The 57,671-nt window shown below is 62.2% G+C and carries 50 protein-coding genes and 1 tRNA gene (1 of these 51 cut by a window edge); 30 read left to right on the top strand and 21 right to left on the bottom strand.

What is annotated here, in order from left to right:
• Positions 1-89: 89 nt before the first annotated feature.
• A complete protein-coding gene (locus R5R73_RS09550; RefSeq protein WP_322529529.1) occupies positions 90-656 on the bottom strand; it encodes a DUF2489 domain-containing protein in 567 nt (188 codons plus the stop codon).
• A gap of 39 nt (positions 657-695) precedes the next feature.
• Positions 696-1,502 carry a 3'(2'),5'-bisphosphate nucleotidase CysQ gene (cysQ, locus tag R5R73_RS09545; protein ID WP_322529528.1) on the bottom strand — a complete coding sequence of 269 codons (807 nt, stop codon included), beginning with the start codon at positions 1,500-1,502 and terminating at the stop codon, positions 696-698.
• 215 nt (positions 1,503-1,717) lie between these two features.
• Here cysQ and R5R73_RS09540 point away from each other — a divergent pair, with 215 nt between their 5' ends.
• The 4 genes from R5R73_RS09540 to R5R73_RS09525 all read left to right on the top strand — a co-directional run bounded on the left by R5R73_RS09540 (position 1,718) and on the right by R5R73_RS09525 (position 4,707).
• Positions 1,718-3,172 (top strand): DASS family sodium-coupled anion symporter, encoded by a 1,455-nt coding sequence (locus R5R73_RS09540; RefSeq protein WP_322529527.1) that lies wholly within the window; start codon positions 1,718-1,720, stop codon positions 3,170-3,172.
• Between the two features lie 214 nt (positions 3,173-3,386).
• Positions 3,387-3,463, top strand: a tRNA-Pro gene (locus R5R73_RS09535).
• 150 nt (positions 3,464-3,613) lie between these two features.
• Entirely contained in the window at positions 3,614-3,982 is a 369-nt protein-coding gene (locus R5R73_RS09530) for a CidA/LrgA family protein (protein ID WP_110632848.1), read from the top strand.
• Positions 3,979-4,707, top strand: coding sequence for an LrgB family protein (locus tag R5R73_RS09525; protein WP_110632851.1), 729 nt, complete (start codon positions 3,979-3,981; stop codon positions 4,705-4,707). Before R5R73_RS09530 ends, R5R73_RS09525 begins: the two co-directional genes overlap by 4 nt.
• 55 nt (positions 4,708-4,762) lie before the next feature.
• On the opposite strand, the gene R5R73_RS09520 is transcribed toward R5R73_RS09525, so the two are convergent.
• Both R5R73_RS09520 and kdsA read right to left on the bottom strand, forming a co-directional pair.
• Entirely contained in the window at positions 4,763-5,338 is a 576-nt protein-coding gene (locus R5R73_RS09520) for a KdsC family phosphatase (RefSeq protein ID WP_322529526.1), read from the bottom strand.
• On the bottom strand, positions 5,338-6,183 hold the full coding sequence (gene kdsA / locus R5R73_RS09515; RefSeq protein ID WP_322529525.1) for a 3-deoxy-8-phosphooctulonate synthase: 846 nt from the start codon (positions 6,181-6,183) through the stop codon (positions 5,338-5,340). The genes R5R73_RS09520 and kdsA overlap by 1 nt, the downstream gene beginning before the upstream one ends.
• Positions 6,184-6,540: 357 nt before the next feature.
• Here kdsA and R5R73_RS09510 point away from each other — a divergent pair, with 357 nt between their 5' ends.
• The 8 genes from R5R73_RS09510 to modC all read left to right on the top strand — a co-directional run bounded on the left by R5R73_RS09510 (position 6,541) and on the right by modC (position 13,696).
• Positions 6,541-7,908, top strand: a complete 1,368-nt coding sequence (locus tag R5R73_RS09510; protein WP_322529524.1) for an AlkA N-terminal domain-containing protein — start codon at positions 6,541-6,543, stop codon at positions 7,906-7,908.
• The gene (locus R5R73_RS09505; protein ID WP_322529523.1) at positions 7,905-8,465 is read left to right on the top strand and encodes a methylated-DNA--[protein]-cysteine S-methyltransferase; all 561 of its coding nucleotides are present in this window, start codon (positions 7,905-7,907) and stop codon (positions 8,463-8,465) included. Before R5R73_RS09510 ends, R5R73_RS09505 begins: the two co-directional genes overlap by 4 nt.
• 82 nt (positions 8,466-8,547) lie before the next feature.
• Entirely contained in the window at positions 8,548-8,940 is a 393-nt protein-coding gene (locus R5R73_RS09500; RefSeq protein WP_322529522.1) for a DUF2946 domain-containing protein, read from the top strand.
• A gap of 121 nt (positions 8,941-9,061) precedes the next feature.
• Positions 9,062-10,474 carry a PepSY-associated TM helix domain-containing protein gene (locus R5R73_RS09495; RefSeq protein ID WP_322529521.1) on the top strand — a complete coding sequence of 471 codons (1,413 nt, stop codon included), beginning with the start codon at positions 9,062-9,064 and terminating at the stop codon, positions 10,472-10,474.
• A gap of 99 nt (positions 10,475-10,573) precedes the next feature.
• Positions 10,574-10,990, top strand: a complete 417-nt coding sequence (locus R5R73_RS09490) for a winged helix-turn-helix domain-containing protein (RefSeq protein ID WP_322529520.1) — start codon at positions 10,574-10,576, stop codon at positions 10,988-10,990.
• 104 nt (positions 10,991-11,094) lie between these two features.
• Positions 11,095-11,880, top strand: a complete 786-nt coding sequence (gene modA, locus R5R73_RS09485) for a molybdate ABC transporter substrate-binding protein (RefSeq protein ID WP_322529519.1) — start codon at positions 11,095-11,097, stop codon at positions 11,878-11,880.
• A gap of 14 nt (positions 11,881-11,894) precedes the next feature.
• Positions 11,895-12,608, top strand: a complete 714-nt coding sequence (gene modB, locus R5R73_RS09480; RefSeq protein ID WP_244179848.1) for a molybdate ABC transporter permease subunit — start codon at positions 11,895-11,897, stop codon at positions 12,606-12,608.
• Entirely contained in the window at positions 12,605-13,696 is a 1,092-nt protein-coding gene (gene modC / locus R5R73_RS09475) for a molybdenum ABC transporter ATP-binding protein (protein WP_322529518.1), read from the top strand. The genes modB and modC overlap by 4 nt, the downstream gene beginning before the upstream one ends.
• 545 nt (positions 13,697-14,241) lie before the next feature.
• On the opposite strand, the gene R5R73_RS09470 is transcribed toward modC, so the two are convergent.
• Positions 14,242-14,889, bottom strand: coding sequence for a TetR family transcriptional regulator C-terminal domain-containing protein (locus tag R5R73_RS09470; protein ID WP_322529517.1), 648 nt, complete (start codon positions 14,887-14,889; stop codon positions 14,242-14,244).
• A 344-nt stretch (positions 14,890-15,233) separates the two neighbouring features.
• Here R5R73_RS09470 and xdhA point away from each other — a divergent pair, with 344 nt between their 5' ends.
• The 4 genes from xdhA to guaD are packed head-to-tail and all read left to right on the top strand — an operon-like array spanning position 15,234 to position 21,608.
• Entirely contained in the window at positions 15,234-16,751 is a 1,518-nt protein-coding gene (xdhA, locus tag R5R73_RS09465; protein WP_322529516.1) for a xanthine dehydrogenase small subunit, read from the top strand.
• Positions 16,735-19,284, top strand: a complete 2,550-nt coding sequence (gene xdhB / locus R5R73_RS09460) for a xanthine dehydrogenase molybdopterin binding subunit (RefSeq protein WP_416221227.1) — start codon at positions 16,735-16,737, stop codon at positions 19,282-19,284. The genes xdhA and xdhB overlap by 17 nt, the downstream gene beginning before the upstream one ends.
• Positions 19,281-20,249 carry a xanthine dehydrogenase accessory protein XdhC gene (xdhC, locus tag R5R73_RS09455; protein ID WP_322529515.1) on the top strand — a complete coding sequence of 323 codons (969 nt, stop codon included), beginning with the start codon at positions 19,281-19,283 and terminating at the stop codon, positions 20,247-20,249. Before xdhB ends, xdhC begins: the two co-directional genes overlap by 4 nt.
• 33 nt (positions 20,250-20,282) lie before the next feature.
• On the top strand, positions 20,283-21,608 hold the full coding sequence (gene guaD, locus R5R73_RS09450) for a guanine deaminase (protein ID WP_322529514.1): 1,326 nt from the start codon (positions 20,283-20,285) through the stop codon (positions 21,606-21,608).
• A gap of 49 nt (positions 21,609-21,657) precedes the next feature.
• Here guaD and R5R73_RS09445 read toward each other — a convergent pair whose 3' ends face one another.
• Both R5R73_RS09445 and R5R73_RS09440 read right to left on the bottom strand, forming a co-directional pair.
• Complete coding sequence (locus R5R73_RS09445; RefSeq protein ID WP_322529513.1) at positions 21,658-22,623, bottom strand: hydroxymethylglutaryl-CoA lyase; 966 nt, start codon at positions 22,621-22,623, stop codon at positions 21,658-21,660.
• Complete coding sequence (locus R5R73_RS09440) at positions 22,623-23,858, bottom strand: CoA transferase (protein WP_322529512.1); 1,236 nt, start codon at positions 23,856-23,858, stop codon at positions 22,623-22,625. The genes R5R73_RS09445 and R5R73_RS09440 overlap by 1 nt, the downstream gene beginning before the upstream one ends.
• Before the next feature lie 180 nt (positions 23,859-24,038).
• On the opposite strand from R5R73_RS09440, the gene R5R73_RS09435 reads away from it, so the two are divergent.
• The 3 genes from R5R73_RS09435 (at position 24,039) to R5R73_RS09425 (ending at position 27,772) form a co-directional block, all read left to right on the top strand.
• Positions 24,039-25,037 (top strand): LysR family transcriptional regulator, encoded by a 999-nt coding sequence (locus R5R73_RS09435; protein WP_322529511.1) that lies wholly within the window; start codon positions 24,039-24,041, stop codon positions 25,035-25,037.
• Between the two features lie 186 nt (positions 25,038-25,223).
• Entirely contained in the window at positions 25,224-26,210 is a 987-nt protein-coding gene (locus R5R73_RS09430) for a Bug family tripartite tricarboxylate transporter substrate binding protein (protein WP_071230107.1), read from the top strand.
• A gap of 155 nt (positions 26,211-26,365) precedes the next feature.
• Positions 26,366-27,772: a mechanosensitive ion channel family protein gene (locus tag R5R73_RS09425; RefSeq protein WP_322529510.1), complete on the top strand. Its 1,407-nt coding sequence runs from the start codon at positions 26,366-26,368 to the stop codon at positions 27,770-27,772.
• 68 nt (positions 27,773-27,840) lie between these two features.
• On the opposite strand, the gene R5R73_RS09420 is transcribed toward R5R73_RS09425, so the two are convergent.
• The 4 genes from R5R73_RS09420 to R5R73_RS09405 form a co-directional block, all read right to left on the bottom strand.
• On the bottom strand, positions 27,841-29,274 hold the full coding sequence (locus tag R5R73_RS09420; RefSeq protein WP_322529509.1) for a mannose-1-phosphate guanylyltransferase/mannose-6-phosphate isomerase: 1,434 nt from the start codon (positions 29,272-29,274) through the stop codon (positions 27,841-27,843).
• A gap of 136 nt (positions 29,275-29,410) precedes the next feature.
• Positions 29,411-30,766, bottom strand: coding sequence for a UDP-glucose/GDP-mannose dehydrogenase family protein (locus tag R5R73_RS09415; protein ID WP_322529508.1), 1,356 nt, complete (start codon positions 30,764-30,766; stop codon positions 29,411-29,413).
• Positions 30,767-30,854: 88 nt separating this feature from the next.
• On the bottom strand, positions 30,855-32,168 hold the full coding sequence (locus tag R5R73_RS09410; RefSeq protein ID WP_322529507.1) for an O-antigen ligase family protein: 1,314 nt from the start codon (positions 32,166-32,168) through the stop codon (positions 30,855-30,857).
• Positions 32,169-32,749: 581 nt separating this feature from the next.
• The gene (locus tag R5R73_RS09405) at positions 32,750-32,983 is read right to left on the bottom strand and encodes a hypothetical protein (protein ID WP_071230112.1); all 234 of its coding nucleotides are present in this window, start codon (positions 32,981-32,983) and stop codon (positions 32,750-32,752) included.
• Positions 32,984-33,744: 761 nt separating this feature from the next.
• On the opposite strand from R5R73_RS09405, the gene R5R73_RS09400 reads away from it, so the two are divergent.
• From R5R73_RS09400 to R5R73_RS09375, 6 genes are all read left to right on the top strand, one after another.
• Positions 33,745-35,073: a FliC/FljB family flagellin gene (locus tag R5R73_RS09400; RefSeq protein WP_322529506.1), complete on the top strand. Its 1,329-nt coding sequence runs from the start codon at positions 33,745-33,747 to the stop codon at positions 35,071-35,073.
• 225 nt (positions 35,074-35,298) lie between these two features.
• Positions 35,299-36,201, top strand: a complete 903-nt coding sequence (locus R5R73_RS09395) for a hypothetical protein (protein WP_322529505.1) — start codon at positions 35,299-35,301, stop codon at positions 36,199-36,201.
• A gap of 51 nt (positions 36,202-36,252) precedes the next feature.
• Positions 36,253-37,578: a tetratricopeptide repeat protein gene (locus R5R73_RS09390; protein ID WP_322529504.1), complete on the top strand. Its 1,326-nt coding sequence runs from the start codon at positions 36,253-36,255 to the stop codon at positions 37,576-37,578.
• 36 nt (positions 37,579-37,614) lie between these two features.
• On the top strand, positions 37,615-38,574 hold the full coding sequence (locus tag R5R73_RS09385) for a hypothetical protein (protein WP_322529503.1): 960 nt from the start codon (positions 37,615-37,617) through the stop codon (positions 38,572-38,574).
• A gap of 34 nt (positions 38,575-38,608) precedes the next feature.
• Complete coding sequence (tagD, locus tag R5R73_RS09380) at positions 38,609-39,067, top strand: glycerol-3-phosphate cytidylyltransferase (protein ID WP_322529502.1); 459 nt, start codon at positions 38,609-38,611, stop codon at positions 39,065-39,067.
• A 528-nt stretch (positions 39,068-39,595) separates the two neighbouring features.
• Positions 39,596-39,835 carry a hypothetical protein gene (locus tag R5R73_RS09375; RefSeq protein ID WP_322529501.1) on the top strand — a complete coding sequence of 80 codons (240 nt, stop codon included), beginning with the start codon at positions 39,596-39,598 and terminating at the stop codon, positions 39,833-39,835.
• Here R5R73_RS09375 and istB read toward each other — a convergent pair.
• Positions 39,793-40,566, bottom strand: coding sequence for an IS21-like element helper ATPase IstB (gene istB / locus R5R73_RS09370; protein WP_322527534.1), 774 nt, complete (start codon positions 40,564-40,566; stop codon positions 39,793-39,795). The two genes, R5R73_RS09375 and istB, sit on opposite strands and share 43 nt — an antisense overlap.
• Entirely contained in the window at positions 40,559-42,082 is a 1,524-nt protein-coding gene (gene istA, locus R5R73_RS09365) for an IS21 family transposase (RefSeq protein ID WP_416221188.1), read from the bottom strand. The genes istB and istA overlap by 8 nt, the downstream gene beginning before the upstream one ends.
• Positions 42,083-42,140: 58 nt before the next feature.
• On the opposite strand from istA, the gene R5R73_RS09360 reads away from it, so the two are divergent.
• The 3 genes from R5R73_RS09360 to R5R73_RS09350 all read left to right on the top strand — a co-directional run bounded on the left by R5R73_RS09360 (position 42,141) and on the right by R5R73_RS09350 (position 44,818).
• A complete protein-coding gene (locus tag R5R73_RS09360) occupies positions 42,141-43,514 on the top strand; it encodes a flagellin (RefSeq protein WP_322529500.1) in 1,374 nt (457 codons plus the stop codon).
• Between the two features lie 166 nt (positions 43,515-43,680).
• Positions 43,681-43,917 carry a hypothetical protein gene (locus tag R5R73_RS09355; RefSeq protein ID WP_322529499.1) on the top strand — a complete coding sequence of 79 codons (237 nt, stop codon included), beginning with the start codon at positions 43,681-43,683 and terminating at the stop codon, positions 43,915-43,917.
• A gap of 508 nt (positions 43,918-44,425) precedes the next feature.
• A complete protein-coding gene (locus R5R73_RS09350; RefSeq protein WP_322529498.1) occupies positions 44,426-44,818 on the top strand; it encodes a flagellar protein FlaG in 393 nt (130 codons plus the stop codon).
• A 250-nt stretch (positions 44,819-45,068) separates the two neighbouring features.
• On the opposite strand, the gene R5R73_RS09345 is transcribed toward R5R73_RS09350, so the two are convergent.
• Positions 45,069-45,464, bottom strand: a complete 396-nt coding sequence (locus R5R73_RS09345; RefSeq protein WP_322529497.1) for a hypothetical protein — start codon at positions 45,462-45,464, stop codon at positions 45,069-45,071.
• A gap of 69 nt (positions 45,465-45,533) precedes the next feature.
• Here R5R73_RS09345 and R5R73_RS09340 point away from each other — a divergent pair, with 69 nt between their 5' ends.
• Positions 45,534-47,372 (top strand): SulP family inorganic anion transporter, encoded by a 1,839-nt coding sequence (locus R5R73_RS09340; RefSeq protein ID WP_322529496.1) that lies wholly within the window; start codon positions 45,534-45,536, stop codon positions 47,370-47,372.
• Here the strand turns inward: R5R73_RS09340 and R5R73_RS09335 are convergent.
• A complete protein-coding gene (locus R5R73_RS09335; protein WP_322529495.1) occupies positions 47,361-48,569 on the bottom strand; it encodes an AGE family epimerase/isomerase in 1,209 nt (402 codons plus the stop codon). The genes R5R73_RS09340 and R5R73_RS09335 overlap by 12 nt on opposite strands.
• Positions 48,570-48,864: 295 nt before the next feature.
• Between R5R73_RS09335 and csiR the strand changes: the two genes are divergently transcribed.
• Positions 48,865-49,566, top strand: a complete 702-nt coding sequence (csiR, locus tag R5R73_RS09330; RefSeq protein WP_322529494.1) for a DNA-binding transcriptional regulator CsiR — start codon at positions 48,865-48,867, stop codon at positions 49,564-49,566.
• Positions 49,567-49,618: 52 nt separating this feature from the next.
• On the opposite strand, the gene R5R73_RS09325 is transcribed toward csiR, so the two are convergent.
• The 6 genes from R5R73_RS09325 to R5R73_RS09300 form a co-directional block, all read right to left on the bottom strand.
• The gene (locus R5R73_RS09325; RefSeq protein WP_322529493.1) at positions 49,619-50,872 is read right to left on the bottom strand and encodes a CaiB/BaiF CoA-transferase family protein; all 1,254 of its coding nucleotides are present in this window, start codon (positions 50,870-50,872) and stop codon (positions 49,619-49,621) included.
• A gap of 5 nt (positions 50,873-50,877) precedes the next feature.
• Positions 50,878-52,056, bottom strand: coding sequence for an acyl-CoA dehydrogenase (locus R5R73_RS09320; protein WP_322529492.1), 1,179 nt, complete (start codon positions 52,054-52,056; stop codon positions 50,878-50,880).
• Between the two features lie 232 nt (positions 52,057-52,288).
• Positions 52,289-53,965, bottom strand: a complete 1,677-nt coding sequence (cydC, locus tag R5R73_RS09315) for a thiol reductant ABC exporter subunit CydC (protein ID WP_322529491.1) — start codon at positions 53,963-53,965, stop codon at positions 52,289-52,291.
• Positions 53,962-55,695: a thiol reductant ABC exporter subunit CydD gene (gene cydD / locus R5R73_RS09310; RefSeq protein WP_322529490.1), complete on the bottom strand. Its 1,734-nt coding sequence runs from the start codon at positions 55,693-55,695 to the stop codon at positions 53,962-53,964. Before cydD ends, cydC begins: the two co-directional genes overlap by 4 nt.
• A gap of 47 nt (positions 55,696-55,742) precedes the next feature.
• Positions 55,743-56,744, bottom strand: coding sequence for a cytochrome d ubiquinol oxidase subunit II (gene cydB / locus R5R73_RS09305; protein ID WP_322529489.1), 1,002 nt, complete (start codon positions 56,742-56,744; stop codon positions 55,743-55,745).
• 4 nt (positions 56,745-56,748) lie between these two features.
• On the bottom strand, positions 56,749-57,671 hold the 3' portion of the coding sequence (locus R5R73_RS09300) for a cytochrome ubiquinol oxidase subunit I (RefSeq protein ID WP_322529488.1). Its footprint extends 490 nt past the window's final position; 923 of the gene's 1,413 nt are visible here — the last part of the coding sequence; its start codon lies off the right edge, out of view — the gene reads right to left on this strand; the stop codon is at positions 56,749-56,751.

Genomic DNA, 57,671 nt, shown 5'->3' with positions numbered 1-57,671 from the left:
CCTTCAGCAAGACAGGCTAGACCCTTTTCTCCGCTCGGCGAATGATGCAACACCTCTCGCCTTCTTCCTTCTCGACAACGAAAGGATGCCTATTTTCTTGAGCTGGCGCTGATGGCTTGCGTCCAATCCTGACAAAAGGCCTGGATTTCGATCGCTGCGAGATGGAGCCTGCCGTCGTGTCGCTGAGCGATCTCCTCACGAACAAGATCCTCACGATGGCGTTCTCGTGGTGACAACTCGCGACGCGCCTGGTGCGTGTGCAGGGATTCCGCCTCGGACTGCACCTCGCCGAGCACCCGCCACGCATCACGCTCCACCAGTCGATTATCGATGATATCGAGCAGCACCTTGCAGCGTAACGCCCCCTCTACCATGTCCACCTGGCGCTCGACCATGGCCTGCGACAGGGCACTCAAGCTATCGATACAGTTTTGATTGGCGCGGGCGATTTCGGCAGCCCGAAACGCTTTTCGCCGCTCGACCTCGCGCCACAGACGCCAGGCATAAGCAGCGAGCGAGACAATGATCAGGATGGCGAGGGCGGAAAGCCCCGCCGCAAGAGACAACGACATGAAAGAGAAGCCGCCTTCTGGTGATATATGGATTGCTAGGAGCTGTTGCCATTTCGGCGCGACCCGCAGGGTAACAGCATCCACAGGACACACCTACTTTCTCGATCCCGGACTGGCGTTGACTCAGCGTGCCCAGAAAGGTCGCCAGGCTCCGTCCAGGGACGCGCATGCCACGAAGGCCGGGTTCAGCAAGCTGTCCTGAGTGTTGTAACGCAGCGGTTTCCAGGCTTCGCAGTCCACGAGATGACCGCCGGCCCCTTCAACTACGGCTTGAGCCGCGGCGGTATCCCACTCGCTGGTAGGGCCGAACCGGGGGTAGAGATCCGCAAGCCCTTCGGCCACACGACAACACTTGAGCGAACTCCCCAACTCCTCGACTTCGACATCGGGCAGCGACTCGATCAGGCGGCGGGTGCTCGCGCCGCGATGAAAACGACTGACCACCAGACGCAACGGCAGGGAATCGCGCACCTGCAAGGCTTGCCAGGGCTCATCGAAATCAGCCTGATACCAGGCTCCCCGAGTCGGCTCACCGATCCAGACCTCGCCAGTGCGGGGTTTCTCGACGACGCCAAGCACAGGCCGGTTCTGATCGATCAAGGCAATGTTGACGGTGTACTGATCCGAACCGCGAATGAATTCTTTGGTGCCGTCCAGCGGATCGACCAGCCAGTAAGTGGACCAGTTCCGGCGCTCCGACCAGGGAATCGAGGCCGACTCCTCGGACAGAATCGGCCAATCGCGACAACCGATCGATGGCAACTCCCGCACGATCACCTGATGAGCCGCCAGGTCGGCAGCCGTTACCGGGCTGTCATCCGCCTTGCGCTGAGTATCGAAGGCGTCTCGCCCGATCGCCTCGATCGCTTCACCGGCTTTACGGGACAGCGCCACGAGAGGCGCGATGAGGGAATGCAGAGATGTCGTCATGGACCTGCTCTTTACTGGAAAATTCAATGGCGAGTTCGATAAACAAGCCGTCGCGCACGAGCGCGATCAGAGGGCAAGTATCCCGCCCACGGCCCCATACAAGTATCCCGCCCACGGCCCCATATTAGACCAAAGGCTAATTCGCGGTCCTCTCAGGACGCTCTACGTCTTAAGTAGAATAGAAAAGGTTCAAGCCTCTCGAAAAAGGACGTCACGTGACGGACACCGCAGATCAAGCGCCAAGCGCACCCTCGATAGCCGCCCGAATCGGCCTCATTCTCGGCCCCATCTGGGTCATCGTGACGCAAGTCATGCCAGCACCCGCCGGTATGGAACCCGCTGCCTGGCACTGCGTCGGGCTCGCCCTGCTGCTGGCGACCTGGTGGGCCACCGAGGCCATTCCGATCCCGGCCACCTCGCTACTCCCCATCCCGTTGGCACCCGCCCTCGGCATTGCCGACCTCAAGGGCACCGCCGCCAGTTATGCCAACCCGACGATCTTCCTGTTCCTGGGCGGCTTTTTACTGGGCATCGCCATGCAACGCTGGAATCTGCATCGTCGAATTGCGCTGCGCATTCTGAACGTCGTCGGCCAGAAACCCAAGCAACAGATCGCCGGCTTCATGCTGGCAACCGGCTTCATCAGCATGTGGGTCTCCAACACCGCCACTGCCATCATGATGCTGCCCATCGGCATGTCGGTGGTTTCCCTCTTTGCCAACGCCGACTCCGGCGAGGTAAAGCGCTATGCCACCGCACTGCTGCTGGCCATCGCCTACTCGGCCAGTATCGGCGGCATCGCCACGCTCATCGGCACCCCTCCCAATGCCATTCTCGCAGGCTATCTCTCCAGCGAGCAGAATATCGAACTGGGCTTTGCGCAGTGGATGGTCGTCGGCCTGCCGGTGAGCATTGCGATGATGGCCGTGGCCTGGTGGTGGCTGACTCGCGGCGGCTTCAAGCTCCGGCTCGACGACGGTAGCGGCAATGTCATCGGCGACGAGCTTGCCAAGCTTGGCAAGCTGAGCCCGGCGGAAGCACGAGTCGGGATCGTCTTCTTGCTCGCCGCTCTGGCCTGGGTAACGCGGCCTCTCCTGAACGACTGGGGAATCGAATGGCTGTCCGACACCTCGGTCGCGCTGCTCGCAGGTGTCGCGCTCTTTCTGATTCCCAGCGGCAACGAGCCGTATCGTCCGCTGCTGCTGTGGGAAGATGCCAAAGACCTGCCTTGGGGCATTCTGCTACTGTTCGGCGGCGGCCTGGCCCTGGCCAGCACCATCAGCGGCTCCGGCCTGGCGGACTGGATCGCCAATCAGCTCAATGTCTTCGGCACGTTGCCGCTCATCCTGCTGATCGGCGCCATCGTCCTGGTCATCATCTTCCTCACCGAACTGACCTCGAACACAGCGACCGCAGCAGCATTCCTGCCGCTACTCGGTGCACTGGCCATGTCACTCGGCGTCGACCCGTTACTGATTACCGTGCCGGCCGCGATTGCCGCCAGCTGCGCCTTCATGATGCCGGTGGCCACGCCGCCCAACGCCATCGTCTTCGCGACGGGCCACATGAATATCCAGTCGATGATTCGCGCCGGCTTCTTCCTCAACCTCACCGGCACGATCCTGGTCACGCTGATCTGCCTTGGATTGATCAAGTTGCTGTGGCTATAACAGCCCAGTCGGATCGACAGCCCCGCTGGCGTCGGAACAACACTCTCACGCCAGCGCGCTTCGATGACGGCCTGGGGTTCCGCTCGGCAGCAGTATCGGTAGGCTTTCGCAAACGATTGAAAAAAAAGCCTTAAGAAGCGCTTTTCATTTATCGAACTGCAAGGTAGTATACGCAGCGTTTCGCAGGGACTGTCACGGACAGGCCGGCAGAAACCGGAGCGTGGCGCAGCTTGGTAGCGCGCTGCAATGGGGTTGCAGAGGTCGCAGGTTCGAATCCTGTCGCTCCGACCAAACATGAGAATGGCCATCGGATTTTGTCCGATGGCCATTTTTTTATGCGCATACATGCCGTCTGGATCCGCTCGGCATCGGCATGGCAAGTCTCGTCTCCTGCTGGTGGTACAATGCCTCGAAATCTAGACCAAAGTCTAAGGTGACGAGATGTCATTGATTATCGGAATGAGCATTCTGCTCGGCTGTCAGTTTCTGGGAGAAGTCATCAGCCGCGCTTTCACCCTTCCCGTTCCCGGGCCGGTCCTGGGCATGCTGATTCTGCTGATCGGCTTGATGATCCGAGGCAGTGTGCCGGGAAGCCTCCGGACCATGGGCGAAGGCCTGCTCAAATACCTGACGCTGCTGTTCGTACCCGCTGGCGTAGGGCTCATCCAGCATTTCGGCCTGATCAGTCGAGAAATCTGGGTCTTGATCATTACGCTGATCGTATCGACGTCGGTAACGATTCTGGTGACCAGCCAGACACTGCAGCGCCTCGCCCGAAAAAGAACACCTGCCAAGGAGCACGACGCATGAACGGCCTCGGTCTCGAGCAGGCATGGGTCTACCTTTCCGCCAGCCCGCTTCTGCATCTGCTGGCGACCTTGCTGGCCTTCATCGCCGCCACCAGAATCAACCGCTGGGCGGGCGGAACGCCACTTCTTCATCCCGTCATCGTCGCCATTGCGCTGCTGATCGGCTTTTTGCTGGTGACCGGCACGGACTATCCCACCTATTTCGCCGGCGCCCAGTTCCTGCACTTTCTGCTGGGGCCAGCCACGGTCGCACTGGCCATTCCGCTCTACGACCACCGCGAGCGCGTGCGCCGCATGTTGTGGCCCATCGCCATCGGCACGATGGCCGGTATCGCCACCGCGGTCGTTTCCGCCGTCGGCATCGCCATGATCCTGGGCGCCGACACCGAGACGGTGCTCTCGTTGGCACCGAAATCGGTGACCTCGCCCATCGCCATGGGCATCGCCGAAAAGCTGGGCGGCATCCCTTCGCTGACCGCGGGTCTGGTGCTGTTGACCGGCGTCGTGGGCTGCATCGTCGGTCCCTGGATATTCCGGTTGACCCGGGTCACCGATCCGACCATTCAGGGATACTCGATGGGATTGGCGGCCCACGGTTTCGGCACCGCCTACTGCTTCGCCTCCGTCGGCGCAGTGGCCGGCGCCTTTTCCGGGCTGGCGATGGGGCTTTCGGGGCTGGTCACGGCATTCGTGCTGCCTCCCATCGTGCAACTCTTCGGGCTGTGACATTGCCGGCCACCGCCCCGAAGCGAGCGGTGACCGGCCCATCGAGCCGACATGCCTACTGAACCATGCGGCGCAGCGCGTCATCGTCTCCCAGCAGGTGGGCATACATCTGGTGCAGATCGAGACCACGTGCCGAAAGCAGGTCTTCGGCAATTTCACGCGCGACACCACGCCCGCCGTTCGCCTTCGTCACATGATCGGCCGCCTCGATGACCAGAGGGTGTGCATCGGCCGGCGCGTAGGCCGTGGCGACGTCCCGCATCACCGGAATATCGATGATGTCGTCTCCCGCGAAAGCGATGCGATCCGCGGCAATACCCTCCTCCTCGGCAATCTGACGAATGGCCTCGAGCTTGTGGCTGAAGCCGACCTTGATCACGTCCATGCCGAGCTGTGTGGCTCGCGTGATCAAGGGCTGGCTCGATTTGGCCGAGAGCACGCCGCTTTTGATCCCGTGCCGGCGCAACAGGCCAACCGCGACGCCGTCACGCACGTTGAACGGTTTCAGCGCTTCTCCTTCCGGGCCGATCAGCAGCGTGCCGTCGGTCAGCACGCCGTCGACATCGAACAGCACCAGCTCGATCTGGGCACGACGATCCGGGCGCGCCATCATTCGATCCCGAGATGCCATCAGTCGATCTCGAGCCGGGGCAGGCTCTTGACCAGATCGTCGACCGCCTTGATCTGGGCAAGGAAGGGTTCGAGCTTGTCCAGCGGCAGCGCACTGGGGCCATCGCAGCGGGCGTTGTCGGGATCGGGATGCGCTTCGAGAAAGAGCCCAGCAAGGCCGACTGCCATTCCGGAGCGCGCCAACTCCAGCACCTGGCGGCGGCGACCGCCGGAGGCCGCGCTGGTCGGATCACGGCGCTGCAGGCTGTGCGTGACATCGAAGATCACCGGCGCATTGCCGCTGACGTCCATCATTTCACGGAAGCCCAGCATGTCGACGACGAGGTTGTCATAGCCGAAGCAACTGCCGCGCTCGCACAGAATGACCTGCTCGTTACCCGCTTCGGCACACTTGTCGACGATGTTCTTGACCTGGCCCGGACTCAGGAACTGCGGCTTCTTGACGTTGATCGGCTTGCCCGTCTTCGCCATGGCGACGACCAGATCGGTCTGACGGGCCAGGAACGCCGGCAACTGGATCACATCCGCCACTTCGGCCACGGCTTGCGCCTGGTCGGCCTCGTGCACATCGGTGATGACCGGCACGCCGAACTTGTGCTTGACCGCCTCGAAGATCTTCAACCCCTCGTCGAGCCCGACGCCCCGGAAGGAGTGGATCGACGAGCGATTGGCCTTGTCGAAGGAAGCCTTGAACACGAAGGGAATGCCGAGCTTCTGTGTCACCTCGACATAGGCCTCGCACGCCGCAAGCGTACTGTCCAGATCCTCCAGCACGTTGACGCCGCCAAACAGGGTAAAGGGCGCGTCGTTGGCGACTGCCAGCCCGCCGACCGATACGGATTTCATCAAGCCTCCTCACTATCCATGAAATGCGATCCTGCACGAGCCGACAGCTTAGCGAAATTCGCCTCGCGGGAGGGAGTATCCTGACGGTATTCTTCACCTTTCGCTGATGCACCGCCCTATTGAAGCACCGCCCTGTTGATGCACCGACCCATGGCCGATCTTCGCACCGGCGTTCGCCGCTATGTTCGGCACGGGCATTCAGTGCCGGATCCGGCCAGTCTCCCCATCGCCGCGCACTATAATAAGCCCGATACGAATGAGCCCAAGACGAATGGGCTCGAGAAGACGAATGGGCTCGAGAAGACGAATGGGCTCGAGAAGACGAATGAGCTCGCGACGACGACCAGGACGCATGCCATGCTCGACCCTCAGCAATGCCGGAGTGCGCGACTGGCGCGCGATGCCCGTTTCGACGGCCGCTTCTTCATCGCCGTCAGCACCACCGGCATCTTCTGTCGCCCCGTCTGCCCGGCGACGCTCCCGCAGGAACGGCACGTGCGCTACTTCGAGTCGGCGGTCGCCGCCGCCAACGCCGGCTTTCGCCCCTGCCTGCGCTGCCGGCCGGACAGCGCGCCGGATTCGCCCGCCTGGATGGGTTCCCGAACCACGCTGACCCGGGCGATCAGCCTGATCGACAGCGGCGCCCTCCAGGGCGGCAACGTCGCACGGCTTTGCGAGAGACTGGGCATCGGCGAGCGCTACCTGCGCCAGCTGTTCCAGCGCCGCTTCGGCGTATCTCCCAAGGCCTACGCACTCTACCGCCAGTGCCTGTTCGCCAAGAAGCTGCTTCACGAAACCACGCTGCCGGTGGTCGAGGTCGCCCATGCCAGCGGATTTTCGAGCCTGCGCCGCTTCAACGACGCCTTCAAACGCCAGATGGCGCTGACGCCCATCGAGATTCGCCGCCGCCGAAGCCGAAAAAGCGCCGCCTTGACGCTCAAGCTGGCGTACCGCCCGCCCTACCAGTGGGAACGGCTACGCCATTTTTATGCGCTGCATGCCATCGAGGATCTCGAATGGGTGGGCGAACACACGCTGGGCCGCACGATCCGCCATGGCACGACGACGGGACACTTCGAAGCCCGCCACGACGCCAGGCGTCATCAGTTCGACGTCACCCTGGTGTTGAGCGAACTGGGCGATCTCCATGCGATCGTTCGTCGGATTCGGAGAATGCTGGATCTGGACGCCGACACGCAGACCATCGAGGCCCATCTGCGCCAATCCGTTCCAGCGCTTCCGCTGGTCGAAGGATTGCGCTTGCCAGGATCATGGGACGTCTTCGAGGCAGGTATCCGCGCGGTACTCGGCCAGCAGGTGTCGATGGCCGCCGCCAACCGGTTGATCCAGCAGCTCGTCGACCGGCTCGGTGAAAGCGATGAGGAGGGCCGCCGTCGTTTCCCCACCGCAGAAGCCATCGCCGCCAGCGAGCTGGGTTTTCTGAAGCTCCCCGGCAGCCGTCGGGACACCGTGCGCCGCCTGGCTGTCGCCTACGCCGGCAGCGAGATCGACGACGATCCCCAGCAGTGGCGCTCGCTCAAGGGAATCGGCCCCTGGACGGCCAACGTCGCCGACTTTCGCGGCAACGGAAACCCGGATATCTGGCTGGATGGCGATGTCGGCGTGCGCCGTGCGCTCGCGGCCCTGACGACACCGCTGGATCTCGCCGCCGCCTCGCCCTGGCGCAGCTATCTCACGCTACAACTGTGGAATCGAGTGATATGAACACCTTCTCGCCATTGAGTGATTCGCGCCTGCCGCTGCGTCACGACGACTACGTCCAGATCTATCGGCCGCCCGAGACAGTCCCGCTCGGCCCCATCGAGATACGGGCGACCGATCACGGCCTCACCTGGCTCGCCTTTTCGAGCAGCCCGAACGTGGTCGAGCGCGGCAATGCCCTCACGGCGCGCTGCGCCAGCCAACTGGAGCGTTATTTCCTGGGCGAGCTGACGACGTTCGACCTGCCTCTGGCACCACGCGGTACCGATTTCCAGCTGAGCGTGTGGCAAGCCCTGCAGAGCGTTCCCTACGGCCAGACGTGCAGCTATCGGGAAATCGCCGTCGCCATCGGCGCGCCACGCGCGGTGAGGGCCGTCGGTGCGGCGAACGGGCGCAACCCGCTATGTCTTGTCGTGCCCTGCCACCGTGTCATCGGCGCCAACGGCAAGCTGACCGGCTACGCTGGCGGGCTCGATCGCAAGCGCTGGCTTCTGCAGCACGAGCGGGCCCTCATCGACGAAGACCAGCAGCCGGAGCAGCTCACCCTCGGTGCGACATAATCACACACCCCGCCAGCGACAATTGGCGGCCAAACCCTCAACGGGTAGAGTCGCGGCCTGACGACGTCGTCCTGGAACGGATATGACATCTTTCTGGCACCGCTGGTATCGCCCGCTGACCGCGCTCGCGCTGTTCGCCATGCTGCTGGCGTTCACGGGGCCGCTGATCAGCCAGATGCAGCGGCTGATGGAAATGCCGGTCGGCACCATGGCGGAAATGCCCCGTCATGGCGACGCCGAACCTCACGCCCACGGCCAGCCACAGGCGGTGGATGAGGTCCATATCCTCCACCATTTCGACATGGCCGCGTGTGGCTACTGCGAACTCTTCCTGCACGCGCCGGGGCTCGAGCTCCCGCAAGTGCTGCCGCCGTCGGCGCCACCGCCAGCGACCTTCCATCCGCCCGCCGTCGTGGTCTTGCCCTTCACAGCGGCCCATCCCCGCTACGCCTCCCGCGCGCCGCCCCGCGCCTGAAGTCCTTTCCGTCTCCTGTCGCCGCGAATGCTGCCTCCCGGGCTGCATTGCCGGCGTCGTACGTGCTCCTGGCCTTCGGCCGGGAATCACGCTGGAAATCATTCAGGTTCGGAGTTCATCCATGGATACCGTCTCGTCGGCGACCGGCCGCCGCCAGCCTCCCTCGTGGATCGCGTTGATCACTCGCCTTCATTTCTACGTCGGCCTGTTCGTCGGCCCCTTCCTGCTCGTCGCCGCGCTTTCCGGCATTGCCTATGCGCTGACGCCGCAGCTCGAAAACTGGCTCTATCAAGACGCCCTGACCACGCAGAGTCGCGGCGAATCCCAACCGTTGTCACGCCAGATCGAAGCCGCCCAGCATATTGCTGGCATCGCTGCCTCACCCGCCGCCGTTCGCCCTGCGCCAGCGCCGGGAACGACCACTCGAGTGATGTTCGATGGCGAAGCATTCGGCCCCTCCGAACACCGGGCGCTGTTCGTCGACCCGGTCACGCTGGAGATTCGCGGCGACATGCCGGTCTACGGGACCAGCGGCATACTACCGCTACGCACCGCCATCGATCAGTTCCACCGAAGCCTGCTGCTGGGGAATATCGGCCGACACTACAGTGAACTGGCGGCCTCCTGGTTATGGATCGCCGCACTCAGCGGCGCCTTCCTGTGGTGGCGCCAGCGCCGAATCACGGCAGCAGGCCGGCCACGGTTGCGTCGGCGTCATGCCACGCTGGGCATCGTGGCGCTGATCGGCCTGCTGTTCTTCTCGGCGACGGGGCTGACCTGGTCGCAGTGGGCCGGCGGCAACATCGCTCAGCTGCGTCATGCCTGGGGCTGGGGGACACCCGCTGTCTCCACCGAGCTTGCAGCCTCGCATTCCGACTCGGAACGGGGCGCCGATCCGCATGCGGCCCATCATGCGGCTGCCGAACACGCCGGGATGAACATGGCGCAGCCCTCGCCGCTGTCGCCTGGCGACTTCGATCACGCCTTGAGCGCGGCAAGAGCCGCCGGCATCGACGCCGACAGCGTCGAAATCGTGCCGCCGCCCTCACCGCATCAGGCCTGGGCCATTCGTGAAGTGGCCAGGGAATGGCCGACCCAGGTCGATCAGGTGGCACTCGATCCGCAAACGTTTGCCGTCACCGATCGAGCCGATTTCGACGACTATCCGCTGGCGGCCAAGCTGACCCGCTGGGGCATCGATCTGCACATGGGCATACTGTTCGGGCTGCCCAACCAGCTGGTCCTGGTCGCCTTCGCCACGGGCCTCGCGACATTGGTGTGCTGGGGCTACCTGATGTGGTGGCAACGCCGCCCGTCTCTTGCCGGCGCCGCTTCCAGCAGCGCCAACGCGCCGCAAGCTTTCACGGCAATCTACCGTGGCCTTAGCACGCGAGCGAAGCTGACGATTGGCGTTGTCGCCGTCGCGCTGGGGTATGCGCTGCCGGTCATGGGTGCCAGCCTTGCCGTGTTCGTCGTGATCGACTGGCTACGCTGGCGGTTCGCGCGCCCCGCCACGGTCGTGACGTCGACCTGACGGGCCGGATGGGGTCACGATGGCTGAGAACGTGGCTATCCTGTGCTACAACCTTCGGCTCACGCCAGAAAGGCCGCTTCGCATGCCAGGTATATCGCCATGACCCGTACGCACCACCCCACGCCACGCCTTCAGATTCGCCTGGTCGCCAACAAGGAGATCGTGATCGGCCCCGGCAAGATCGACCTGCTGGAAGCGATCGAGCGACACGGCTCGATCGCGGCGGCGTGCCGCGAGATGCGCCTGAGCTACAAGAAGGCCTGGCAACTGCTCGATACCATGAACCGCCACCTGGCGGCGCCGGTGGTCAACACCGCCACCGGCGGCACCCAGCGCGGTGGCGCCACGCTGACCGACCTGGGCCGAGAGATCATCTACCACTACCGCCAGCTGGCCGCGGACCTGACGGAACATGCCAGCGGCCGAGCCCTGCTGGACAGCCTCGCTACCCGCCACCAGGCCGAGTCGCCTCCGCTTGCCGAGTCGAAGCCGGATTCGGACTCCGAACCCGATTGAGCGCCGTGCCGCCCGATTTTTCCTCGACCGTCGCGACACCGACAGCTATAGTGATTTCCCGTTATTTCCATTCATACATAGCGAAAAACGTGAGCGAGAAAATCGTGACTTTATCGGTACGCAAAACGTCCTTCTGCTTTCTGGCGCTGGTGCTCTCCATGCCGCTTGCCGCTCATGCCGACAACGAGCCGGTTCAGGTCTACGCCGCCGCATCGATGACCGATGCCATGGACGAGGCGATCCGATCCTACGAATCCGATCACGACGTCGACATCGTCCCGATCTACGCCTCGTCTTCGACACTCGCGCGCCAGATTGCCAATGGCGCGCCCGCCGATATCTACGTCTCCGCCAACGAACAGTGGATGGACTGGCTCGAGAAGCAGAACGTGCCGGTCGACGAGCGCGTGGATCTGCTCCGCAACCGGCTGGTGCTGATCGCCCCCGCCGCCAGCGACATCCCGGATTTCACGCCGGGCGGTGAGATCACCATCGCCTCACGCCTCGGCGAGGGCGAGCGGCTGTCGGTGGGCGACACCAGCCACGTACCGGCCGGCCTCTATGCCAAACAGGCACTGCAGTCGATCGGTGAATGGGACGCCCTCGAATCGAGACTGGCCAACGGCGACAACGTGCGCGCCGCGATGGCGCTGGTCGAACGCGACGAAGCGCCGCTCGGAATCGTCTACGAAACCGATGCCAAGGCGAGCGACCGGGTCAGGGAAATCGGCGTCTTCCCTGACGACAGCCACGACCCCATCACCTATCCGCTCGCCGTGGTGAATCCGGCACCGAGCGACGCGACCGACGCGTTCCGTCAATGGCTGGCCGGCGATGACGCGCTGGCGATCTTCTCCCGCTACGGCTTTACGCCCGTCGACGCCAACTGAGACCCGAGGCCTGGATGCTAGTTGAGGCGATGGCGCTCTCCGACGCCGAATGGCAGGCGATCGTGCTCAGCCTGAAGATCGCCGGCAGCGCTGTCGGCTGGATCCTGATCCCCGGCATCGCCGTCGCCTGGCTGCTGGCGCGTCACGAATTTCGCGGCAAGGCGCTGCTCGACGGCCTGCTGCATCTGCCGCTGGTTCTGCCACCGGTGGTGGTGGGCTATCTGCTGCTGCTCTCGCTGGGGCGCAACGGCTGGCTGGGCCAGTGGCTGTATCAGGGATTCGGCTTCTCGCTCCCTTTCACCTGGCAAGGCGCCGCCGTCGCTGGTGGCGTGATGGCGTTTCCACTGCTGGTCCGCGCGGTCAGGCTCTCGCTCGAGGCCGTCGATCCCAAGCTGGAAGCCGCCGCAGGTACGCTGGGCGCCAATCGATGGCGAGTGCTGTTCACGATCACGCTGCCGCTGGCAATACCGGGGTTGCTGACCGGCACGGTACTGGCGTTCGCACGCGCGCTCTCGGAATTCGGCGCCACCATCACCTTTGCCTCGAACATCCCGGGCGAAACCCGCACCCTGCCGCTGGCGCTCTACACCCTGATCCAGACGCCGGGCAAGGAAGCCGCTGCCGCCAGACTCTGCGTGCTGTCGATCGTGATCGCCATGCTTTCGCTGATCGCGTCGGAATGGTTGGCCCGCCGTGCCAGGCTGCGCCTCGAGGAACGCGACCGATGAGCAGCGCCGATGCCCTGGAATGCCACGTGCAGAAGCGCCTGGGCGGCTTCAGCCTCGATATCTCGCTTTCGGTGCCGGCCAGCGGCGTGACGGCCCTGTTCGGCCAGTCGGGCAGCGGCAAGACCAGCCTGCTGAGGCTGATTGCCGGCCTCGATCGCCCCGATGCCGGTCGCGTCCGGCTCGGCGAGCGCACTTTGACCGACGTCGCGAACCGGACTCACGTGCCGATCCACAAGCGTCAACTGGGCGTCGTGTTTCAGGAGGCGCGGCTGTTTCCGCACTACCGCGTCCGCGGCAATCTCACCTATGGCATGCCGTCGAGCGCTCGCCCGCGCTTCGATGATCTGGTGTCGCTACTGGGCATCGAGCCTCTCCTGGAACGCCTGCCGGGCACGCTTTCCGGTGGCGAAGCGCGGCGCGTCGCTATCGGCAGAGCGCTGCTGACCCAGCCTCGCCTGCTATTGATGGACGAGCCGCTGACCGGGCTGGATGGCGAGCGCAAGCAGGAGCTATTGCGCTATCTCGTCCGCCTGACCCGGGAAATCGACATCCCGGTGGTCTACGTCAGTCACGATACCGCGGAGATTTCGGCGATAGCCGATCACCTGGCGCTCATCGAGCAGGGGCGCCTGACGGCGCATGGTCAGTTGGACGAATTGATGATGCGGCTGGACCTGACCGACCGTCTGGGCGGCTTCGACGCCGCCACACGCCTCAGCGCCAAGGTGATCGACCATGACAGCCGCTATTCGCTGACGCGGGTCGCCCTCGACGATGGACAGACGCTGCGCATTCCCGCGATCGAACAGCCGCCCGGCACGCCGATACGTCTGCGCGTCGGCGTGCGCGACGTGGCGCTTGCCCATGCCATGCCCGAGGGGACAAGTTATCGCAACGGTCTCAGTGCCGTGATCGAGGCGATCGAACCATCGCCCCAGGCGCCAAGTGCCAGCGAGGTGCGGCTGCGTGTGGGCCGGCAGCGGCTACGCGCCCGGCTCACTCGTCAGGCTTGTGAAGAAATGCAACTGGAAGCGGGAAAGACCGTCATCGCACTCATTCGGAGCGTCGCGTTCGATTCGCGATTCTAGTCTGGAAACAAGGGCTTGTAGAAAGCTCGAAAACGGCTGGTCAGAAAATCGGAAATTGAACGTATTTCTTTGTAACTTAGTGTTTTTCTTCAAATTTCCTATTCGCTTTATGGATCGAACCTCGTATAAACTGCGGATGGCAGGATGCCGCTGCAGCAAGGACGCACCTTCAGGGATGATCCGAGTTCGCACGGAATGCGACTAGGGACAGCATCCAGGGATCGACCGCAGTGCAACAGGACGTTGCCGGCCCTCAAGGTTGAGACTCGACAGGAAGTTGAGTGCGAATGGACTCGCTTCCGATTTCGGATCGAACGGTGATCTACCCATCCAGCGATCCACCCATTCACCTTGCATCGATTTCGCTTTCACCGGTTTCGCTTCGACTCTCTCCTGCTTTCCCGCGTTTGCTCCAGTTCCTGGCTTTGCGCTTTCTTGATTTATCACTCTTCTTGTCATTCCACTCTTTCCGTACTGATGATCCTCGTCATCGGCAATGCCGAATAGCCATCCGCGGCCCCCCGCACGATACATTCACGCGCCGATCACGGTGTCGATGCATCACGCCGGCGCACGCCGCAGCCTTTCAAGATGACCTGACACAGGAAGTCGCTGGCCGATTGAAAGTCCTCGGCGTCGAGCGCTTCGCGTTGAGTGATACCGACGATCTGCGTTTCGAAGTCGGCGTAGTGCTGCGTCGCCGACCAGATCAGGAAAATCAGCCACACCGGGTCCACCGGGTCCATCAGCCCCCGCTCCGCCCACTCGCGGAAAACCTGGGTGCGGGATTCCACCCATTCCCGCATGTCGCCGAAGAGCGATTCCTTCAGAAACGGCGCCCCTTGAAGTATCTCGCTGGCGAACAGTCGCGAGCTCTGCGGGTGGGTCTGGCTTAGGCGCATCTTGCTGCGAATGAAAGCCTCCAGCACCTCCGCCGGATCATCGTCGGCGCTGACATCGCTCAGCATCTCGTTCCAGCGCCACATCGTGCGCTCCAGCAGCGTAATGTAGAGCCGCCGCTTGCTGCCGACGTAATACAGAACGTTCGACTTCGGAATACCGGCCGCCGCCGCAATCGCCTGAATGCTCGCACCACGGTAGCCATGCCGAGCGAATACGCTCTCCGCAGCATCGAAAATGCGCTGCTCGTTGCGCTCCCGAACCGTGGCTTCGGGAAGATTGTGATTGCCCACCTGGGCTCCTTAGGGTCTGTTGACGTTTCAGCGTGAACCGCGTTGCTGCGTATTCGTCGTTCATTGGAAATGACCACGAAAACGCCTGGATGGAGACCCACGGCCTCCGGGTCATTGTCACGTCTCAAGATAACCGACGCCGATGCTATGCTGAATCCAGACGATTGTCTGCCGATGGCACACTCGCCTGGCCGTAACTGGCCGTAAAAAGAGAGCTTGCCATGGGCGGCAGAATCAAAGAGGCTGACAAAAGCTGACCGATCGGTCAGGATTTCCCTGCAAGGTCGCCGGTCTTCGTCCCGGCGTCGAATGGCGACCCGTACAATGACAACGGCAGATCTCCGATGATCGAATTCTTTCTCAACGGCCAACGCCAACGCGTGGCCGCCGCGCCCGACACGAGCGTGCTCGAACTGCTGCGCGGACCGCTCTCGCACTGCGGCACCAAGGAGGGTTGCGCTTCCGGCGACTGTGGCGCCTGCACCGTCGCCATCGCCTCTCCGGAAGATGACCGGCAGCCGCTCGCTTACCGCACCGCCAACGCTTGCATCACGCCTGCGCATCAACTTCAGGGCGCGCACCTGATTACTGTCGAAGGGCTCGCTCGCGGTGACGCCCTGCACCCCTCGCAGGCATCGATGGTGGCTTGTCATGGCAGCCAATGCGGATTCTGTACGCCCGGCATCGTCATGTCGCTGTTCGCGCTACATGAACAGCAGCGCGCCACGCCGGCACCACGGCAGCCGCTGGACGACCATCGCCTGGAAGCGGCTCTGGGCGGCAACCTGTGCCGCTGCACCGGCTACCGGCCCATTCGGGACGCCGCCCTGAGCATGGACGAACGCGCCGACACTCGCCCGCCCTGGGCCGATGATCCCGAGCTCGAACGCGAGATCCGTCATCTGGCGCCGTTAGTGGATAGCACGAGTCAGGACAGCAAGAATCAGGACAGCAAGAGCCAGGACAGCAAGAGCCAGGCGAGCTATCTCACCCCAGCAACGCTGGCCGACCTGACCGCAGCGATGCAACGTCATCCCCAAGCGCGGCTGGTCGCCGGCGCCACGGATCTGTGGCTGGACGTCACCCAGCGGCTCGAGCCGTTCGAGACGCTGATCGACCTGCGCCAGGTTCGGGAACTGCGTCAGATCGAGGAAACCGCCGACGGCTGGTGGATCGGCGCGGCGGTCACCTACCGGGAATGGGAGCCTCTGCTGGCCGAACACTATCCCGCGTTCGCGCATCTGCTGACCCGGCTGGGCTCGGCCCAGATCCGTAACCGAGGCACCGTGGGCGGCAACATCGCCAACGCCTCGCCGATCGGCGATACCCCGCCCGTACTGTTGACGCTGGATGCCAGACTCCGGCTGGCCGGCCCCGAGGGCACGCGTGAATTGCCGCTCGCATCGTTCTTCCTGGATTACAAGCAGACCGCCCTCGAACCGGGCGAATGCGTCGCCGCCATCTATCTCCCCAAGCCGCAGGCTGGCCTTGAACAGCGCGTCTGGAAGCTTTCCAAGCGGCGCGAAGACGATATCTCGACGCTGCTGGGGGCGTTTCGCTGGCGACTGCAAGACGGCATTCTGACCGACGTACGTGTCGCCTACGGCGGCATGGCGGCGATTCCCCTGAGAGTCGCTGCCGTCGAATCCGCGCTGGAAGGCCGGAAACCCGACGCAGAGACCTTCGATGCCGCCAAGCAGGCACTGCGCGAGTCGCTCACGCCCATGAGCGATGCTCGTGGCTCCCGCGACTATCGCCTGACTGCGGCCACCAATCTGCTGGAACGCTGGCGGCTGACGCTGGCCAATACCGACTCGACCACGCCCACGCAGGAGGTCGCTCTCGATGCGTACGCTCACTAAACGGGTCTTCAATGCTTCGCGTGCCACGGATTCGCGCGCCACGGCCGGTACCGACCAGCCGCAGCAAGCGCCCATGACCGAACCCTCGCTGGCGCCTCGGATCGAATCCGAATCGACGGGCGCTGACGGAGAGATCGGCCGTCTCGAAGGCGACGAGCCGGTAGCACGCGATACCGTCTCACCGCGCCCGAAGCGGCATGACGTCAACCACGCCCAGGCCCACGAAAGCGGCATCAAGCACGTCACCGGACGCGCCCGCTACATCGACGACCTGCCGGCGCCGCATGGCACACTGCACGCCATGGTGGGCCTCAGCGACGTGGCCCACGGTCGGGTGACGCGACTCGATCTCGGCGCGGTGCGGGAAATGCCCGGCGTCATCGACGTCATCACCGCGCAGCACATCCCGGGGCATCGCGATATCGGCCCGGTCTTCCCCGGCGATCCGATGTTCGCCGACGAGGAAGTAAGCTACGTCGGCCAGCCGCTGTTTGCCGTTGCCGCCGCCAGCTATCTCGAGGCGCGCCGCGCCGTGAAGGCCGCGGTCGTGGAGATCGAGCCGCTGCCGCCCCGGTTCGATCCGGTTGCCGCCGCCGACGCCGGCGAGTTCGTGCGCCCGACGCACGTGCAGGTCAGCGGCGACTGGCAGCAGGCGCTGGAAAGCGCACCCCACGTGCTCGAGGCGGAGCAGTTCGTCGGCGGTCAGGAACATTTCTACCTGGAAGGCCAGGCCTGTCTGGTCGTGCCCGGCGAAGACGAAGGCGTCATCGTCTATACCTCCAACCAGCACCCCAGCGAGACCCAGAAGCTGGTCGCCGAAGTGCTCGACATTCCGTTTCATGCCGTGACGGTGGAGAACCGGCGCATGGGCGGCGGTTTCGGCGGCAAGGAAACCCAGGCCGCGCCATGGGCCTGCATGGCGGCGCTGCTGGCACGCCGCACCGGGCGGGCGATCCGCCTGCGCCTGCCGCGTGCCGACGACACCCGCGCCACCGGCAAGCGTCACCCGTTCCACAACCGTTATAGGCTGGGTTTCGACGACGGCGGCGTGATCATCGGCGGCGAGATGACCCTGATCGGCGACTGCGGCCACTCGCCGGATCTCTCCGAAGCGGTCGTCGACCGCGCCATGTTCCATGCCGACAACGCCTACTCGCTGGGTGCCGCGCGGGTGACCGGCCATCGCGCCCGCACCCATACGGCATCGAACACCGCGTTTCGCGGCTTCGGCGGCCCCCAGGGCATGATGATCGTCGAGCGGGCGATGGACGATATCGCCCGCCATATCGGCGAAGATCCGTTGACCGTGCGCAAGCGCAACCTCTATCGCAGCGGTCGCGACACCACCCACTACGGCCAGCACGTCGACCAGCATCCGCTGATGGTGGAGATCATCGAGCGGCTGGAACGCAGTAGCGACTACTGGCAGCGGCGGGAGGAGATTCGTGCCTTCAACCGCCACAGCGCCGTGATCAAACGCGGGCTGGCGCTGACGCCGGTCAAGTTCGGCATCTCGTTCACCGCCAAGCATCTCAACCAGGCCGGCGCCCTGCTCCACGTCTATACCGACGGCAGCGTGATGATCAATCACGGCGGCACCGAGATGGGCCAGGGGCTGCACACCAAGGTGTGCCAGGTCGTCGCCCGGGAACTCGGCATCGATTTCGAATCGGTGCGAATCAGCGCCACGCGCACCGACAAGGTGCCCAACACCTCGCCCACGGCGGCCTCCAGCGGCGCGGATCTGAACGGCATGGCCGCGCGCGATGCCGCGACCCAGATCCGCCACCGCCTGCTCGACTTCGCCGCCGAGCACTATCAGTTGGATCGCGAAGGGTTGCGCCTCGAGAATGGAGAACTCGTCTCCGACGTCGGCGCGGTGACGCCCGCGGTATCGTGGGGAGAACTGATCCAGGCCGCCTATCTCGGCCGGGTCTCGCTGTCGGCGACCGGCTTCTATTCCACCCCGCTGATTCACTACGATCGCGATAGCGGCCAGGGCCGGCCGTTCTACTACTTCGCCTACGGCGCCTCGGTCAGCGAAGTCAGCGTCGATACGCTGAGCGGCGAATATCGGGTCGAGCGCGTCGACATTCTTCATGACGTCGGCGACTCGCTCAATCCGGCGATCGATCTGGGCCAGGTCGAGGGCGGTTTCATCCAGGGCATGGGCTGGCTGACCAGCGAGGAGCTGAAGTGGAACGACGCGGGCCGTCTGCTGACCGACGGCCCCGCCACCTACAAGATCCCGACCTTCGGTGATCTGCCGCCGATCTTCAATGTCGAACTGCTCGAGGGCCATCCCAATTCCCAGGCGAGCCTCTATCGCTCCAAGGCCGTGGGCGAGCCGCCGTTCATGCTCGGCATCTCGGTGTGGTCGGCGCTGCGCGACGCCCTGTCGAGCCTTGCCGACTATCGCGTCAGCCCGCCACTGGACACCCCCGCCACGCCGGAACGCGTGCTGATGGCGGCCGAAGCGCTGCGAGCCGAAGCACTGCGAGCCAAGGATCCGAACGCCGGAGCGTCGCGATGAGCGCTGGCGGCTCTCTCGAAATCCGAGATCGGCGCGAAAGCTGGCACGCCGCGCTGCATCGGCTGCAGGAAAGCGGGACGCCCCATGCGCTGGCCAGCGTGGTCGGCGCCGCCGGTTCGACCCCGCGGGAACCCGGCGCCAAGCTGATCGTCACTCCGACAGACGTGATCGACACCCTGGGCGGCGGCCACTTCGAACAGCAGGTGATCGAGACTGCCCGCCAGCATCTGGCGACGACGCCCGTCTCGTCCGGCACCTACCTCGAAGCGTTCCCGCTGGGCGGGCGCTCCGGCCAGTGCTGCGGCGGGTTCGTCCACGTGCTGATCGAAGTCTTCGCCGGCGCCGAAAGCCACCTGACGCTGTTCGGCGCGGGGCATGTCGGCCAGGCGCTGGTGGAACTGCTCGCGCCGTTACCCTGGCGCATCGACTGGTACGACAGCCGGGCCGAAGCCTTTCCGTTTCAGGACGAGCATGGGAACGAGCATGGGGACGAGCATGGAAACGGCCATGAAGGCTATCCCGCCCGCGTGCGGCCGATGCGGCTATCACCGGATGCCGAAGGCGTGGCACGAGCCGTGGCGGCCATTCCGCCGGCCAGCCATGTGCTGGTGATGACCCACGACCATGCGCAGGACCGTGACCTTATCGCCGCGTTACTATCGCCTGAAAACCCGGGTCGCGAGGCGTTGAACTCCATCGGCATGATCGGCTCGACGAGCAAATGGGCCAGCTTCCGTTCGCGGCTCACCGCCGCCGGGTTCGACGATACCGCGCTGGCTCGGGTCCGCTGCCCGATCGGCCTTGGCGCAACCGAAACCAAGCGCCCCCGGGAGATCGCGATCAGCGTTGCCGCCGAACTGCTGGCCCAGTCCCGACCATCGAACAGGCCGGCGCAGCGCGGCATCGCACCGGAAACCCTGCGTCACACCTTTTCAGCCGCTCGACACCGAGCGACGCGATCGTGAGCCTTGCGGTCGAAAATCATAGGTAGAGAGATCATGAACACGCACCAACGCCTGCTTCGCGGCCCTCTGTTCACTTGCCTCGGCGACCCCGGCGAGGAGGCGACGCCACTGCCCGATACCACGCGTTACCTGGAGGACGGCGCGATCTGGATCGTCGACGGCCATATCCAGGCCGTCGAACCTTTCGAGGCGCTGGCCGAGCGGCTGCCGGCGGATATCGAGATCGTCGATTACCGCGACAAGCTGATGATGCCGGGCTTCATCGACAGCCACGTGCATTACGTCCAGCTCGACATCATGGCGTCCTACGGCCGCCAGCTGCTCGACTGGCTCAACGACTACACCTTCCCCGCCGAATGCCGGTTTGCCGACGCCGCTTATGCCCAGGCCGGCGCCGAGCGGTTCCTCGACGAGATGCTGCGCGTCGGCACCACGACCGCCCAGGTGTTCTGCTCTTCGCATCCGGTGTCGGTCGACAGCTTCTTCAGCGCCGCCCAGCGTCGCCAGCTACGCATGATCGCCGGCAAGGTGCTGATGGATCGCCACGCCCCGGAGGCGCTGACCGACGACACGCTGGGCGGCGTGCGCGACAGCGAACGCCTGATCGCCGACTGGCACGGCCGCGATCGGCTCAGCTACACCCTGACGCCACGTTTCGCGCCGACCTCCACCCGCGAGCAGCTCGACGCCGTGGGCGGCGTGCTGCGCAACGCTTCGGATCTCTATCTGCAGACTCACCTGTCCGAGAATCGCGGCGAGGTCGCCTGGGTGGCGGAGCTGTTCCCGGAAAGCCGGGACTATCTCGACGTCTACGAGCGGTACGATCTGGTCGGGCCGCGCAGCACCTTCGCCCACGGCATTCACCTGAATGACGAGCAGCGTCGGCGGCTGGCCCAGCGTGGCGCCAACGTCGCCTTCTGCCCGACCTCGAACCTGTTTCTGGGCAGCGGGTTGATGGATCGCCTGGCGTGTCGGGACGCGGGGCTCGCGACATCGCTGGCCAGCGATGTCGGTGGCGGCACTTCGCTCTCGGGGTTCGGCACCCTGCAGGGCGCCTATCAAGTCGGTGCTCTGCTCGGCCAGGCGCTGACCGGCTGGCAGGGGTTCTACCGTCTCACCCTCGGCAACGCGCGGGCGCTGCATCTGGATGACAGGATCGGCAGCCTGCAGGCGGGGTTCGAGGCGGATATCGTCGTTCTCGATCCCGAATCCACGCCGTTGATGGCGCGCCGCCTGTCGCAGACCAAGACCCTGTCGGAGCGCCTGTTCGCCATGATGATGTTGGGCGACGACCGTACGGTCGCGGCAACCTGGGCCAACGGGCGCCTGGTTCACGACCGCGATGCGGTAGCGGCGTGACTCTCGATTTCTGATTCCCGATTCCCGTGCGCGCGTATCCCGCGGCTTCCTAGCCGATCGCTGCCTCCGGTAGCGGATAGCGCCGCTCCGAGGTGCCGGCCTTGACTACCTGGCCCGGCACGTCGTGACCGATCATCGCCGGCAGCAGTTCGGCGGCGGCGATCAGCCGTTCGAGATCCACGCCGGTATCGACACCCATCTGCTCGAACATGTGAACCAGGTCTTCGGTGCAGACGTTGCCGGTGGCGCCGGGCGCGTACGGACAGCCCCCCAGGCCGCCCAGCGAGGCGTCGAACCGGGTGATGCCGTTCTGCCACGCCACCAGCGCATTGGCCAGCCCCATGCCGCGCGTGTTGTGGACGTGAAGCGTCACCGGCAGCCACGGCCAGCGGCTCAGCGTCTCACGACAGAGATCGGCAATCTGGCGCGGATTGGCCATGCCGGTGGTATCGCAGAGGGAAATCCCCTGCACGCCCAGCGCCAACAGTTTTTCGGTGATCGAAAGCACCCGCTTGAACGGCACCTCGCCCTCGAACGGGCAGCCAAAGGCCGTCGAGATCGAGGCGTTGACGAACACATCGCTACCCTTGGTGATCTCGACAATATTGGCGAAGCGCTCGAGCGATTGTTCCGCCGTCATGCGCAGATTGGCGCGACCATGGCTGTCGCTGGCCGACAGCACCAGATTGATCTCGTCGACACCGCAGGCCAGCGCGCGCTCGGCCCCCTTCTCGTTGGGCACCAGCACGACATAGTCGACCCCCGGCACGCGCTCGATGCCACGCATGACCTCTTCGGCGTCGCGCAGGTTGGGAATCGCCTTGGGCGAGGTGAACGACGTCGCCTCGATCTTGGCCAGCCCGGTACGGGACAGCGCATCGATCAGCCGAATCTTCTCTTCCGTCGGCACGAAGCGCGATTCGATCTGAAGACCGTCTCGCGGCGCCACGTCATTGATGGCGACGCGGGTCTGGGTGTTCGTCCCGGTCATCGAATCAGTCATCGAATCGGTCATCAGATCACTCCTCTTTCACGCATTTTCGCCTGGGTTTCGCGGTCGATCCCCAGCTCGTCGAGCACATCCTGGGTATGCTGCCCCAGCGCCGGGCCGCCCCCCTCGATCCGACCCGGCGTGCGGCTCAGCTTGGGCAGCACGCCGGGCACCTTGAGCGATTCGCCATCGCCCAGCCGAATGGTCTCGATCATCTCTCGCGCCAGATAGTGCGGATCGGCGACGATGTCTTTGGCCGTATAGGGGTAGCCCACCGGCACGTGAGCGCTCTCCAGTACGTCGAGCACGTAGTCGCGCTCGTGCTGCCGGGTCCAGTCCGCGATCGCCCCGTCGATCAGTTCGGCGTGGCGGCTGCGGCCATCGTTGTGGGCGAAGCGCGGGTCGTCGGCGAGATCCTGGCGGCCGATCGCCGTCATCAAGCGCTTGAAGATGCTATCGCCATTGCCGGCGATCAGGACGTACTCCTCACCCACCCCTTCGCCCGACGCGCAGGGATAGGCATTGGAGGGCGTGATGCCCGGCAAGGCACTGCCGCTGGGCTCGCGGATCACATCGGCGCCGTCGTATTCGGGAATCAGGCTCTCCATCATCGCGAACACCGATTCGTAGAGCGCGACATCGATGTACTGCCCCTGCCCGCTGCGATGACGCTCCTGCAACGCCAGCAAGGCGCCGATCACGCCGTACAGCGCGGACAGCGAATCGCCAATGCTGATACCCACCCGCACCGAGGGCTGGTCCGGGTGGCCGGAAAGATAGCGCAGCCCGCCCATCGCCTCGCCGATGACGCCGAATCCCGGGCGGTCGCGATAGGGGCCGGTCTGGCCGTAGCCGGAGATACGCACCATGATCAGGCCGGGATTGCGTTGACTCAGCGTCTCCCAACCCAGCCCCCACTTCTCGAGCGTGCCGGGGCGGAAGTTCTCGATCACGATGTCCGCCTCGTCGACCAGACGCCGCACGATCTCCTGGCCCTCCTCGGAGCGCAGGTCGAGTGCCAGCGAGCGCTTGTTGCGGGTCTGGACGTGCCACCACAGCGAGGTGTCGTCCTTGAGCACGCGCCACTTGCGCAGCGGATCGCCCGTTCCCGGCGGCTCGATCTTGACCACGTCCGCGCCGAATTCCCCTAGCAACTTGCTGGCGAAAGGCCCCGCGATCAGCTGGCCCAGCTCCACCACCTTGAGTCCCGCCAGCGCCTGTGCATTGTCGCTGACCGCCTTGTCGTCGCTGGTCGCCATGTCGCTCTCCTCCGTGAATGTCCAACGGTGTCGGAACACCGCTAATGATGTGTCTTCTATCGATGGGCAGAGGTTGACCCAGCCGACGCGCGGCAACAATTAGGCGATCGTCAAGCTAGGCTTCGTCAGCGGCGAACGCTACAGTAGGGCGTCAATCGCTCCGCTCCGATGCCAATCGCCATGAAACGACTCGACTTCGTCACCCTCAAGCTATTCGTCGCGATTGCCGATTCGCGCAGCCTGACCCGCGCGGCCGAGCGCGAACATCTGGCGCTGGCGGCGGTCAGCAAGCGGATCAGCGATCTGGAGACACAGCTTTCGACGACGCTGCTCTACCGGCGCCCGCGTGGCGTCGAGCTGACGCCCGCCGGCCATGCTCTGCTCCATCACGCCCGCCACATGCTCGACAGCCTCGATCATCTCAACGCCGACTTGAGCGAGTACAGCGTGGGGGTCCGGGGCCACGTGCGCCTGCATGCCAACACCTCGGCGGTGATCGAATTCCTTCCCGACGACCTGAGCGATTTCACCGCGCGCTATCCGCAGATCCGCATCGACATGCAGGAGCGCTTGAGCCACGAGATCATCGCGGCGGTGCGCGACGGCCTCACCGATATCGGCATCTTCTCCGCCCATATTCCCGCCGAAGGATTGTCGATCCACCCCTATCGCCGGGATCGGCTGGTCCTGGTCACGGCCCGGGATCACCCGCTGGCCACACGCCAGCGCCTCGCCTTCGCCGAGACGCTGGATTACGACTTCATCGGCCTGGAGCAGGACTCCTCGCTTCACGCCCTGTTGCACCAGGATTCCCAACGTCTGGCGCAGCCGCTGCGGATGCGCATCCAGGTACGCAGCTTCGAAGGCATCTGCCGGATGATCGATCGCGGCATGGGCATCGGCATTCTCCCGGCCCGCGCCGTCGCCGCCTATCGGGAAAGCCTGTCGCTGGCGACGATTCCGCTGATCGACGAGTGGGCGGAACGGGAACTGGTCATCGGCGTCCGCGATCTGGAGGCCCTGCCGCTGATCGCCCGCCAGATGGTCGAGCACCTCGCCGGCGCCAGTTCGCGGGATCCCGGCCCCGATACTGATACTGACGCCGATGCCGATGCCGATGCCGAGGTCGAAGACACCACAGGCAACTCGGCTTCCGCTGATGTTAAGACGAAGGTGTAAACCCTTCGGAAAGCGCGAAGGCTCGCTTGTTCAAATGCCAATTTTTCCCGCCGACGCCGCTCGCTAGAGTCCTCTCGAGACACACCGCTGCGCCATGTTCGCTGTCGATCGAGCGTGAGCAGCGGCCAGAAGGCAACGAGCAACGAACGAAAGCGCAGCTCGATAACAACACGAGAGGAACACGCCATGACCCCACGTAGCCTGAAAACGCTGATCGCCGGCGGCCTGCTCTTGAGCGCCGCCAGCACTTCCCAGGCCTTCGAGCAGAGCGGCAAGGTAGACTGCATCGCCCCGGCCAATCCCGGCGGCGGCTGGGACTTCACCTGCCGCTCCGTCGGCCGGGTGCTCGGCGATCTCGGTCTGGTCGACGGCAACGTGCAGACCACCAACATGCCGGGTGCCAGCGGCGGCGTCGGCTTCTCCCACGTGGTCCAGAAGCGCGCCGGACAGGAGAATCTGATCGTCGCCGCCAGCACCGTGACCACGACAGGCCTGGCACGCGGCCAGTTCCCGGGAATGAACGCCGGCATGGTCAACTGGATCGGCACGCTGGGAGCGGACTACGGCGTGATTGCGGTCGCCGCCGACTCTCCCTATCAGTCGCTCAACGAGGTCATGGCAGCGCTCAAGGAAGACCCGCGCGCGCTGACCTTCACCGGCGGCACCGCTTCCGGCGGCTGGGATCACCTGAAGCTGCTGATGACCGCCAACGAGGCCGGCGTCGATGATCTGGCCCGCATCGCCTACCTGGGCTACAACGGCGGCGGCGAGGCAGTGACCCAGACCCTGGGCGGCCATGTGGACGCCTTCACCGGCGACATTTCGGAGGTGGTCAGCTTCATCGAATCCGGCGACCTGCGCCCCCTGGCGATCCTCTCTGAAGAGCGCCTGCCCGGTAAACTGCACCAGTGGCCGACGGCACGCGAACAGGGCATCGATACGATCGCCCCCAACTGGCGCGGGTTCTACATGCCGGCGGACGTCTCCGAAGACGCCTATGAGTGGTGGGTGGACACCGTCGACACGCTGTACGCGAGCGACGAGTGGAAAGGCGTCATGACGCAGAACGGCCTGATGCCCTTCGAGATGCATGGCGAAGCCTTCACCACGTTCGTCAACGACCAGATCGCACAGATCGAAGACATCTCGCGCCAGATCGGGCTTTCCCAGTAACCATAACCTGCCCCACGCGCTCGCTCGGCCACCGGGCGGGCGCGTTTGCCTGCGAGCCGCGAAGGCTCTCGAACAAAACTGCCTGCCGCGACGAAAGTTGTATCCAAACCGCCTACGCTTGAATGAATCGATCCTCGTCATCAACAGGCTCATTCATGAATGCATCGGTTACCAAGGCAACGTTTATCAATACCCTGATCGTGCAGTGGCTTGATGCGCTGCCGTTCTGGATCATGGCAGCGGCCATCATCGGTGCGACCATCGTCGCCCATGGGCTGCTCAAGTACATTCACTTCCGCCTGCGAAGGCTCAACGACAGTCGTCTGCACCTGATGAGCACGACGGCGATCGCCATCCACCCACCGCTGGTTGCCGTCCTGTGGACATACGGATTGTTTGGCGCGGCGTATTTCCTGATTCCGCCAGCCGTGCAGGGTCACTCGCTGATCATGACGGCGGCGCACTTCTGCGCGGCGCTGCTGGGTGTATGGCTGCTGGTGCGAATGTCACGACGTCTCGTCAGGGTCATGGATCGCTGGGCCGACCGGCGCAAGTCGATGCTGGAACGCTTCCTGGTGCCGTTCATGGTGAGGTGTCTGGCAGTACTGATACCCATCTTCGTACTGTTCTCGTTGTTCCCGATTTTCGTCACCTCGGTACGCCTCGACACGGCGCTGCACAACCTTGCCAGTCTGATCCTCATCGCCAGCATCGCGGGCATACTGATCCACGGCGTCAACATCAGCGAGCGAGCGCTGAGCGAACGCTACCGCTTCGGTGACGAGGAGGACGCTATCGCACGCAAGGTGCATACCCAGATCACCGTGCTGCGCAAGTTGATCAACTTCATCATCATCGTTCTGGCCGTCGCCTCGATGATGATGGTGTTCGAGAAAGTCCGCCAGCTCGGAACCAGCATTCTGGCCTCGGCAGGCATTCTCGGTGTGGTACTGGGCTTTGCCGCACAGAAGGTGTTGGGCAACCTGATCGCCGGCATCCAGATCGCGCTGACGCAGCCGGTGCAGCTGAACGACGCGGTGATCGTCGAAGGCGAATGGGGCTGGGTCGAGGAGCTGACGCTCACCTATGTCGTCGTGAGATTGTGGGACTGGCGGCGGCTGGTCCTGCCGATCACCTATTTCGTCGACCACGCGTTCGAGAACTGGACGCGCCGCGACAAGGACCTGATCGGAACGGTCATCCTGTACGCGGATTACCACTTGCCCATGGAGCCGCTGAGAGAGGAAGCGCAACGTCTGGCGGAAGCCTCGCCGTTGTGGAACCGTCGCGTCTGCGTCGTGCAGACACTGGAGATGACCGAGCGCAACAAGCAGCTGCGTGTGCTGGTCAGCGCCACCGGCGGGCCCAACACGTTCGATCTGCGCTGCGCGATCCGTGAAGGGCTGATCGATTTCATCTGCCGGCACTACCCGGAGTATCTCCCCACCGTGCGTCTGCAGATGCCAATGCGCAACGGCGGCAACGAACCTCAGCCGCCGCTGGCGGAAGCCATGGGCGACAACGCGCTACCCAATGACGCCGACGGCCAGCCGAATTCCTGAGTCTCGATCCTGACGTTCAACTAGCGTTCTAACATTCAAGTAGCCATCAAGTGGCGCTCAAGTGGCGCTCAATCGCGATGATAGGCGTCGTCGAAGCGCTCGATATCGTCTTCGCCGAGATAGCTGCCGCTCTGCACCTCGATCAACTCCAGCTCGATCTTGCCGGGGTTCTCGAGGCGATGAACCACGCCCAGGGGGATATATGTCGACTGGTTCTCTTCCAGCAGGAATATCTCCTCGCCACGCGTCACCCGGGCGGTGCCGCGTACCACGATCCAGTGCTCGGCACGATGGAGATGCTTCTGGAGTGACAGCCGGCCGCCGGGCGTCACCCGGATATGCTTGACCTGATAACGCTCGGCGGCATGCACGCCGTCATAGCTGCCCCAGGGGCGATGAACACGGCGATGCTGATCCCATTCGGGGCGATTCTGGCGCTTGAGCCTCTCCGCGATGACCTTGACCGCCTGCGCGGCGTCCCGATGCGCGACCATCACCGCATCCGGCGTCTCGATCACCATCAGATCGCGTATACCGACCGCCGCCACCAGGCGGCTGTCGCTGTGAAGCAGGCAGCCGTTCACGCCTTCGGCGATTACATCACCGCGAAGCACGTTGTCGTTAGCGTCCTTCGGGGAGATTTCCCACAACGACTGCCAGGAGCCGACATCCGACCAGCCGGCGTCGAGCGCAACCACGCTGGCGTCCGCGGTATTCTCCATCACCGCGCAGTCGATCGACTCGGCCTCACAGGCGATGAAGGGCTCTGCCGCAATCCGCAGGAAATCGAGATCGGCCTGGCGCCCCTCCCAGGCATTCGTGACCGCCTCCCGCATTGCCGGGCGCTGCTGCTCGAGTTCCTGCAGGTAGCGATCCGCTCGCATCAGAAACATGCCGCTGTTCCACAGGTAACGGCCGCTGGCGACATACGCCTGCGCGGTCTTTGCGTCGGGCTTTTCGACGAAGCGCCGGATCGGTATCGCGTCGGCGCCGGAAGCTTCGTCTGGCTCGATGTCGATACCGGTCTCGATGCCTATCTCGATATAACCGTAGCCGGTCTCCGCACGGGTCGGCGTCACGCCGAACGTCACCAGCTTGCCCTGTCTGGCCGCTGCCTGCGCCGGCGCCATCGCCTGGATCAGCGCCTCGGGGCTGGCGATCGCGTGATCGGCCGGCAACACCAGCATCAGCGCAGCCGGATCACGGCTCATGGCCTGCAGCGCGGCCAGCGCGATGGCCGGTGCGGTGTTGCGCATCGCCGGCTCGAGCAGGATATCCGCCGACCAGCCCGCTTCACGCAGCTGCTCGGCCACCAGAAAGCGGTGCACCTCCTGACAGACGACGATCGGCTCCGCGACATCCAGGGGCTCGAAGCGCGCCAGCGTTTCCACCAGCATGCTGCGCGCCCCCGTGATCCGAAGAAACTGCTTGGGATGGCTCGCCCGCGACATCGGCCACAGGCGAGAGCCGGAACCGCCGGCCAGGACAACGGGAATCAGCATGGGCACATCCTTGGCTTTGCTGTGGTGGAAGAGCGTACAACGCTATCGAGCCTAGCGACAAAAAAGCCCGATACCAAATGGTACCGGGCTCTCTCGAGTTCATGCCTGAACGTGCCGGACTCGATGCAATCCGGCTTCAGTGGGCCTTGCGCTGACCGACCTGCAGCGAATCGCCCCGCCCCACCGCGAAGTAGAGCAGCCCCGCCGCGCGAACTTGTGCCGGCTCGAACAGGTTGCGCCCGTCCACGATCACCGGCGTCTTCAGCGTGCGCTGCAGATGGGCGAAATTCACCGTGCGGAAGGACTTCCACTCCGTGCAGATCACCAGGGCATCGGCCCCGTTCAACGCCGCGTCACGCCCATCGGCCAGCGTCAGGTCGCTGCGTTCACCGTAGATGCGACGACACTCTTCCATTGCCTCCGGATCGTAAGCCTGAACCTTGGCACCCGCCGCCCAGAGCGCCTCCATCAGGTGACGGCTGGGCGCTTCGCGCATGTCATCGGTATTGGGTTTGAACGCCAGCCCCCAGACCGCCACCGTCTTACCTTCCAGCTGCCCATCGAATGCCTGGCTCAGCTTGCTGAACAGGGTCGCCTTCTGGCGGTCGTTGACGGCCTCGACAGCATTGAGCAGTTGCGGGTCGTAACCGATCTGGCTGGCAGTTCGCGCCAGCGCCTGAACGTCCTTCGGGAAGCAGGAGCCGCCGTACCCGCAGCCGGGATAGATGAAGTGGTAGCCGATTCGCGGATCGCTGCCGATGCCACGGCGAACCTGTTCGATATCCGCTCCCAAGCGCTCGGCCAGGTTGGCGATCTCGTTCATGAAACTGATCTTGGTCGCCAGCATGGCATTGGCGGCGTACTTGGTCAGCTCCGCGCTGCGCACGTCCATGAACATCAGCTTCTCGACGCGGCGGTTGTACGGGGCATAACACTCCCGCATCAACGACTTGACCCGATCCGAGTCGGTGCCCACGACGATACGCGCACCATGGGTGAAGTCCTCGATGGCCGCGCCTTCCTTGAGAAACTCCGGATTCGAGCAGACATCGAAATCAAGCGCCATGCCACGCTCGGCCAGGGTGCTGGCGATGGCTTCATGAACGCGGTCCGCCGTACCGACCGGCACCGTGGACTTGTCGACCACGACCTTATAATCATCCATGTGCTGACCGATGGTCCTGGCGACCGCCAACACATACTGCAGATCGGCACTGCCATCTTCATCGGGCGGCGTGCCCACCGCGATGAACTGCAACGTGCCGAACGCCACCGCCTCCGCCGCATCGGTCGTGAACGATAGACGCTGCTGGCCGACGTTCTCGATGACCAACGTTTCCAGCCCGGGTTCATAGATCGGAATCTCGCCCTGCTTGAGGCGCGCGACCTTCCCTTCATCGATATCCATGCACATGACTTCATGGCCGGCATCAGCCAGGCAGGCGCCGGTCACCAGGCCCACATATCCGGTACCGAAAATCGTGATTCGCATTGCTATCCCTTCAACCGTCGTATGCAATCAGCGTGTGAAAAAGCGCGGCTGACCGCGCTTGGTGCCCATATCTGACAAATCGCAGGCCTCATGGTAATCGGTTTTTGCCGACATGGCCCGAATCCCCCGGCGAACGCCAGTACAGCGTGAGGAGTCCTGCCACGATCAGGTTGTGCACGTAGATGCCCGTCCAGAAGGAGAGGTAGGACTCGAACTGATTGACCACCACCCAGTAAAAGAAGAAAGCCAGCGCAAACAGCGCCACGTCGTTGGGCATGTCGCCCCGCTTCCAGGCTTTCCAGCTGATGACGGCGACCCACGCGACCAGCGCGCCCATCACGGCCAAGCCGAGCACGCCATAATTGACCAGCGTTTCCAGCAGGAAATTATGCAAATGACCGAAGTTGGCCTTCACGAACTCGGGAAGCCACGGCGTATGCTCGATGACCAGCTCGCGCCCATTGCTACCCCACCCCAGCCACGGTCTTTCAGCGATCCAGTGCGTGGCCGCGACCCAGGAATGAATCCGGATACCGATGCTGGTATAGGGCAGCGTATCCAGATTACCGGAGAGCAGCTGCGCGATGACCTGATCCTCGGTGAATATCCGATCAGTCAGCACATGACCGAACGAAACGGCGACGATCCCGCCGGCCACCACCAGAACAACACCGATGGAGATCGTCGTTCGATTCCATAGACGGATCTGGTAGCGCTTCCTGGCGTACCACCCGAGCACTGCCAACGCGACGACCGAGGACACCAGCAGCGCCAACCAGACGGCTCGAGTCTGGCCAAACAGGATCCCCACCAGTGTCATCAGCGTCAGCCCCAGCCAGAGGCATGCACGCCCCCATCGAACTCCGCCGGACCAGCAGAAACGCTTGGCGAAGGCCATGAGCCCAATCAGCGAGACCCCGAACAGCATCGAGGCATGCTGATTGTTCTGGATACCAAAGCCGACACGCTCGCCCTGCAGGCCGGAGACCCAAGAATCACGCCCTTCGGGGAAGATCACCGTCGTCAGCAGGAAGGCCAGGAGCGCCAGTCCCCAGACCCAGAACACATGGCGGAGACTCCCACGCAACCACCAGGCAATGGCAATGAAGATGAAAAGCTTCGCCATCCGCTCGGTATCCGGGTTGGGCCTGGCCCACTGCGGATGATCAGCGATGGCAAGCCACCAACTGAGGAGCTGCACCAGGCAGATCGCAACCAGCAATCCCAGGGCAGCGCTCCTTCGGCGCCAACCCCCAAAAATCAATAGAGAAACCAGCCCTAGAAACGCCATGTAAGGCTCGATGACGTCTTTCAGCGGATGTGACGCGATACCCAGCGCGGCGTACACCAACACCAATGCAAACCCCAGCCGCCAGAGACTCTTGGGGCAATCCCAACCCATGCCGTTACCTCACAAATTGAAAACGCCGCAAATGCGGCGTCATTGACCGTTCATCACCAGATCACCACAAACCGCGCGCCCACCGGGTTCACGCGTTTCCGGTAGGCAGCGAGGTTAATGAACCCTCGATAACTTGTCAGCAGAATAATATCGGATCTTACCGGGGGGCGGCTTTCGATGGTTCGCTGGCCCCCGATGCCCGAGCGGCAGGCGCCATTCCCTGTCTGGAGCCACCGCAGCGCCTGGAGCCACCACCGCCGCTGCCTTGGCTTCACCGCATCCCTGGCGCATGACAGCAAAGCGACTGCTCGATGGTTTCTTCACCACGAATTCAGTAGAACGAGCAAAACAGAGAACCGCATGGCGCTGCGCTGGTTTTATCTCATGGTCTTCCTCAACGCCGTTATCTCTCGTTTCCCGTTAATATCCTGACGGCAGACAATCCGGCTTGATAACCTATCGATAACAAGACATGCACCAGTAAAGACACTGAGCGCCTCGGCAGTCTCAGAAAGAGTTAAAACCCAGTTTAAAACCGACCCGCCGTCATCGAAACAAGCCATCTCGCCGGATAATGAGACTTATCGAATTCTCTTGTACTCCAGTAACGTGCTCAGCATTTCATGCACACAGCTCTGGCTCAACGCGTACTCGGCCATCAGGCTGTGCAGGCGTTCCTCGAACGCCGGAAGCGTATTTTCCGGCTCCGCCTCTACCGATCGACCGGATCGAGACCCACCGTCGAGATCACGGAGCGCCTGGGCAAAAGCATCATCGAGTTCACGAAACTTACGGAGTTTTTCACGTTCATCCATCGTGCGAGGCATAATAATTAATTGGGATCCTGAAAAATGACCCGAAACGGGCCGCAACAAGCCTGATTAATAAATAGTTTTGACTAGCATAGAACGGAATGAATAATTTGCTGCTGAAAAATAATCGATGACTATCCAAAGAGCCAGCCTAGTCTAGCCAAACTCGCCTCAAAAATCACCAAAGCCGCCCCCGTTCAGGCAGGCCAGTGAATCTCATTCCGCCTCGGCTATCAAGCCCAGGCGGGGCGGAGGGAAAGCCGTTGACGTAACCATCGCCCGCCCCTCCAGCCCGCTCGAGGTTCTACGGGCCGGATCAATGCCCGCCAGCAGTTGTATCGACTCTGAAGTCAACGACGGCACCACGAAGCATCATTACGGAAGCCGGCAGGTTCCCGGAGATCGAACGCCACCGGAGCCGAGCGCCATACGATGAAGCGGCACATCGCTATCGTTCGGCGCCAGCCCGCTATAAGTTCGGCGCTGGCATTGCGCCTACCACACGGGGCGTGGCCGAAGGCAGTGCTATCGAAGGGGCCTCCTGCGCCCCGCTTCACGCCAGGCAGCCAGGCACTTCTCGAAGGCCGAATCCATGCTGCGCACACGAACATCAAAAATTTCTCAAATGGGCCTAAAGCAAATTTGGGTAGCGCCGATAACAGGGGTAACGGCCACGGGGCCGTTGCAGCAGGATCCGGCATTACCTGCCATCGCGCAGCGGATCAGGCCCAAATTGCCCTCTCATGTGAGAAAGGAATACGACAATGGCAGTTATCAATACCAACATCACCTCGCTGATTGGTCAGCAGAACCTGAACAAGTCGCAGTCTTCCCTGCAGACAGCGATGGAGCGTCTTTCTTCCGGTTCGCGCATCAACAGCGCCAAGGACGACGCCGCCGGCCAGGCCATCGCCAACCGCATGACCAGCCAGATCACCGGCCTGACTCAGGCACAGCGTAACGCCAACGACGGTATCTCCGTCGCCCAGACTGCCGAAGGCGCGCTGAACCAGATCAACGATAACCTGCAGCGCGTCCGTGAATTGACGGTTCAAGCGCAGAACGGTACCAACTCCGCGTCTGATCTTGAGTCGATCCAGAACGAAATCAGCCAGCGTCTCGGTGAAATCGACCGTATTTCCGAGCAGACCGATTTCAACGGCACCAAAGTACTGGACGGCTCCAAAACCACGATCGATATCCAGGTCGGTGCAGATGACAACCAGGTCATCTCTATCAATCTGAAGAAAATGGACTCGACTTCTTTGGAACTGGGTACTTTCAGTGTTGCCAAGGGCATCAATACGAGCGCCGTAGCGGCTTCAGCCATTACCACCACGGCCACCGGTTCGAGCTCGGTTGCTCTTACCTCTTCTGTGGCCAGTGGGTTCACTAAGCCCAGTGCAGATACAACTTCTGCGGGTAGCTTTGGTAGTTTCTACACTGATGGCTCCGGCAATTATTATGTCCAGTATACTGGCGATGCCAGTGCCGCTGGCGGCTCGGCTGACGGCTACTACGCGGTCAACGTTTCTTCCGCTGGCGTAGTGAGCCTGGGCGCCCTTCAGAGCTCTGTCACTAGCGCTGGCCTCACCTCGACGTCCACAGCAACATACAGTGGCTCTACAACTTCAACATCTCTTTCAGGTGCGGATGTAGACGCCGGTAATGTCTTTGCCTACAGCGGTACTGAAGAAGGTGCGCCCGAATACGTCATCAAGGATTCTTCCGGTAGCAGCGGCCCGGTCTACTACGAGGCTGTTATTGCTGACGACGGTAGCGTAACTCGTGGTGGGAAGCTTGCTACGCAGCTTCCCACCGATGACCCGCTTGCCGCATTGGATAAGGCTTTGAGCAAGGTAGATGATCTGCGTTCGGACCTGGGTGCCATCCAGAACCGTTTCGATTCTGCCATTACCAACCTGAGCACTTCCACCACTAACCTGTCTGCCGCTCGTTCACGTATCGAAGACGCCGACTACGCCGTCGAAGTCTCCAACATGACTCGCGCCCAGATCCTGCAGCAGGCCGGTACTTCCGTCCTGGCCCAGGCCAACCAGGTGCCGCAGTCAGTACTGTCTCTGCTCGGCTAATCAAGCCAGCAACCAAAGAGGCGATCCCTCTTTGGCAGTTGACAGAAAAGGCCCCCGATTGGGGGCCTTTTTTTGGCATCCAGGGCATGGAAAAAGCCCTACCCTACAAGCCAAAGAACTGACGTTACAGGCGTTGCCGGAAAACATACGAATAGCGGCTTCACTGCGTCATACAGGCCTATTTCGTCAAGCCAATAGAAAGCTTACCAGATGGAGCGACACCCCATGACCGGGCTATCTGTCACCACTACAGAGACGTCATTCAATTGGCGCCTCAATGGCCGGATCACGGTGCTCGACAATGGCGCCCGGCTTCCCCAGCAGGATGATTTCCTGGACCTGATGGCTCTCAATGCCTTCAGCATCATCGCCTTCGATCCGGCTAGCCGCCTCCACGACCAGGAAGGGCTAACAGACCTCGATGAGTTCCAGCTCTTTCCGCATGTGACGCTAGGCAATGGCGAGCCAGCAACATTGTTCGCCTGCCTGGATGCCGAGCTGAGCGGCACGCTGGAGCCGTTACCGCCTGAGCGCTTGCCGCAAGCGTCAAGGCTGGGGGCACGCCTGCTATCCAGCATTCCTGTCAACAGTATTGCGCTCGATGCTATCGAAGGGCTAAACAGTATTGACTGGCTATTGCTGGATGATCTCAACGATAGCCTGACCATTCTGAAACATGGTGAAACCGCACTGAAAGATGCGCTGCTCTTTCAGGTACGCCTGCCCTTTTCACCCACACATCAGAAACAGCCGGATTTTGCACGCGTCAACCAGTGGATGACCCGCCACGGCTTTCGCTTCTATCGGCTCAATAATGTAAATTATCAAAGCCATTTGCCAACGGACATCGAGCTCGAAAGACAGCAAGCCACCCAAATGACGTGTGTCGATGCCCTGTTCATACCGGACAATGACCTTATAGCGACATTACCCGCAGAGCGCCTGGAAAAGCTGGCATTCCTGCTGGACACCATTTTCGATATTCATGACTTTTCATACCAAGTGCTAAACCAGAATGATCCAAAAAGAGCAAGAGACTATCTAATCTCACGCGGTTACATCAGCCGTTATCACGAGGAAGAAGATACTTTCACTCTGACAGCGGCTTATAGCCCCGTACCCTGGTAATCCAGAGCCTTTAGATAACTCAACGCATTCGTCATTCAGGAATCAATGCACATGAGCAAGAGAAAGTCATCACGCCCGACACCGCCCCGGTCCAAGCATCAGAACGCGATCGAAGCCTATAAACAACGCGCGCGTGTATTGGCGCGTGACAGTCAACCAGATGCCGCCATTCAGGTTTACAAGCAAGCTGCCGGCCTGGCGCCTAAAGACGCAACTCTTTATTTTGAGCTAGGAAAGCTACAGGTAGAGAGACGGCAAATCCGTGAAGGCATCACCCATCTCGAAAAAGCGCTGGAAATCGCGCCTAATTTCATACCTGCCCTTATCGAACTGGGGCAAACGCATAGCAAGCATAACAATCTGGAAAAGGCTCTTCCTCTTTTAGAACACGCCCTGGAGCAAGCCCCGAATAACCCTCCGGTACACCTCGTTTATGGTGCGGCCATGCAAAAACAGGGAAAGTTGCCTGAAGCCATCGAGCACTTTCGACGTGCACTCGAATTGAGGCTTGGATACCCGACCAACAATGATAACCCTCCCGAGAAAAAACAGGACTTCGACAAGCCGGCAACCGAAGAACTGATGTGGGATACCCTGACCCTGCTCGCAAAATCAGGCATCCATGCCTTCGCCTCGTACGGCACCCTGTTGGGGCTGGTACGGGAAGGCGGTCTTTTGCCTTTCGACAAGGACATCGACTTCGGCATTCCTCACAGCGAAATGGAAAAAGCCTGCCAGTGCCTGGAAAGTAACGGCTGGATTGATCTAAAAATGGCGCATATAACCAATCCTCGGGCGTTCATTCACCCAGTCAAGGAGGTTACGCTAGATCTCTCCGGATTCGTGGTCGACCCACAAACCAACGAGACATTCACCGGCTTCTGGATGGATAACATCCCTTATGAATGGAGCCGCAATACAAAGTATGTTGAGATCAACCTACAAAAAGACGCCTCCCCCACCGGCCAGCCTATTTGGTCTTTGAAAGAGCCGGAGACCTGGCTCGAGACGATCTATGGTGAATGGACAATATCCGACCCTTATTTTGATACGGTTATTGCCGCCAAGAATTTATGTGGCTTTTCCTTGCTAACGCAATGCTATGCCTTTTCACGCATTTTTTCTCATTGGGAAAAAGGTAACTTGAAGAAAGCTCTAGCCACGGCCGAGCACACTTTAAACCACTTACCAAATGACGAGTTGGTAAAACGGGTTAAAGCCCATATAGAAGCTGCTTTGCCAGGAGAGATGCATGCGAGTCATGAGTCCAGGAATAACTACAGTGGCAAAAGCTCTGAGACCGCATTCAACGTATTAGACGAAAACTTTGGCGCCGCATTTGATGAGGCCGCCGCCAAAAATTTAAACTTTGATTAGACGTCAAAAATCAAAGCAATAATGCTAGGCTGAAAAATGAAAGCGATACTACATTGTGGCACATTTAAAACCGGTTCCACAACCATTCAAAACACCGCCTATTACAATCGAGGCGCTTTGCGCAAGAGCAACATAATCTATCCCAGCACAGGGATAGACCTCAGAGCAGAGAAAGACAATGGGGAAATAGGCTTTCGCCATTCTAGGTTTGCTTACGAGTATGGTAGTAGTAATTATTCACAGTTACTAAAACAGCTCGGCAAGGAAATTGACAAAGCGAACTGTAGCACACTATTCATATCTGCAGAGCCTTGGTCCAATCCAAGGACTGCTTATAGCTTAAATTCAATGGTGGAACACCTTAAAAAAGTTGGTTTCACAGAAATACGCGGAATGGTTTTTATCCGTAATATACATGACTACATGGTTAGGCATTACCGTGAATGGGTTCGACGCCATGGCGCCTCCCAAAATTTCTCAGAATATATTATTGCCCAGAAGTTTTTTTTTGACTACCTCACCATTTGCAAAAATATCACTAAAGCGCTTCAAGGCAATGTAGGTTTTTTAAACTTCGACAAAATCAGCGATGTTAACGAGTTCACTTTTAGTCAACTCGATGTCGATTACCATAGCCTAAAATTACCACCTAGGGCCAATGAAGGGCTGTCTTGTATTGATGTGGAAATAATTAGAATACTAAATCAGTACGGCCTTAGAATAAACGACTTGCCCGATAGCGCTAGTTTGCTTAGCAATTTTGGGTTATGCGCCCATGAAAATGCTTTTTCTGAAAAGCTTCCCTCTGGACTTATGGATATATTCGATTCGAAATATATTCGAGAGTTTTCATCTCTCACTGGCATTCAGGAATCAGAAAGCAAAGAGATATTTAAAAACAGGGAGAAACCAGGCATTGATATCTTGACCGCCTCTCCCATACTGGAAAAAGTAACTCTCGAATGGCTTAAACTCAAGAAAATTGGGGCTGCTTGAAAATACACAGCTATTCAACGGATAAATATAGATTATGAAAACCGTTATAACCTATGGCACCTTCGACTTGCTTCACGTGGGGCATATCCGGCTTCTCAAACGTGCCCGTAGTTTAGGTGACAAGTTAATCGTCGGATTATCCACAGATGCGTTTAATGCTAAAAAGGGTAAAAATGCCATTTTCAGTTATGATGCTCGCCGAGAAATTCTCATGGCGTTACGTCTGGTTGACGATGTTTTTGCCGAGGAGGACTGGGAACAAAAGCGGCGAGATATTCGTCAGCATAACGCGCAAATTCTAGCGATGGGCGATGATTGGGCAGGGAAATTTGATGAGCTTTCGGATATAACCGAAGTGGTTTATTTGCCAAGGACGGAAGCCGTTTCTACAACAGAGATAAAAACGGTAATAAGCAAAATCACAGAAGAGAAACTGCAAACTCTGGACCGAGCTATAGAGCATATCGCTAAAATTTCAAAAGAACTCAGGTAACCGCTGGCCGGCAGATAGCGCTGAGTAGCGAATTCATAACACTCCCGATTTATTCAGCTCGCCTGCTAGCCCAGCTACCGCACGTTGGTATCATTGGTCAAACCGCCGATGCCCGCTGCTCGTTCTTTTTGCAGCCGCTTGGTTTTACCCTGTGCGGCAGATACCGATTTTAATCACGGTGTCATATAGCAGAGAGCCTGACGAGATCATGCTTTGCTGTAATGCCGGATCATCGCTCGTAGTGCCTGGACCTGGCCCAGCGGCTCGAGCCGGTGCCGCTAGATGTATTCCAAAGATACCATTGACGCGTCAATACTCCTCCAGCACGTTTCCAGCCGACCATGCATAAAGTCGGTTCGCAACCCCGGCCCTGGACGAACTACCGTCGTTCGACCAATCGCTGGGGCTGGGTTACAGGCGAACCCAGGGTTAGCCGTTCCCCCTTCTCGTAAATCACGCTAAAGAATGCCGTCATGCAGCCGATGATATCAGAATGCCTCCCTATTTCTCCCGGAGCCAGCGCTCGACATGTCGGTCATCAATACCAATCTTCTTTCCCTCAGGGCCCAGCAGAATCAGGGGCGGGCTTCGAATGGGCTTTCTACCTCGCTAGAGCGTCTGGCTTCTGGCCTGCGCGTCAACGGTGCCAAGGATGATTATGCGACGTCAACTACTTTGGCCGCTTGGCGACAATTAAAATGGCCGGTTGGGTGGGGTAGTTGTCGTCAGTCCGACGACCCAGCTTTTCCTCCTTGTAATTGTCGTTGATAAGCACGCTTACGGTAGCTCTCCCCGCTCAGCTCCATCAGCGTGGCGTGGTGCACCAACCGGTCGATGGCGGCCACGGCCATCATGCTGTCGGGGAAGATACTGTCCCAGGCGCTGAACGGCTGGTTGGCGGTGATGATCAGGCTGGCCGACTCGTAGCGATGGGCGATCAGCTCGAACAGCACTGACGTCTCGGCCTCGCTGCGTTGGACGTAGCCGATATCGTCGATCACCAGCACGGCGTACTTGTCGAGCTTGATCAGGGCGTCGCTCAGGCGCAGTGCCTGCTTGGCAGCCTGGAGCTCCTGGACCAGGCTTGAGGCGGTGGCGTAGCGCACCCGGTAACCCTGGTCGACCAGCGTATGCCCGAGCCCGGCCGCCACGTGGCTCTTGCCGACGCCGGAGGGCCCAAACAGCAGCAGGTTGTGAGCCTGGTCGACCCACTGCGTGTCGCCGGCCAAGGCGCTCAGTTGCTGGCGCTGCTCGGCCGCGATGGCGTCGAACTCGAAGGACTCCAGCGTCTTGCCCACCGGCAGCCGGGCCTCCTTGAGGTGCCGGGCCAGCCGGCGTCGCTCACGCTCGGCCAGCTCGTGCTCGCATAGGGCGGCCAGTGTTTGTGGCAGGCTCCAGTTTTCGGCTCGGGCGCGGGTTTCCAGCTGGGGCCAGCAGGCGGCCATGGTGGGCAGGCGGAGCTGTCGCAGTAGCAGCGGCAGCGTCTGGGCATCAGGCATGGCAGCACACCTCTGTGGTCGGCACGCTGGGCACCAGATGGTTGTAGCTGGCGATGTCATGCTGAGTCACCTGGGGGAAAACCAGCGTGGCGCTCGGCGTGGCGGCGAAGCGGGCCTGGAGCTCGGCCAGCGTCGGGCTCTTCCCGCGCGCCAGGGCGCCCAGCCAGTAACTGGCGATCGCCTCGGCCTGGTCCTGCTCGGCGGCCAACGCCAGAGCGCCAACGATGCGCTTGCAGGCCTCGGCGACCGGCAAGGCGGCGGTCAGCCGGGCGTACAGCTCGCGCCACTCCGCACTCGGCAACAGGTCGTCGCGGAACGTCAGCCCCGCCAGCGCCCGGGGCTTGCGGACCAGCCAGCCGATCACATGGCGGTAATCGATGACCCGCAACCGGCCGCTTTCCGGCGTGGCATGCAGCCGCCTCAGCGTCAGCAATGCTTGCTGTGCGTGATGCAGCACCAAGCGATCATCGTAAAGGTGCACCCGCAGGTTCTCGCCGATCAGCCGGGACGGCACCGAGTAGAGCACCTTGCGCACCTGGATGGTGCTGGAGGTAGTGACGCGCACCGTCACCTCGCTGTAGTCGGTACCGGGCCGGCTGGGCAGTGGCTGCAGCGCGCCACGCTCGACGGTGATCCGGGCCGCGTTGCGGCGGTTGATCGCGGTGGTCACCTCATCGAGGAAGGCCTGGTAGTCATCGAGGCTAGCGAAGTCCTGGGAGCCGCGCAGCGTCAGGCGCTGTTGCAGGCGCCGCTTGAAGTGGCCATGTGGCGACTCGATGCTGGCGTTTTCATGGCCGCGCCCTGGGTTATTACGGGTGGCCGTCATGCCGTAGTGAGCGCACAGGGCAGCATAACGCTCGGTGAGGTCGGCTTCCGCCTCCCGGCCGAGGTTGCGGAAGGCCGCCGACAAGCTGTCGGTGCGGTGCTCCGCGGGGACACCGCCAAGCCGCTCCAGCGCACGGGTCAGGCCTTCAGCCAGCGCCGGGTAGCTCTCGCCACCGAGCACCACCCGGACATAACACCAGCCGCTGTAGGCCAGGCGGAAGTGGTAGAGCCGGTGATCAAGCAGCTCCCCTGCCACGGTAATGACAATCCCCTTGAGCTCGGTGAAGTCGGAGAGGCCGCGCAGCCCGGGGCCATGGGTTTGCGGGAACATTACCTCTTTCTCCGGGCCGTGCGCGGCTCGCCAGCCCTTGACCCGGCGCTGCAGGGTTCGCAGCAGGCTGTCCGGGTACTGGCCGGGGTGCTGCTCCTGCAACCACTCCAGCAGGGTCAGTGCCTGCAAGCCCGGGGCGGCGGCCAGCTGGGGGACGAGCGTGGTCTCCCACACATCGGCGAAGGGGTCGGGCCGGGTTCGCCAGTGCCGTGATGCCGGCGGCTCGGAGGACTCGGCCCGGCGTTCGAGGCGGCGAGCGGTTCTGACGGAGAGGCCGGCCTTGGCGGCGGCGACCTCCTGGGTCTGGCCTTGTTGACGTTGCGACATATAGAGCGTGACCTGTTGGCTGGTGACCGCCATACCGGCTCCCTGGTGGGTCGGGACAAGCGGTCAAGCTTAGGGCAACCGGTCACAGTAGTTGTCGTCGGCCGGCCAGAGTAATTGTCGCTCTATAGATGATGCCGCTGGGCAGGCCATTGCCAACCGGATGGAGTCGAATCTGCGGGCGAACGATCAAGTCACGAAGGGCATCAATGATGGCATCAGTCTGATGCAGACCGCCGAGGGTGGGCTGGATGGCATCAACGATCTACTGCAACGTGGCCGCCAGCTTGCAGTGCAAGCCGCCAATGACACGCTATCTGGCAATGATCTCGATGCCATTCAAAAAGAATTCCTGCAGATCTCGGAAGAAGTCGACCGCATTGCCATGGAGACCGAGATTTTTGGCAAGCACCCCTTGGCACCCACGGAACAACGGCAGCCCGTCACTCAGTTGGGTAATACACAAACCATCAAGAACGCTTTGCAGGTTCCAAAGGGCGCTTGGGACTCGGGTCGCACCTCGGGTACCGACCCCATCGGCTTCATTCCCACGGGTACCAAAGGTTTGACCATTGAGATCGATTCCATTGGTGCCGACGATGATATTCAACTTTTCACGCGTAACGGTACGCATCTCGTCGGTACACCGTTGGTCGAGGGAAATACCAGCAGCACCGATGCGACTTGGCAAGGGCGCTCCATTACGACGGAGCAAGAGCTGGAGGACGACCTTCTCAACGAAAGCAATGGGTTCAACGATCAGGTCGCGTACGATAGTAGCCTCTTGTATGACGACCCCGCCGCATATGACGCTACCCAGGGCGAGACGCGCACGGTCTCGGGGATGACGGTGACCTATACAGGCGACGGAGACTGGTACGATGCCAACATCAATAATGGCACCAACGAGCAGTTGCCCGTGTCGGGAGCCAACACCACGACCGAGAGGGTGATCATCGATGAAGTCAATGAACCTCTTTTTCTCGCAGTGGTGGGAAGTGGCTCGTATAACCTGAAAATTGACTGGGATAGCATGCCGGATGGCCCTCCCGAACATCCACTGGGAACGCCCACGGATATCGTGATGAGCGCTAATTATGGTGGAGAGGTGGATAAAGTCACCATCGCGCCAACGCCGGCTGATAGCCAAACTCTGGGCCTGGATAATGTTAATTTGACGACCAGCCGTGGCGCGGGACTTGCCCTCGACATCTTCGATCAGGCCATCGGCAGGATAGACGGTTACCGTAGTGAGTACGGCAGTCTCATCAACCGCTTCGACAGCGCTATCGCGAACATCGGCACGCAGCAAATCGCTACCTCCGCCGCGCAATCGCGGATCATGGACGCCGACTATGCGACAGAAGTCTCCAACATGACTCGTGAGCAGATCCTGCAGCAGGCTGGCACCTCGGTTCTGGCCCAGGCCAACCAGGTTCCGCAAGGCATTCTGTCTCTACTGCAATGATTTATTAGACGAAGTTTAATTAGGGCTCAAAGGCCGGCGCAAGCCGCCCTTTTGCCTTCTGCTCTCGACTGCCGATCAGACGATAAAACGCATCTTTAATCAGGCCAATGGCTGGCGCTTCTGCATGGTTTCATGCGCCCAAACTCGCCGTTTCCAGGTAGCATCAATGACAATAGAAGACTACGAATTCGTGTTGGCAGAGCTGCAGCGGCTCGTCGACGACGCCAAGTCGCTGATGACGAAATTCGAAGCCACGGGATCGAACCAGCAAATGCCGGGTGAATACCACACGCTGCATGAACTCTATGCCCGGGCGGTGAAGGCTCAAAAGCGTTATACCCATGAGGCATTGGATCTCATCGAATCCGACACTTCGGCACTGGAAAATTTTAATTTTAATTAAATCATATCAATTTCAATAAACAGTACGCACCTGCCGATTCGGCGCCCTATACTCTTTTTATTCTCTTTATATGCTCTAGGTTTTGTCTGAAAAGTCGTCGAGCGAAGGTCAGACAAGGCAAAAATCGGTGAAAAGACGGAGTTTACGCGGTGTAAATGAGTACTTTGAGCCGATTTTTAACGCCGTATGGCCGAGCGCAGGCAGTTTTCAGACAAAGCCTAGGCCTCCTTCCTCACTTCAGAATTCCTCTTCACTGTCGATAACTCCAGTAATCATTTGTCTTCACCGTCTCTGCGCCAGCGCGCGAGGGGTGATGGCAAACTGCATCGGCACGCTCGAAGGTATTAATCGTGCTGGTTTGCAGGCGATTGACGATGGCGAAGTCGCTTCCCGACGGGTGGTTCGAATCAGCAGCCGGTATCAGGGGGAGCCGGGCCATCGTGTATGGCGTTCGTAGCATCAGCGCGGTATTCCGACATTCTGGTTTGATCCTTCGAGGAAGATAGTCATGCCTAACCCCGTCGATATGGCGACACTCCATCTGAACCTGTCATCGAACAGCTCATCCCAGCAGCGGCTCGACATTCTGCTCAACGACACGGAGCGAATGCCGAAGCCGACGCTCGAACAGAATGGCGATACCCCTGTTGCCGATTCAGCGTCTGTCTTCAGCGGCCAGTTGTCCGACAGAGTCGATGAGCTCAACGAAGTCATGCGGCAGTATGGCCTGCGCTTCGAGCTGAGCGAGTTCGACAGCCGTGTCATCACCAAGGTGGTGGACAAGGAGACCGGTGACGTCATCCGGCAGATTCCGGCGGAGGAGGTGTTGCGGATTGCCGAGGCGTTTTCCGGCCATTTTTCCGGGGATCTGGGAAGAGGGTTGGTCGACGCTTCGGCATGACCGCGACGCCCTTCTTCAAACGTCCGCCGGCCAGGCTTCCATTGCTCTGGCGTCTCGATGCCTGGGTAGCGTTTCATGCGCGGTGCGTCTCATGTGCGGTGCGTCAGAAGCGCTCAAGTTTCCGCAAAACAGACCGATATTCGCTGGCATACGGCGCTCATCTTGCAGCGCCTGACCTGCCCTGACCCAAACGGCCATTCCAAGTATGCCTATTTCGCGAGACCGCTCCCCACTGAGCACTGACGGCAAGCTATTCGCCCGAGACCTCGTTCACGATCTGATTCCCAAACTCAAGACGACGCAAAATCTCGTGAACGATACGCTTCGCGTTAGAGTTGCAAAGGCTGGCAATGACGACGAACGCAGCCACTACCAGCTTCTGCAGCAGGAATTCGAGCTGGAAATCATGATGATCAACATGAACCTGGAGCACCTGCTGCAACGCTACGCTCAGGAAATCCGGGATGTCGCCGAATCTGACGGGAGCCTGACCGGCCCCATGCTGGAACTGGATCGACATGAACGCTTTGCCATCGATAGCGCCAGGAAACTCTATGAGCGGGCGCGGGCCATCCAGACCGCCTGACGGCGCGTGGAGCGCGGCCGACCGGCCCCCCTTCTGCGGCTTGATGCGTCCGACTTGCATGCGCCAGCCTTGAAGCGCACCATTTATCGTTTCGAACGATAAGCTTATGCAAGGGAGTTACATAGCACGATGAGCCTTTGGCGCCGACTGAGGGGAACCGACACCCGAGAGCAGATCCATTTCCGTGCTCGTCTGGCACGTTATTTTCCGATCATCAGCTGGGCGCCCTATTACAACCGCCACCTCCTCAACGAGGATCTGGTGGCATCCCTCATCGTCACGCTGATGGTGATCCCTCAGGCGCTGGCCTATGCCATTCTCGCCGGGCTGCCGGCGATTACCGGCCTCTACGCCAGCATGCTGCCACTGATTCTCTACTCGATCTTCGGGACCAGCCGGACGTTGGCCGTCGGGCCGATGGCGATCGTTTCGCTGATGACGGCCGCCGCGCTCTCGCCGCTGTTCGCCAGCGGTACGGCGGCTTACAGCCAGGCCGCGACGACGCTTGCCATGCTTTCGGGTCTGGTGCTGGCCGTCATGGGCCTGCTGAAGCTCGGTTTCTTCGCCAATTTCCTCAGTCATCCGGTGGTTTCCGGCCTGCTCACGGCTTCCGGTGTGCTGATTGCCGCCAGCCAGTTCGCCAGCCTGATCGGCGTCGGCGGTTCGGGCTTCACGCTGATCGATCAGTTGGCCCATCTGTTGACCCACCTGAACGACGTTCACTGGCCGACTCTGATACTGGGCGCCTCGGCGCTGGTGTTCCTGCTGCTCATGCGCCGGGCCGGCCCCGTGTTGCGGAAGATGGGGCTGCGTGCCGGCGTCGCGACGTTCATCGTGCGCCTGGGGCCGGTCATGGCGGTCGCGATCACGACGCTGATTTCCTGGTCGCTGGATCTGCCGGCGCTCGGGGTGGATGTCGTCGGCCACATCCCCGCTCACCTGCCGCCGCTGAGCCTGCCATCGTTCGATCCGGGTCTGCTGCGCGACCTGTTGCTGCCTGCGTTCCTGATCAGCGTGGTGGGGTTCATCGAGTCGGTCTCGCTGGCGCAGATGCTGGCGGCGCGCCGGCGCGAGCGCATCTCGCCGGATCAGGAGCTGGTGGGCCTTGGCACCGCCAACCTCGCGGCGGCCTTCACCTCCGGCATGCCGGTGACGGGTAGCCTGTCGCGCACGGTGATCAACTTCGATTCGGGCGCCCGCACGCCAGCCGCGGGGGCATTCGCGGCGCTGGGCGTCGGGTTGGTGATCCTGTTTCTGACCTCGCTGATCGCCTACCTGCCTATCGCGACTCTGGCAGCCAGCATCATCGTTTCGGCGATGACGCTGGTCGACCTGCCCGGCCTGAAGCGGACCTGGCACTATTCCCGCAGCGACTTCGCCGCGATGCTGATCACGATCGTGCTGACGTTCGTCGAGGGCGTGGAAGCCGGCGTGATGGCCGGTGTCGGCGTGTCGCTGGCGCTCTATCTCTATCGCACCAGCCGGCCGCACACGGCGGAAGTCGGCCGGCTGCCGGGCACGGAGCATTTCCGCAACATCCAGCGCCACGAGGCGGAAGTCGACGACGAGATCGCCCTGCTGCGCGTCGACGAAAGCCTCTACTTCGCCAACGCCCGCTATCTCGAGGATACCGTCTACGGCCTGCTGGCCGATCGCGCCAACCTGAAGCATCTGGTGCTGATCTGCTCGGCGGTGAACCTGATCGATGCCTCGGCGCTGGAAAGTCTGGAGGCGATCAATGCCCGCCTGAAGGATTCGCAGGTCACGCTGCATCTGGCGGAGGTGAAAGGGCCGGTCATGGATAGACTCAGCAAGAGCGACTTCCTGGAGCACCTGACCGGGGAGTCCTACCTCAGCACCTTTTCGGCATGGACCAACATCCGCCATCGGCTCGACGATGAACGGGCCGCGCTTCTGGCGTCGAAAGCGTCGTCGACCGGGACGGCTTCCGAAACCTCAGGCCGATGACGCTGCCTGCCGCTCGCCATGCTGGCGCCGCATGATCGGCAGAATGTCGCAACAGGCGCCGAGAGTCTGGCAGTCGGTCTTGGGGGCCGGGCTCTTCTCTCTGGAATAGCGGCGGTTGTCCGGCGTCAGAATCCGATACCAGGCGCCGTACTCGTGATCGATCATGTGCTGCCAGCAGTAATTGGCGATCTTGTCGTACCAGCGCCAGTAGCGGGCTTCGCCCGTCAGTTCGCCAAGCATCGCGGCGGCGGCGAGGCTTTCGGCCTGCACCCAGTACACCTTGTCGCGATTGAGAAACTGGCGGTTGAAATCCACGCCGTAGACCAGCCCGCCGTATCGGGTATCCCACCCTTTCTCGACCGCTTCGATGAACAGACGCTTGGCCGTGGGGATCAACCAGGTCTCTCTCGGGCAATGTCGCGAAAGCACCACCATCAGCCTGGCCCAGGTGGTCTGATGCCCGATCTGGAAGCCCCAGGGGCGAAACAGGTCGTCGGGCTGGTCGCGGTGGTAATCGAAATCGGGGTGCCAATCGCGGTCGTAATGCTCCCAGAGCCAGCCATCCCCCATCGGCGCGAGCTTATGCCACAGCGTCCGCGCGATATTCAGCGCCCGCTCCAGAAAGGCCGCATCGCCGGTCGCGTCGAAGGCGCCGATCAACGCCTCGCAACTGCGCAGATTGGCGCTCTGGCCACGGTAGCCGGTCAGCTGCCACTGGTCGTCCGCTTCGGCAGCGTACAACTGTCGGTGGGGCTCGAAAAAACGCCGGGTCTGTAACGCATGCACGCGGTCAAGCCCGGCTCGGGCTTCGGCAATTCCTGCCTTCAGGGCCGTGGCGTAGGCCAGCATGACCGAGGCTAGCCCGTAGCAGTGCTGGGTGGTGTCATCGGGTTTGCCGTTGTCCAGCGTCCAGGCATAGCCCTGGGTGCGGGTCTGGTAATGGCTTTCTTCCAGAAACTTCAGCCCGTGCCGCGCCCAACCCAGGTATTCCGGGTCGCCCGTCTGCATGGCATAGCGGGCATAGAGGATCACGTAGCCAACGCTGGAGACGAGATGCCGATGGTGACGGTTGTAGAGATGCCCATCGTCGGTGAGGTAGTGATGGAACCCCGCCTGAGGGTCGATACAGCGCGGGTGATAGAACGCCATGATCCTGGCGATGTGCTGCTCGATCTGGTGCGGTGTGGTCAGCGGCATGACGGACCTCCGTTCTATCGCAAACACTTCATCACGAACGTGCCTTGATCGGGCCTATCTCGTGATCGAGAACGACGCTTCGCCGCGAACGTCTCCCGATCGAGAACGACGCGAGCGTCTCTCACGACGAACCATGCGCCTAGCCGTGGCAACGTCGAAGTCTTCCTTGCCAGTCTGGTCGTCGGTCAGGCCCATCACAATGCGTCTCTCGTCGAGTGCCTTTTGGCTCGACACGGGCGTCGATATTTTTATTCAATATCGACATACGCTGAATGACACACCCATCGATTCCGACATGGCCCGAGACATGACCGCGATTCCCGACCGTTCTCCCACCGCGCTCGATGTCTATCATCGCCTGAAGGCGGACATCATTCGCGGCCTCTACGCGCCGCAGGAAAAGCTGCTGATGAGCCGGCTCAAGGCCCGCTACGACACCGGTGTCGGCCCCCTTCGCGAAGCGCTGACCCGGCTGATCGGCGAGCGCCTGGTCACCGGCATCAGCCAGCGGGGCTATCGGGTGGCGCCGATGTCGATTTCCGAGCTGGAAGCGATCTACGACGCGCGGGCGGAACTGGAAGGGTTGCTGATTCGGCTCGCCATCGAACGCGGCGATGACGAATGGGAAGCGACAGTGCTGGCACGTACCCATACCCTGGCCAAGGTTACCCGGGTGCAGGACGCCGACGAGATGCTCGAACGCTGGGATGCGCGCCATCAGGCGCTGCACGATGCCATGGTGGCGGGGTGCAGCTGCCTGCCGCTGCTGCAGTCCCGCGCGGCGTTGTTCGATCAGGCCCAGCGCTATCGCCACCTGTGGCTGCGCCAGACCGTCTTTTCCGAGCAGGCGCTCGCCGAGAAGCAGCGCGAGCATCAGGCGCTGCTGGACACGATCCTGACTCGCGACGCCTCCGCCGCCAGTGTGCTGATGCGGGAGCACCTGATGACGCCGGTGCCGATCATCCGGGAGCGGTTGCAGGAACAGGGCTGGGTTTAAACGTCTCTGGTTTAAACGTCTCTGGATTCAAGCGGCCCGGAGCCTTCTCCGATCAGGCAATCGCGCCGGTGCGACGTAGATCGGCCAACGCCTCGGCATCCAGCGCCAGCCAATCGCTCAGCACGCTCTCGGTGTGCTCGCCCAGTCGCGGTGGCGAATGCGGTGAGGTCATCCGCTGACCATCCAGCGTGATCGGGTTGGCGACCAGCCGCGCACGGTGGCCGTCGCTCATGGTGCGCTCCACCACCATCTCCCGGTGGCGCACCTGCGGGTCGTCGAACACCTGATCGAGCGTATTGATGGGGCCGCAAGGCACGCCGTGGGCTTCCAGCAGCGCGAGCCACTCGTCCCTCGGCCTGGCGATCAGGCGTTCTCTCAAGCGCGCGACAAGAAGCTCGCGATGAGCGACCCGCTGGGCGTTGGTGGCGAAGCGCGGGTCCGCCGCCCATTCGCTCTCCCCCAGCGCCTCGCAGAGATGCCGGAACTGGGTGTCGTTGCCCACGGTGACGATGAGATGGCCGTCCGATGCGGCAAAGGCCTGATACGGCACGATGTTGGGATGCGCGTTGCCCATGCGCTGTGGCGTCTGCCCACTGGTCAGGTAGTTGAGCGCCTGGTTGGCGAGCACGCCGACCTGAACGTCCAGCAAGGCCATGTCGATATAGCCGCCTTCGCCGGTGGCGTCCCGTCGGCGCAGCGCCGCGAGGATGGCATTGGCGGCGTAGAGCCCGGTGAAGATATCGGTGATCGCGACGCCCACCTTCATCGGCTCGCCGCCGCGGTCGTCGGGTTCGCCGGTCAGGCTCATCAACCCGCCCATGCCCTGAATCAGGAAGTCGTAACCGGCACGGCCGGCGTAGGGCCCGTCCTGGCCGAAGCCGGTGATCGAGCAGTAGACCAGCTCCGGCTTGAGCCTTTTGAGGCTGGCGTAATCGAGCCCGTAGGCGGCCAGCCCGCCGACCTTGAAGTTCTCGATCACCACGTCGGCCTTCGTTGCCAGCCGGCGTACCAGCTCCTGCCCCTCGGCCGTCGAAAGATCGATGGCAACCGAGCGCTTGCCGCGATTGGCGCTGAGAAAATAGGCGGAGGCTTTCGTCTCCTGCTCCGTACCCGGTGTCGATTCCGGCTCTGCGTCTTCCAGCCACGGCGGCCCCCAGGCACGGGTATCGTCGCCCTGCCCTGGCCTTTCGACCTTGACCACCTCCGCACCGAGATCCGCGAGTTGCTGCGTGCACCAGGGGCCAGCCAGCACCCGCGAGAGATCCAGCACCTTGAGCCCGGCCAGTGGCTGGGTAACGTCGCTCATCGCGCTCACCCGAACGCCTGGATGCCGGTCTGGGCGCGGCCCAGGATCAGAGCGTGGACATCGTGCGTGCCCTCGTAGGTGTTGACCGTCTCCAGGTTGATCATGTGGCGGATCACGCCAAATTCCAGCGAGATGCCGTTGCCGCCGTGCATGTCCCGCGCGACGCGGGCGATGTCGAGCGCCTTGCCGCAGTGATTGCGCTTGATCAGCGAGATCATCTCCGGCGTCGCCTGGCCATCGTCCAGCAGGCGGCCGACCCGCAGACAGGCCTGCAGGCCCAGGGCGATTTCGGTCTGCATGTCCGCCAGCTTGAGCTGGACCAGCTGAGTCGCCGCCAGCGGCCGCCCGAATTGCTGGCGATCCAGCGTGTACTGACGCGCTGCATGCCAGCAGAATTCCGCCGCGCCCATGGTGCCCCAGCTAATGCCGTAGCGCGCCTTGTTGAGACACCCGAACGGCCCGCCCAGCCCGGAAGCGCCGGGCAACAGCGCCTCTTCCGGCACGAAGACGTCATCCAGCACGATCTCGCCGGTCACCGAGGCCCGCAACGATGCCTTGGCCTGAATGGTCGGCGTCGAGAAGCCCTCGGCACCGCGCTCGACCACGAAGCCCTTGATCTTGCCCTCGTGGGCATCGGATTTGGCCCAGACCACGGCGATATCGGCGATGGGGCTATTGGTGATCCACATCTTCTGGCCGCTGAGACGGTAGCCGCCTTCGACCTTCTTCGCCCGGGTCTGCATGCTGCCGGGGTCGGAGCCCGCATTGGGCTCGGTCAGGCCGAAGCAGCCCACCATCTCGCCGCTCGCCAGCTCGGGCAGGTAGCGCTGCTTCTGCGCCTCGGTGCCGTAGGCCTCGATCGGATACATCACCAGCGAGGACTGCACGCTCATGGCGGAACGGTAGCCGGAGTCGACCCGCTCGACCTCTCGCGCGATCAGCCCGTAGGCGACGTGATTGGCGCCAGCGCCGCCATAGGTCTCGGCCACCGTCGCGCCCAGCAGGCCCAACCCGCCCATCTCGCGCAGGATTTCGCGATCGAAGTGATCCTTCTCGAAGGCCTCTAGCACCCGCGGTTGCAGGCGCTCCTGACAATAGTCGCGTGCCAGTTGCTGAATCTGGCGCTCTTCGTCGCTGAGCTGCTGGTCGAACAGAAAAGGGTCGTCCCATTGGAAGGCGGACATGTCTTTGGCTCCTGGCACCGTCGATGCCGTTCGTGAGAAGCCACCACGATAGCGTCATTCATAACGTCGACACTATTGGCAAAATGTCTACGTTTTTAAGCATGACCAAGGAATAAGTAGACGCATAATCTATACAAAAGTAGATTTGGTGTTCACTTATGCCCCTCAGACCAGCTCCGGAATTCTTACTGTAAACGCAAAAACGCTGGTTTCGGTCGTCGAATAGCCGCTGCTAACCGAGGAGTTGTGCGCCATGTTGGCCCGGCACCAGCCGCCAGTAGCGATCGCAGCGGGGCAGTGCCGCTTCGTCGTGCCCCAGCAATAGCGTCGTGCGGCCGGCCAGCCAGGCGTCCAGTGTCTTTGCGAGCGACGCGGCGGTGGCGGCGTCCAGGCCGCTCAAGGGTTCGTCCAGGACCACCAGCGGCGAGTCGCGCAGCATCACCCGCGCCAGTGCGACCCGGCGGGCCTGACCGCCGGAAAGCTGACGCCCCTGCTCGCCGACCCAGGTTTCCAGCCCTTCCGGCAGCGCCTCCGCCCAGGCCTTGAGCTCGACGCGCTCGAGCGCATTCCACAGTTGCGCATCGCTGGCGTCCGGATCGCCCATTCGCAGGTTGGCGGCCAGGGTGTCGTGGAACAGCTCGCTGCGCTGGGTGAGATAGCCGATTCTGGCTCTCAGCGAGTCGGGTGCGAGCCCGGCAATATCCCGGTGATCGAATTCGACATGCCCACCCTGCGGGTCGAAGGCGCGCACGGCCAGCTGCGCCAGCGTCGACTTGCCGATCCCCGAGGCGCCGATGATGCCGATACGCTGGCCGGGGGCGAGGGAAAGACTCAGGCCGCTGAACACGACTCGCGCCCCGTGAGCGACCTCGACGTTTCGATAGTCCAGCGACGGCGCCGCGCCGCCCGAGGTCAAGCGCTCGCCGGTCAATGGCGTCTTCAGTTCGGCCTGAGCGTTGAGGCGCTCCGCCGCTCTCACCGTCGCGCCCAGTTGCGTGAACGCCATCGGCAGGTTGCCCAGCCCCTCGCTCACCGCGAGCGTTCCCAGCGCCAGCATCACCATGACCGGGCCGCTCACCTGGCCGCTACGAAAGGCCTCGAGCCCCAGCAGCAGCACGGCCAGCGTGGCCAGTTGGATTCCCACGGTGACGACGAGATTGCCCGTGGCCGTGCGCTGGCCGAGTCGGCGCTGATCGTCGAGCAGCGCCCGCTCTTCGCGATGCCAGAGCTCACGGTGGGCATCCAGCGCCCGGTAGCTGGTCAGTTCCGCCAGACCTTCGACCTGCTCGATGGCGCGGACACGCAATTGCTCCTGACGATCGACCCGGCGATGACTGGCTTGCCAGCCCCACCAGGCGCAGCCGGCGGTGGCAACCAGCCCCAGCGGCAACAGAATGGCTAGCAGGACGATTCCCGCGATGGGCAGAAACGCCGCCGCGAAGGCCGCGAACGCCAGGATGCTGATTAGCGCGACCAGCGGCGGCGCCAGCAGGCGCAGGTAGAGGTTGTCGAGGGTGTCGATATCCGCCGTCAGCCGGTTGAGCCACTGGGAAGCGCGTGCCCGTGCCAGCGTGCGCGCATCCAGGGTGACCAGCCTCGCGAACACGCGCCCGCGCAGATCGGCCAGCAGCCGCAATATCGTATCGTGATTGTAGAGCCGCTCCAGATAGCGACTGACCGTGCGCGAGACGGCGAAGAATCGAATCCCGCCCCCCGGCGTGAACACGTCCAGATAGCCCGAGGCGCTAACCGCCGCGATTGCCGTGGCGGTAATGAACCAGCCGGAGAGCGACAGCAGCCCCAATGCGCTGAGCAGCGTGGCGAGCATCAGCAGCGCCCCCAGCAGCAAGCGCCCGCGACGCTCGACCAGGATGCCGAGCCAGGGTCGCAGGGATAGCAGTGCTTTCATGAGTTCGTCTCCCGCGCATCGGCCGAGCGCTCGATCCGTGACAACCGGCCTTGTTCGATCGCGAAGACCCGACCGGCCATCGCCATGATCGCTGGATGGTGGGTGGCGACGATCAGGGTCCGCCCGCTCGCCGCCAGTTGCGTCAGCCCCGCGATCACGTGCTGTTCGGTTTCCGGGTCCAGCGCCGCCGTCGGCTCGTCCAGCAGCACCAGCCTGGCCTGGGAGAGAAACACCCGGGCCAGCGCCAGCCGCTGCCCTTCGCCACCGGAAAGCCCGACACCGCGTTCGCCCAGCGGCGTCTCGAGCCCGCTTGATGCCGATGCCAACCACTGGCCCAGCCCGGCCTGCGTCAAGGCGCTGCGCAATGCCTCGTCACTGGCATCGGGTGCGACCAGCCGCAGATTTTCGGCCAGCGTGCCCTGGATGATCAGCGGACGCTGATCCAGCCAGGCGATGGCAGGATCGCGGCGTACCTCGACCTCCCCCGCGCTCGGCGCGATGAACCCGGCGATCAGCTGCAGCAGACTGGATTTGCCGCTGCCGGATGGACCGATCAGCGCTACCACTTCGCCCGAATCGACACGCAGCGACAGCGGCCCGAGAATTCGCTCGCGCCCCGCATGGCGCAGTTCGACGTTCACGAGCTCGACAGCACCAGAAATGAGTTCACGGCTGGCCGTCTCGTCGGATCGGGCGCTTTCCGCAGGTGCGGTTTCATCGTCGGCATCCGGTTCGAGCAGTGCCACCAGCCCTTCGGCAGCCCCCAGGGCGGAGGCGCGATCGTGGTAGTGCTGAGAGAGCGTGCGCAGCGGCTGGAAGAACTCCGGCGCCAGCAGCAGGATGAACAGCCCGCTGAACAGATCGAGCTGCTCGGCCGGCCCGTACTGAATGTAGCCCAGCAGACCGAGACCGATGTAGATGGCCACGACGGCCACCGACACGGCAGCGAAGAATTCGAGCACCGCCGATGACAGAAACGCCACTCGCAGCGTCTTGAGGCTGCGCCGGCGATAGTCGTGGGCAACCTCGCTGACCTCTTCGACGCTGCGCTCGGCGAGCCCGAAGAGCTGAAGGGTCGCGATCCCCCGTACCCGATCGAGGAAATGACCGGAAAGCCGGGTGACCGCCTGGAACTGCGCTTCGTTGAGACGCTGGGCGCCCATGCCGATCAGCGCCATGAACAGCGGAATCAAGGGGGCGGCGATCAACAGCCAGATCGCCGCCAGCCAGTTGAGCCAGAACACCACGACGAGATAGATCAGTGGAATCAGCGCTGCCAACACCATCTGAGGCAGGAAGCGGGAGTAGTAGCCTTCCAGCGACTCGACCTGATCCACCAGTTGACTGGCCAGCCCCGCGCTATGGCGGGAAGCCAGGCGCACCGGCCCCAGTTGTTGTAGGCGCACCAGCAGGCGCGCCCTTACCTGCTGCTTGACCCGCAGGCCGCAAGCCTGACCGCAGACTTCCTGCCCCCATTGCGCCAGGGCACGGGCGGCAATGGCGATCACGATCAGCGCGACGCCGATGGCGACATCGTCCAGCGTGGCCTGGTTCGACACGACATCATCGACGACCCAGGCCAGTGCGCCCATCTGGATCAGGGTGGCGAGGCCCGCCAGCAGACCGCAGCCGACGGCGCCTCGATACCATGGCCGGACGCCGGCCGCTTGCTGCTTCAACCACTCTCTCGAAACGCTCGCACGTGAAGCGCTCGTACGTGAAGCGTTCATGCGTGACGCATTCGTGCGTGATAGACCTGCGGTTCGCCTCGCGGCACTCAATGGTAGCCCTCGCCCACACGAACCTTGCCGCGGAACACCCAATAGGACCACGCGGTGTAGGTCAGCACGATCGGCACCACGAACAGCACGCCAATCAGGATGAAGAACTGGGATTCCGGCGCCGAGGCGGCGTCCCAGAGCGTGTAGTCCGGCGGAATCACGTAAGGCCAGCGACTGACCAGCAGCCCCAGATAGGTGAAGATGAACAGGCCCAGTGTCAGCAGGAAGGCCAGGCCTTCACGCCGGCGGCGGGTCGCAACGTAGATGCCCACGGCACACAGCAGCGCCGCGAACGGCAGCAGCCAGATCACCTGAATATGGTCGAACCAGCGGTCGAACACGCCCGGGTCGATCCACGGGGTCCACAGGCTGACGACGAGGAAAACCGCCAGCACACCGATCAGCAGCTTGGGAATCAGACCACGCGCCCATTCACGAACGTGCCCTTCCGACTTCAGTACCAGCCAGGTCGCGCCCAGCAGGGTATAGCCGACCACCAGCCCGAAACCGGTCAGGATGGAGAAAGGTGTCAGCCAGTCGAAAGCGCCGCCGGTGTAGACACGATCGGCAGTCTCGAAACCCTGGATATAGGCACCCACCACGCAGCCCTGCGCGAACGCCGCGACGAACGAACCACCAGCGAAGGCGGCATTCCACCAGCCGCGCGTGCGCTTGGACTTGAAGCGGAATTCGAAAGCCACCCCGCGGAAGATCAGGCCCGCCAGCATCAGAAAGACACCCAGATACAGCGCCGGCAGCAAGATGGTGTAGACCAGCGGGAAGGCCGCGATGAGCCCGGCGCCACCCAGCACCAGCCAGGTTTCGTTGCCATCCCACACCGGCGCGACGGAATTCATCATCACGTCTCGGGCATCCTCGTCCGGAGCGAACGGGAACAGGATCCCCAATCCCAGATCGAAACCGTCCATCAGCACGTACATGATGACGCCAAAGGCGATGATGATGGCCCAGATCAGCGACAGATCGTACATTTCCATGGGCTTAACTCCTGGAAGACACTGTGGTGCCATCGAACGGCACATGGGAGGCGGACATCGGGCGCATGGGGCGATCGGCATCGTGGACTTCTTCATCGCCGCGAAGATCGTCCAGCCCCTGGCGTACGACCTTGAACAGGTAGTAGATACCGGCCCAGAAGATCACGGCGTAGACTGCGATATAGCCGATCAGCGTTGCCAGCACCATTCCGCCGGAAAGCGAAGGCGTGACGGCGTCGGCGTAGGAAAGAACGCCATAGACCAGCCACGGCGAGCGTCCGATTTCGGTCACGAACCAGCCGGCCAGCACTGCCACGAACGGCGCCAGGCTCATCCCCTGCAAACCGTGCAGGAACCAGCGCGACGTATACAGCCGCCCTCCCCGGCGCAGCACCAGGCCGGCGATGGCGAACGCGATCATCAGAATGCCCAGCGCGACCATCACGCGGAAGCTGTAGAACACCATCCACACCGGCTGCTGCTCTTCGACGGGAATCTCCTTGAGCCCCGGCACCACGCCGTCGGCGTCGTGACGCAGAATCAGGCTGGCGCCATTGGGAATGCCGATCTCGGCACGGTTGGCCTGGAGATCGCGATCCGGCAGCGCGAAAAGCAGCAACGGCACGTTGGACTGGGTTTCCCAGTTGCCTTCCATGGCCGCGATCTTCATCGGCTGATGCTCGAGCGTGTTCAGGCCGTGCTCGTCACCGACCCAAGCCTGCAACGGGGCCAGAATCAGCAGCAGCCACATGGTCATGGAAAGCGCTCGCTTGTGCGCTTCCACGTCACGGCGCCGCAGCAGGAACCAGGCACTGACGCCGCAGACCACGAAACCGCCGGTCAAGAACGCCGCCATCGCCATGTGCGTGAAGCGATACGGGAAGGAAGGATTGAAAATGGCCTCGATCCAGGAGGTGACATGCACCA

It is taken from the genome of Salinicola sp. LHM, from assembly GCF_034479735.1.
Lineage (GTDB): Bacteria > Pseudomonadota > Gammaproteobacteria > Pseudomonadales > Halomonadaceae > Salinicola > Salinicola salarius.
This window is presented reverse-complemented; position numbering and strand designations above follow the sequence as displayed.

Excerpts from the sequence above, each read along its gene's own strand:
- cysQ (WP_322529528.1), bottom strand. The coding sequence starts at position 1,502 with ATGACGACATCTCTGCATTCCCTCATCGCGCCTCTCGTGGCGCTGTCC.
- R5R73_RS09530 (WP_110632848.1), top strand. The coding sequence starts at position 3,614 with ATGTCATTGATTATCGGAATGAGCATTCTGCTCGGCTGTCAGTTTCTG.
- R5R73_RS09525 (WP_110632851.1), top strand. The coding sequence starts at position 3,979 with ATGAACGGCCTCGGTCTCGAGCAGGCATGGGTCTACCTTTCCGCCAGC.
- R5R73_RS09520 (WP_322529526.1), bottom strand. The coding sequence starts at position 5,338 with ATGGCATCTCGGGATCGAATGATGGCGCGCCCGGATCGTCGTGCCCAG.
- kdsA (WP_322529525.1), bottom strand. The coding sequence starts at position 6,183 with ATGAAATCCGTATCGGTCGGCGGGCTGGCAGTCGCCAACGACGCGCCC.
- R5R73_RS09510 (WP_322529524.1), top strand. The coding sequence starts at position 6,541 with ATGCTCGACCCTCAGCAATGCCGGAGTGCGCGACTGGCGCGCGATGCC.
- R5R73_RS09505 (WP_322529523.1), top strand. The coding sequence starts at position 7,905 with ATGAACACCTTCTCGCCATTGAGTGATTCGCGCCTGCCGCTGCGTCAC.
- R5R73_RS09500 (WP_322529522.1), top strand. The coding sequence starts at position 8,548 with ATGACATCTTTCTGGCACCGCTGGTATCGCCCGCTGACCGCGCTCGCG.
- R5R73_RS09495 (WP_322529521.1), top strand. The coding sequence starts at position 9,062 with ATGGATACCGTCTCGTCGGCGACCGGCCGCCGCCAGCCTCCCTCGTGG.
- R5R73_RS09490 (WP_322529520.1), top strand. The coding sequence starts at position 10,574 with ATGACCCGTACGCACCACCCCACGCCACGCCTTCAGATTCGCCTGGTC.
- modB (WP_244179848.1), top strand. The coding sequence starts at position 11,895 with ATGCTAGTTGAGGCGATGGCGCTCTCCGACGCCGAATGGCAGGCGATC.
- modC (WP_322529518.1), top strand. The coding sequence starts at position 12,605 with ATGAGCAGCGCCGATGCCCTGGAATGCCACGTGCAGAAGCGCCTGGGC.
- xdhA (WP_322529516.1), top strand. The coding sequence starts at position 15,234 with ATGATCGAATTCTTTCTCAACGGCCAACGCCAACGCGTGGCCGCCGCG.
- xdhB (WP_416221227.1), top strand. The coding sequence starts at position 16,735 with ATGCGTACGCTCACTAAACGGGTCTTCAATGCTTCGCGTGCCACGGAT.
- xdhC (WP_322529515.1), top strand. The coding sequence starts at position 19,281 with ATGAGCGCTGGCGGCTCTCTCGAAATCCGAGATCGGCGCGAAAGCTGG.
- guaD (WP_322529514.1), top strand. The coding sequence starts at position 20,283 with ATGAACACGCACCAACGCCTGCTTCGCGGCCCTCTGTTCACTTGCCTC.
- R5R73_RS09445 (WP_322529513.1), bottom strand. The coding sequence starts at position 22,623 with ATGACCGATTCGATGACTGATTCGATGACCGGGACGAACACCCAGACC.
- R5R73_RS09440 (WP_322529512.1), bottom strand. The coding sequence starts at position 23,858 with ATGGCGACCAGCGACGACAAGGCGGTCAGCGACAATGCACAGGCGCTG.
- R5R73_RS09435 (WP_322529511.1), top strand. The coding sequence starts at position 24,039 with ATGAAACGACTCGACTTCGTCACCCTCAAGCTATTCGTCGCGATTGCC.
- R5R73_RS09430 (WP_071230107.1), top strand. The coding sequence starts at position 25,224 with ATGACCCCACGTAGCCTGAAAACGCTGATCGCCGGCGGCCTGCTCTTG.
- R5R73_RS09425 (WP_322529510.1), top strand. The coding sequence starts at position 26,366 with ATGAATGCATCGGTTACCAAGGCAACGTTTATCAATACCCTGATCGTG.
- R5R73_RS09420 (WP_322529509.1), bottom strand. The coding sequence starts at position 29,274 with ATGCTGATTCCCGTTGTCCTGGCCGGCGGTTCCGGCTCTCGCCTGTGG.
- R5R73_RS09415 (WP_322529508.1), bottom strand. The coding sequence starts at position 30,766 with ATGCGAATCACGATTTTCGGTACCGGATATGTGGGCCTGGTGACCGGC.
- R5R73_RS09410 (WP_322529507.1), bottom strand. The coding sequence starts at position 32,168 with ATGGGTTGGGATTGCCCCAAGAGTCTCTGGCGGCTGGGGTTTGCATTG.
- R5R73_RS09405 (WP_071230112.1), bottom strand. The coding sequence starts at position 32,983 with ATGGATGAACGTGAAAAACTCCGTAAGTTTCGTGAACTCGATGATGCT.
- R5R73_RS09400 (WP_322529506.1), top strand. The coding sequence starts at position 33,745 with ATGGCAGTTATCAATACCAACATCACCTCGCTGATTGGTCAGCAGAAC.
- R5R73_RS09395 (WP_322529505.1), top strand. The coding sequence starts at position 35,299 with ATGACCGGGCTATCTGTCACCACTACAGAGACGTCATTCAATTGGCGC.
- R5R73_RS09390 (WP_322529504.1), top strand. The coding sequence starts at position 36,253 with ATGAGCAAGAGAAAGTCATCACGCCCGACACCGCCCCGGTCCAAGCAT.
- R5R73_RS09385 (WP_322529503.1), top strand. The coding sequence starts at position 37,615 with ATGAAAGCGATACTACATTGTGGCACATTTAAAACCGGTTCCACAACC.
- tagD (WP_322529502.1), top strand. The coding sequence starts at position 38,609 with ATGAAAACCGTTATAACCTATGGCACCTTCGACTTGCTTCACGTGGGG.
- R5R73_RS09375 (WP_322529501.1), top strand. The coding sequence starts at position 39,596 with ATGTCGGTCATCAATACCAATCTTCTTTCCCTCAGGGCCCAGCAGAAT.
- istB (WP_322527534.1), bottom strand. The coding sequence starts at position 40,566 with ATGCCTGATGCCCAGACGCTGCCGCTGCTACTGCGACAGCTCCGCCTG.
- istA (WP_416221188.1), bottom strand. The coding sequence starts at position 42,082 with ATGGCGGTCACCAGCCAACAGGTCACGCTCTATATGTCGCAACGTCAA.
- R5R73_RS09355 (WP_322529499.1), top strand. The coding sequence starts at position 43,681 with ATGACAATAGAAGACTACGAATTCGTGTTGGCAGAGCTGCAGCGGCTC.
- R5R73_RS09350 (WP_322529498.1), top strand. The coding sequence starts at position 44,426 with ATGCCTAACCCCGTCGATATGGCGACACTCCATCTGAACCTGTCATCG.
- R5R73_RS09345 (WP_322529497.1), bottom strand. The coding sequence starts at position 45,464 with ATGCAAGTCGGACGCATCAAGCCGCAGAAGGGGGGCCGGTCGGCCGCG.
- R5R73_RS09340 (WP_322529496.1), top strand. The coding sequence starts at position 45,534 with ATGAGCCTTTGGCGCCGACTGAGGGGAACCGACACCCGAGAGCAGATC.
- R5R73_RS09335 (WP_322529495.1), bottom strand. The coding sequence starts at position 48,569 with ATGCCGCTGACCACACCGCACCAGATCGAGCAGCACATCGCCAGGATC.
- csiR (WP_322529494.1), top strand. The coding sequence starts at position 48,865 with ATGGCCCGAGACATGACCGCGATTCCCGACCGTTCTCCCACCGCGCTC.
- R5R73_RS09325 (WP_322529493.1), bottom strand. The coding sequence starts at position 50,872 with ATGAGCGACGTTACCCAGCCACTGGCCGGGCTCAAGGTGCTGGATCTC.
- R5R73_RS09320 (WP_322529492.1), bottom strand. The coding sequence starts at position 52,056 with ATGTCCGCCTTCCAATGGGACGACCCTTTTCTGTTCGACCAGCAGCTC.
- cydC (WP_322529491.1), bottom strand. The coding sequence starts at position 53,965 with ATGAAAGCACTGCTATCCCTGCGACCCTGGCTCGGCATCCTGGTCGAG.
- cydD (WP_322529490.1), bottom strand. The coding sequence starts at position 55,695 with ATGAACGCTTCACGTACGAGCGCTTCACGTGCGAGCGTTTCGAGAGAG.
- cydB (WP_322529489.1), bottom strand. The coding sequence starts at position 56,744 with ATGGAAATGTACGATCTGTCGCTGATCTGGGCCATCATCATCGCCTTT.